The following is a 54,553-nucleotide window of genomic DNA, read 5'->3' on the forward strand; positions in this document are numbered from 1 at the left end:
GCACATCCGGCCAGTTACCGTCGGCAAACGGCTGCAGCGCGGCACTCACGTCGCGCTCCCTGGCGTCGGCACCACTGCGGTCGCCTCCGCGGTGGCCGCGGTCGCTGCCGTCGCCTCGGCGGCCAGCCTGGCTGCCTTGGCGGCCGCCACGACCTCGCGCTCGACGATGGTCTGCGCAACCTTGTCGCGCAGGTAGATCGGCATCGCGTCGGCCGCATCGATGGTCTCGCCGCGCGCCAGCGCGCGGCGCGCGATCGCCACCAGCGCGCGCGCATCCGGCATCGCGTCGGGCACCTGCCGCGTGGCCCCGGCCGCTACCGCCAGCCGCTCGCCGAACACCGCAATGGCACCGCCCACGATCCAATAGTCGCCGTCAGGTCGCACCACGGCCTCAGCCGGTCCAACGCCAATCGCGCCAACCGTGCGCCACGCGCCAGCCTGCCCGCCCTCGCCGGCCTGCCATACGAACGTGCCGGAATACACCTCGTCCATGCGCGCATCGAGTGTCACCAGCACCGCCGTACCCGTCGGTAATGGCACCGGGCCGCTGCGCACAGCCTCGGCGCAAGCCATCAGCGTATTGACGGGAATCACCGGCAGCTCGGCCCCGAACGCGAGGCCCTGCGCCACGCCGCAGGCGGTGCGCAAACCCGTGAACGAGCCGGGCCCGGCGCCGAACGCGATCGCGGCGCAGTCGGCCAGCCGCGCGCCGGCCTCGGCCAGCACTTCGGCGACCGCCGGCAACACGCGCGACGACGAGCGCGGGCCAGTATGGTCATGACGGAAGACGCACCGGGCGTCGCCGTCAACGGCGGCGCGCCCAAGTGCGACGGAACACCACTCTGTGGAGGTCTCGACAGCAAGAATCCAGGACATCCCGCGATTGTATCCGTTGTCCCCGCCACAAGGCGTGACCGAGGGCTTCTTCGGATTTTTTTGCCGCAAACGGCGAGCGGGCGCGGCTATCATCGGATACCGCACCAAATTCATCGCAATTTCTTGAAACAGGAGTCCCCCAATGAGCGATCTTCAGGCCCGCTTCGAACAAGCCACGACCGATGTCAAAGCGCTGAGCGAGCGCCCCAGCAACATGACTCTGCTGCGTCTCTACGCGCTCTACAAGCAAGGCAGCGAAGGCGACGCGCACGGCGACAAGCCCGGCATGACCGATTTCGTCGGGCGCTACAAGTTCGAGGCGTGGGAATCGCTGAAGGGCACGGCCAAGGACGAGGCGATGCAGAAGTACATCGACCTCGTCGAGGAACTGCGCAGCGGCGCAGTAAGCTAGGCCCCCAGAGCGGCCGCCGGCTCAGCCAAGCCGGCCGCTGTGCGCGATCTCGCGGATCTTGCGCACGGTGTCCAGATCCGCCTCGTGGTAGGCGGACTTGACGATCTCCGCATAGCGGTCGTCACCGCTCGCATCCACCGCCGGCATCGTCGTTTCATAGATAAAGCGCAGCAGCAATGCATCCGGGCCCGGCGTCTCGATGACCATCGTCAGCGTGCCACCCGCGTGCTCGGCCGTGGCCGCGGTCTCGTAACGGACCTGCCGCTGGGGCTCATACACCACGCGATCGCGGATCTTCGCCTGCCCGAAGTGCAACACCCGCTCGATCCACCCGTCGCCACGCGCCGTCACCTCGGACCCATCCAGCCCGAGGATAAACTCCGCCGGTTCTTCCGCGCGCAGCACCAGCCCCTGCCACAACTGCCCCGCCGTCATCGGCTCCAGCGCAGGGTTGCCGGGGTCGTTGATCTCCACCAGGTGTTCGAAACGCAACTCACTTCTCCAGTTCGTGTATGTCGCCATTATGAATGGCTTTGCGAGTAGAGACATATGGCACCAGGGGCCAATAAAAAAAGCCCCCGGGCGAACCCGGGGGCTTTGTCTCCCACCATCCAGCTGCGATCAGACTTCTTCGTAAAGCGGCAGCGTGAGGAATTCGGCGAAGTCCTCCGACGTCGACATCTGCTCGAAGATCTGCGCGGCGCGGTCGTAGGTCGGCGTTTCACCACCCACCACCTGCTTCACCTTGGCCAGTTCTTCCGGAATCAGCGCGCGCACCAGTTCCGCGGTGACCTTGCGGCCATCCTCGAGCTTGCCCTTCGGCGAGCGGATCCACTGCCACACCTGCGAGCGCGAGATCTCGGCGGTGGCGGCATCTTCCATCAGGTTGTGGATCGGCACGCAGCCATTGCCGGCCAGCCACGCGCCGAGGTAATGGATACCGACGTTGATGTTCATGCGCAGACCGTGCTCGGTGATCGGCGTCTCCGGCTTGAAGTCGAGCAGTTCCGAGGCCTTCACGTTCACGTCCGGACGCTGCTTCTCGAACTGGTTCGGCTTGTCGCCGAGCACCGCGACGAACTCCTTCATCGCCGGCTCCACCAGACCCGGGTGTGCCACCCAGCCACCGTCGTAACCGTCGATCGCATCGCGGCGCTTGTCGCTGATGATGCCTTCCATCGCGATCGCGTTCTTCTCCGGATCGTTCTTGATCGGGATCAGCGCGCTCATGCCGCCAATCGCGGGCGCGCCGCGCTTGTGGCAGGTCTTGAGCAACAGCAACGCGTACGCGCGCATAAACGGCGCGGTCATCGTCACCTTGGCGCGGTCGGCCAGGCAGAACTCCTTGTCCACCTTGAACTTCTTGATGCACGAGAAGATGTAGTCCCAGCGGCCGGCATTCAGGCCCGCGCTGTGGTCGCGCAGCTCATACAGGATTTCTTCCATCTCGAACGCGGCGAGAATGGTCTCGATCAGCACCGTGGCCTTGACCGTGCCCTGCGGCAGACCCACTTCCTTCTGCGCCGCCACAAACACGTCGTTCCACAGGCGCGCCTCGAGGTGGCTCTCCATCTTCGGCAGATAGAAGAACGGACCCGCGCCGCGCGCGACCTGCTCCTTGCCGTTGTGGAACAGGAACAGCGCGAAGTCGAAGATCCCGCCCGACACTCGGCGACCCTCAATAGTGACGTGCTTCTCGTCGAGGTGCCAGCCACGCGGACGCACCTGCAGCGTGGCGATCTTGTCGTTGAGCTTGTAATGCTTGCCGTTCGAGTCCAGCGTCAGCGTGCGGCGCACGGCGGCCTTCAGGTTGACCTGACCCTGCAGCTGGTTATGCCAGTTCGGCGTGTTCGAGTCCTCGAAGTCCGTCATGTAGCTGTCGGCACCCGAGTTGAACGCGTTGATCACCATCTTGGCCTCGACCGGACCCGTGATCTCCACGCGGCGCAGTTCGAGCGCCTGCGGTACCGGGGCCACCTTCCATTCGCCCTCGCGAATCGCCTTGGTCTCAGGCAGGAAGTCGGGCAGCTCGCCAGCGTCCAGGCGCTTGGTGCGTTCCACACGCGCGGCCAGCAGTTCCTGGCGGCGCGGCTCGAAGGCGCGATGGAGCTTGTCGACCAGGGCCAGTGCCTCCGGCGTCAGGATGTCTTCGTAGGCCGGCAGGATCTCGCCGGTAATCTTCATGCCCGCGGGCAGCGTGATAGCCATCAGTGTTCTCCTGTATATGCGATGGAATGGTGTGTCGGAATGGCGTGCGTCAGTTCGGCACGCCGTGCGTGGCGAGAAATGCGAGCAGGTCGTTCATGTCGTGACCGGTGCCGGCAGGCGCCACATCGAGGCGCTCCGCCGGATGACCGGCACGGTTGATCCAGAACGTGGTGTAGCCGTACCAGGCGGCCCCGCACGCGTCCCAGCCATTGGAGGACACGAACAGGATCTCCTGCACGGGCAGGTCGAACGCGGACGGACCCAGCGCGTACGCGGCCGGCGCGGTCTTGTACTGGCGCACGGCCTCGACCGACAGCACATGGTCGAACAGGCCCTGCATGCCGGCGCTCTTGACCGAGATGTCGAGCATCTCGGGATTGCCGTTGGACAGGATGCCCAGCGGCAGCCCCGCGCGCCGCAGTCGCTTGAGCGCGCTCAAGTTCTCCGGAAACGCGGACAGGCAGGCGTACTCCTTGAGCAGTTGCGCTTCCGTGGTCGCGCTCAGGTCCAGCTCCAGACGCGCGGCCGCATAGCGCAGCGCGTCGACCGTGATGTCCCAGAACGGCTTGTAGCGCGCGCCGTCCGGTGCCGCCATGGTGCGCACGCGCGTGTAGTCGATCTGACGCTCGCGCCACAGCAGCGCCAGCGCCTCGCCCTTGCCCGGAAACAACTGTTCCGCGCGCGCCGTGACGGAATACACGTCGAACAGCGTGCCATAGGCATCGAACACGACCGCGCGAATCTTGTGCATGTATGGACTGAATGGGCTTGTACACGTCTGAATGCAGGGAATTGTAGGCAGACATTGCACTGCGACAAAGCCGCCGGGGGTCACTTGATCTTTTACTTTTCGGCATCTAATCTAGCCCGATTCCGGCGACATTCATGCGCACTTATTCTTACGCACTATCGTGGATCACTTCAAACAACTCGAAACTTTCGTGTCGGTGGCGTCGCGTGGCAGCCTTTCGGCCGCCGCCGCCGCTGAAGGCGTCGCACCTGCCATCATCGGCCGCCGCATCGACGCGCTCGAAGAGCGGCTCGGCGTCAAACTGCTGGTCCGCACCACGCGCCGCATCACGCTGACGTTCGAGGGCTCCGCGTTTCTCGAGGACTGCCAGCGCATCCTCAACGACCTGCACAACGCCGAGGCCAGTGTCTCCGCCGGCGGCGTCAAGGCCAGCGGCCATCTGCGCGTGACCGCGCCCGCGGGCTTCGGCCGCAAGCACGTGGCGCCGGTGGTGCCGCTGTTCATCGAATCGCATCCGGACGTCACCATCACGCTCGATCTGGCGGACCGCGTGGTCGACCTCGTCAACGAGGGTTTCGACTGCGCGATCCGGCTGGGCGACCTGCCCGACTCCAATCTTGTCTCGATCCGCCTGGCCGAGAACCGCCGCGTGGTCGTGGCCTCCCCCGCCTATCTGGCTCGCGCCGGCACGCCGCGCGAGCCGGAGGCGCTGGCGCACCACAACTGCCTGGCGTTCGGCGCGAGCGCCAACGTCCAGCGAGGCTGGGTGTTCCAGCAGGACGGCCGCCCGGTGACCATCAAGGTGGGTGGCACCATGGAATGCACGGACGGCGCGGTACTGCACGAATGGTGCCTCCAGGGGCATGGACTGGCCTGGCGGTCCTGGTGGGAAGTCGGCCACGAGATCGCCAGCGGCCGGCTGGTCACCGTGCTCGACGAGTTCCAGGCGCCGCCCATCGGCATCCACGCCGTCTTTCCGCAACGCAAGCACCTGCCGCTGCGGGTGCGGCTGTTCATCGATCATCTGAAGAACACCTACGGCAATCCCGTTTACTGGCGCCGCGCCGAGCAGGCTGCCGCACTGGCGGCCGAGACCGGCAGCGAGGTTGTGGCATAAGCGGTGGCCTGAACAGCTTTCGTACGGCGCAACACTGTCACACTTGATCTGGCGCAAAAGTAAGTGCCTCAAGCGGACTAGAATGAACTTGTCGGTTTGACTTCGAGAAGTTTCACTTCGAGATAGGAGGTCCAGCATGTTCAAGCACATCCTGTTGCCCACTGACGGTTCCGCACTGTCCAAGAAGGCCATCGACGGTGGCCTCGAACTGGCCAAGGTGATCGGCGCGCGCGTCACCGCCTATGTCTGCCTCGAGGAGTATCCCTACACCCCGTTCAGCGAAATCGTCGTGGAAGCGCCGCAGGCGTTCAAGGACCGCATCGAAAGCCAGGCGCGGCTCTATCTGCGCGAAATCGAGGCCGCCGCTACCGCGGAAAACCTGCCATTCGACGCCGACATGAGCACGTTCGCAGTGCCTTATCTCGGCATCATCGACGCGGCCGAACGTCACGGTTGCGACGTCATCTTCATGGCCTCCCACGGCCGGCGCGGCTTGACCGGGCTGATACTTGGGAGCGAAACCCAGAAGGTCCTGACCCACACCGACATCCCGGTCATCGTCTACCGCTGATTTTTCGCCGTACTTTCCCGCCGTACCTTCCCGCATCTCACGCAGTGCGCCCCGCTCCTTCGGGAGAGGGGCGCAGCCGTTTTAAGCCACCTTGCGCACTGCGGCCTTCTTCTCGTCGAAGAACTGTTCATCCTCGGTCGAGCCCTTGAGCGCGGTGGTCGAGGACTGGCCGCCTTCGATGGTCTGCGTCACCGCGTCGAAGTAACCGGTACCGACTTCGCGCTGGTGCTTCACTGCGGTGAAGCCCTTCTCGGCTGCGGCGAACTCGTTTTCCTGCAGTTCGACGAACGCGCTCATCTGGTTGCGCGCATAGCCGTAGGCCAGGTTGAACATCGAGTAGTTCAGCGAGTGGAAGCCAGCCAGCGTGATGAACTGGAACTTGTAGCCCATCGCGCCGAGCTCCTTCTGGAACTTGGCGATGGTGGCATCGTCGAGGTTCTTCTTCCAGTTGAACGACGGCGAGCAGTTGTACGCGAGCATCTTGCCCGGGAACTTCGCATGCACGGCCTCGGCGAACTTGCGGGCGAACTCCAGATCCGGCTTGCCGGTTTCGCACCACACCAGGTCGGCCACTTCCGCATAGGCGATAGCACGCGCGATGGCCTGGTCGATACCCGGCTTGGTGCGATAGAAACCCTCCACGGTGCGCTCGCCCGTGCAGAACGGCTGGTCGCGCTCATCCACGTCGGAGGTCAGCAGATCGGCAGCCTCGGCGTCGGTCCGTGCGATCACCAGCGTCGGCACACCCGAGACGTCGGCAGCCAGGCGCGCGGCATGCAACTTGGCCACGGCTTCGCGCGTCGGCACCAACACCTTGCCCCCCATGTGGCCACACTTCTTGACCGAGGCAAGCTGGTCTTCGAAGTGGACGCCGGCGGCACCCGCCTCGATCATCGCCTTCATCAGTTCGAACGCGTTCAGCACGCCGCCAAAGCCGGCTTCGGCATCGGCCACGATCGGCGCGAAGTAATCCACATCGCCAGAACCCTCGCTCCATTGGATCTGATCCGCGCGCTGGAACGTATTGTTAATGCGCTTGACCACCAGCGGCACCGAGTTCGCCGGGTACAGCGACTGGTCGGGATACATCTCGCCCGCCACGTTCGCGTCACCCGCAACCTGCCAGCCCGACAGATAGATGGCCTTGAGGCCCGCCTTCACCTGCTGCATGGCCTGATTGCCCGTCAGCGCGCCAAGCGTGTTCACGAACGGCTCGGTGTTGAGCAGATGCCAGAGCTTCTCGGCACCGCGGCGCGCGAGCGTGTGCTCGATCTGGATCGAACCACGCAGGCGGACCACGTCCTCGGCCGTGTAGTTGCGCGACACGCCCTTCCAGCGCGGGTTGGTTTCCCAGTCTTGCTGGAGCTTCTGGATATCTTGTTGGCGGGACATGGTGTTCTCCTGTTGTCGATGGGGTGGGCTTCGAATCTCGCTGACACCGACCCGCAGGTCATGTGTCTTATATAAGAGTGTAGGGAAGCCTCCCGCGTCGCAACAAGCGTACGAACGCCCTTCTTATAAGATTTTTATTTGTTTATATTCAATGTCTTACGAAGATAATTTCACGATGCGGCACGTGATCTTCCATAATGAGAAATGCACGTTGTGCTCCGCAACCATGTATTTTTGCGGACCAAAACAGCTTTCCGCATCGTGAAATTTGTCAGACGATCGCCACGTCCCGCGCGCGGCGATATTCGACCCAGTCGCCACTGTCGATCCGGACGAGCCCCGCCACCGCGCTGTCCGCCACGGGATAGAGCAAACACGGCACCGCCGCGCTATCGAGCCCCACCGGTTGAATCTCGCGCACGAACAGCGTGGCCTGACCCGGGTAGACCTCCTCGATCTCGTCGAGCACGGGAAGCAACGCGTCTGGAATGTCGTAGATATCGCCGCGCACCGGACCGGCGGTGGCGTCGAGCACGAGGCCCGGATAGGTGCCGAAGTCATAGAGCCGTCCGGCGATGACGCCGATACCGACCAGCGTCGGCGCGGCAATGCCATGCCGCTGCGCGGCCAGGTTCAGATCGTTGACTTCACCGGCACGCAGGGTGCCGTAGACAAATACGCGATGCATGGTAGGCAGGGAGTGAAATAGACCCCCACATTCTTACCTGCCTACATCTGCTTGAACAGATGCGCGTACTGTCGCGCGACCGGCAGCGATTCGTCGCGGTTGCGCAGCCGCAGCGAGACACGACCCAGCGACTGGTTGACGGCGCTCGCCACGCAGTCGATGTTGACCACGGTGCCGCGATGGATCTGCCAGAAGCGATCCGGGTCGAGCTGCTGCGCAAGTTCGCGCAGGCTGGTACGGATCAGGGCCTCGCCATTGGCCGAGACCACATTGACGTACTTGTCGGTGGCTTCGAGATAGATCACCTCGTCCACCGGAATGATGCGGACTTCCTGCCCGACCAGCGCCTTGATAAAGCGTAGGAACTGACCCGACCCCGGCCCCGGCCCCGGCGTGACGCCACGTTGCGGCGGCGGGTTCTCGAGCGCTTCGAGCCGATGCAGCAACTGCGCGAGGCGATTGGCATCGACCGCGGCTGGCTCGGGCTCCGCCGATGGCGGTGCCGCCGAGCGTGCCGCCAGCCGCTCGCGCAACCGCGCCACGGTAGCCTCCAATCGCTCGTGCTGGACCGGCTTGAGTACGTAATCGACGGCCGCGCGCTCGAACGCCTCGAGCGCAAACTGATCGTACGCGGTCACGAACACCACGAGCGGCGGCAGTTCGTCAGCCTCCACGAGTTCGCGCGCCACGTCCATGCCGCTCATACCGGGCATGCGGATATCGAGAAACGCGACATCGGGCCGATGTGCGCGCGCGGCTTCGAGCGCGGATACACCGTCATGCACCACGGAGACGATGCGCGCCTCCGGCCACAGCGCACTCAGCTCGGCGGCGAGCACGCGCGCAAGCAGTGCTTCGTCATCGGCAATCAACAACGTCGGGGACATTGCAAGGGCTCGGAAATAGATCGATCAGGATCAGGGTCAGGATCAGGAGTGGGCCGCGGACACACCACCGGCCGGACGTGCGCGGGGCGACGTCTCGTGGCTGCCATGCGCACCCGCCGGCAGTTCCACCAGCAGCGCCGATGGTAGTGACGACAAGTCGGCCTGGCGCGCCAGCGGTAACGTCAGCCGCACGATCACGCCACGCGGATGGTTCTCTTCCATCTGCATGACGGCCGCAGCGCCGAAGATCCGCGCCAGCCGTTCGCGTACGTGCGTCAGCCCCATGCCGGAGCCCTTGGTGCCGCCCTGGCAGAAGCCGATGCCGCTATCGGTGATCACCACCTGCACGTTGCCATCGCCGGGGTCGCGCGCGGCCAGCACGATGCTCCCGCCGCTCATGCATGGCTCGATGCCGTGCGTCACCGCGTTCTCCACCAGCGGCTGGATCAGCATCGGCGGAATCTCGACGTCGGCCAGCGCCGGCGGCAGATCGATGTCGAATGCGAGCCGCGAGCCGAAGCGCATGGACTGGATTTCGAGGTAGCTGCGTAGCAGTTCGAACTCCTGCCGCAGCGTGCATTGCTCGGCGCGGGTGTGCTTGAGCGAGGTGCGCAGGAAACCAATCAGCCGCTGCAATAGCTGCCGCGCGGCGCGTGGATCGGTGGCGATCAACCCATCGAGGTTGGCCAGCGAGTTGAACAGGAAGTGCGGCTCGATCTGTGCCTGCAGCGCCATCAGCTGCGCGCGCACGAGCTGCTTCTCCGCTTCCTCGCGCTGCAACGCGTCCAGCGCGGCCTGCCGCTGGAGGTAGGCGAGCTTCTCGCGCGACCAGTAGAAATAGATCATGCTCGCCGATGCCAGCATCCCAACCACCAGGCACATGCGAAGCATGTCGCCAGCCTCGGCATCGGAACGCGTGGGCAGGTTCAGGGCTTCCTGTGTGGCCCAGCGGCCGACGATCACGCCGGTGGGCACCGCCACGGCGGCCAGGCACAGGAACGGCCAGCGGCGCGGCCGGTCGTTCCACCAGATGAGCACGCGCGGGATGTCGATCAGCGCCCAGATCGAGAGGCCGATCAGCTGGCTGTAGACGAGGTTGTGGAATAGCGAGCCACCGGTGCGGAAGCCGTAATTCAGGCTCAGCGCGATCACCGTGTTCATGCAGATCACGAACAGCAGGTCGCGGCCAAGGATGGTCAGCCGCGACGGCAGCGTGGCGTACAGGCAGCCATGTCTTGCAGCGAATTTCATTCGCGCGTCTTCCCCGGTGTTAACCCGCAGTGATCACGAGGTTACTTTACGCCGGTCGGCGGGAGGAAGGAAGCGCCGTGCGATAAAACGCACCGCCACGGCGCCAAACGCGGCAAATCGGGATCAGGCAGCCTGCAGGGACTGGCCGCGTACGGTTTCCGCCAGGGCGGTGGAAATCGTGTCGCGCGACAGATGGGGCGCGAACATGCTGATGAACGCCTGCGCATAGCCGCGCAGGTAAGCCCCGCGCCGGACCGCCACGCTGGTCGTATTGGGCTCGAACAGGTGATCGGCCGTAATGCGCACCAGCCCGGCGTCCTTGCGCGCGTCGTACGCCATCGACGCGATGATGCCCACGCCAAGATCCAGTTCCGCGTAGGTCTTGATCACGTCCGCGTCCATCGCGGTCAGCACGATCTCGGGCTGCAGGCCCGCGTCGGCAAACGCGCCGTCGATCTTGCGCCGGCCCGTGAAGCCCGCGTCGTACGTGATGATCGGGAAGTTGACGATATCCTCGAGCGACGGCTCGGGAATGCGCGTGAGCGGGTGCTCGGGCGACACCACCAGCACGTGCTGCCAGCTGTAGGCCTCGAACGACGTCAGGCCCGCCTCGCTGGCCACGGCCTCGGTCGCGATGCCGATATCGGCCTGCCCGGTCAGCAGCAGCTCGACGATATGCTGCGGCGAGGCTTCCTGCAGGGCCAGCGTCACGTGTGGATATTCCTTGCGGAAACCCTGCACCACCTTCGGCAGCGCGTAGCGTGCCTGCGTATGCGTGGTGGCCACGGTCAGACGCCCCGTATGGCGGCCCGCGAACTCGTCGCCGGCCTGGCGCAGGTTCTCGGCCTCGAGCAGCAGTCGCTCGACCACGCGCACGATCTCGCGACCCGGCTCGGTCAGACCGGTCAGGCGCTTGCCGTAGCGTTCGAAGATTTCCACGCCGAGCTCTTCCTCGAGCTCGCGAATCTGACGCGACACACCCGGCTGCGACGTGTACAGCGCGTTGGCGACTTCGGTCAGATTGAACTGGCGGCGCACCGCCTCGCGAATCGATCGTAGCTGCTGAAAATTCATGGCGTGGCTCCGTTATTCTTGTCCGGTACAGCGTTGTCGCGCACAGGGGTATCGCGAGTAAAGACGCGCAGCTGGCGCGGACGCACCGCAAGCAGCTCGCCCTCGCGGAAACCCAGATGACGGAAGCGTTCGAGCGGCAGCGCCACCTCGATCACGTCCTGGTTGTCTTCGCGCTCGAGCTCGAGCTGTGCCACCGGGCCCAGCGTCAGCGCGCGGCGCAGCGTCACGGCGATACCATCGGTACCCGGCGCATAACGCTCGAGGTCGAGGTCGTGCGGACGCACATACGCCACCGCATCGCCAGCGGTCTCGTGGCCCTGCCCGATCACCGGTAGCACCGAGTCGCCGGTGTGCAGCAGGCCGCCGGTGTCACCCACCTCGAGCCGGCCATGGAACAGGTTCACGTTGCCGAGGAAGCCGAACACGAACGGCGTGGCCGGATGGTTGTAGACCGCCTCGGGCGTGCCGAACTGCTCCACGCGCCCACGATTCATCAGCACGACCTGATCGGCCACTTCGAGCGCCTCTTCCTGATCGTGAGTCACGAACACGCTGGTCACGTGCAGTTCGTCATGCAGACGACGCAGCCAGCGGCGCAGTTCCTTGCGCACCTTGGCGTCGAGCGCGCCGAACGGTTCGTCCAGCAGCAGCACGCGCGGCTCCACGGCCAGCGCGCGAGCCAGCGCGATACGCTGGCGCTGACCGCCCGACAGTTGCGACGGATAGCGATCGGCCAGCCAGTCGAGCTGCACCAGCTCCAGCAGCGACTTCACCTTCTCGCGGATCTTCGCTTCCGACGGACGCTCGGCGCGCGGCTTCACGCGCAGGCCGAAGGCGACGTTCTCGAACACGGTCATGTGCTTGAACAGCGCGTAGTGCTGGAACACGAAGCCCACGTTGCGATCGCGCACGTGATGCTGCGAGGCATCGGTACCGGCCAGCACGACCTGGCCCGAGTCCGCGCGTTCGAGACCGGCGATGATGCGCAGCAGCGTGGTCTTGCCACAGCCGGACGGGCCCAGCAGCGCGGTCAGCTCGCCTTCGTCGAAGTCGAGCGACACGTTGTCCAGTGCCACGAAGTCGCCAAAGCGCTTCTCTACGTTCCTGACCTGAATGCTCATGATGCCTGTCCCTGCAGCGGTTGCTGCTGCGATTGATGCGAAGTTTGTTTCGATGCTGCCTGTTGGGTAGCCTGCTGCGATTGCGGCTTCACGACCGGATCGGCCGGCCGCTCGAGCGCGTCTTCGCTGTGTTCACGCGCCGCGCGCATCTCGACCAGTGTCTTGATGCCGAGCGTCACGAGCGCCAGCAGCGTCAGCAGCGACGCCACCGCGAACGCGGCCGCGAAGTTGTATTCGTTGTAGAGAATTTCCACGTGCAGCGGCATCGTGTTGGTCAGGCCGCGGATATGGCCCGAGACCACCGACACGGCGCCGAACTCGCCCATCGCGCGCGCATTGCACAGGATCACGCCATACAGCAGACCCCAGCGAATGTTCGGCAGCGTGATATGGCGGAAGGTCTGCCAACCCGACGCGCCCAGCACGATCGCGGCCTCTTCTTCCTCGCTACCCTGTGCCTGCATCAGCGGAATCAGCTCGCGTGCGACAAACGGGAACGTCACGAAGATCGTCGCCAGCACGATGCCTGGCACGGCGAACATGATCTTGATGTCGTGCGCCTCCAGCCACGGGCCGAACCAGCCCTGCGCGCCGAACATCAGCACGTAGATCAGCCCCGAGATCACGGGCGAGACCGAGAACGGCAGATCGATCAGCGTGATCAGCAGGTTCTTGCCGCGGAAGTCGAACTTCGCGATGGCCCATGCCGCCGCCACGCCAAACACGATATTCAGCGGCACCGCGATCGCGGCCACCGTCAGCGTGAGCTGGATCGCGGACACCGCGTCCGGTTCGATCAGCGCGCTCAGGTACGTGTCCACGCCCTTCTTGAACGCTTCAAAGAACACCGATGCCAGCGGCACGAACAGGAACAGTGCCAGGAACAGCACGGCCACCGTGATCAGCGTGTAGCGAACCCATGGGGACTCGCCGGTGGCGTCGTAAGGATGGTGGGTCGAGCCCTTCGATTTGAGTCGGGAAACTGCGCCGGCCATCTTTTAATCCTTCGCCACAATTTCAGCAGACACGCGCGCGCCGCTCTGATGGCGTCGCGTCCAGGCCTGCAGCAGGTTGATCAGCAGCAGCAGCACGAACGAGATCACGAGCATCACCACGGCCACCGCGGTCGCGCCGGCATAGTCGTACTGCTCGAGCTTCGAATAAATCATCAGCGGCGCGATCTCCGACACCATCGGCATGTTGCCCGAGATGAACACCACCGAGCCGTACTCGCCCGTGGCACGCGCGAACGACAGCGCAAAGCCCGTGAGCAACGCCGGCAGGATGGCCGGCAGGATCACGCGCTTGAACGTTTGCAGGCGCGAGGCGCCGAGGCTTGCCGCGGCTTCTTCGAGTTCTCGTTCCACGTCCTCGAGCACCGGCTGCACGGTCCGCACCACGAACGGCAGACCGATAAACGTCAGCGCCACCACGATGCCCAGCGGGGTGAAGGCCACCTTGATGCCATGCGGTTCCAGGTACTTGCCGATCCAGCCATTGCCCGCGAACAGCGCGGTCAGTGCAATGCCGGCCACGGCGGTGGGTAGCGCGAACGGCAGATCGACCAGCGCATCGATAAAGCGCTTGCCGAAGAAGCGGTAGCGCACGAGCACCCACGCCACGATCAGGCCGAACACGGTATTGATGATCGCCGCCACGAACGAGGCGCCGAAGCTCAGCTCCAGCGAATGGACCACGCGCGGCTCGGTGACGGTGCGCCAGAACGCTTCCCACGTCATCGTGAACGTCTTCAGGAACGTCGCCGACAGTGGAATCAGTACGACCAGCGTCAGGTAGAAGATCGTGAAGCCCAGCGACAGTCCGAAACCGGGCAGCACGGTAAAGCGCTGGCTGGTACGCGGGCGGAACGGACTGTTCGACGGCTTGGGCGTGGACGATGGGGCGTCCGCGACGGAAATGGATGGCGGCATATCTTCTCGCTTATAAAGCCCGCGCATAACGGGCAGGCTAGCGAGACAAATTTTGCAGATAGGCCCTTATAAACAGAACGAATATTTAATTATGTCTTTAGACGATCTAGATATAAGGAGTGGTGCAACCGAGCTCTACGCTCGACTCCCACGAACCTGATACATCACTTTCAAGCCCCTTCGACTCGATGCGCTGCAACAATGTGGCGAGATAGGCCAAACCCACAGGCCATTCATCCAGACCCGAGTCCGCATTGATATGGCCCTGCGCGCCCGCATCGACGAGCTCGCTGCCCCATAGCGCACCCCAGCTGAATGCGGTGCGCTGCGCCATCCAGGGGTCGTCGCGGCTCGCGATCAGCACCGTCGGAAATGGTAGCTTCCATGTCGGCAGCAGCGCGCCGACGCCAAACTTGTCTGGATCGGCCGGCGCCACGAGCAGCGCGCCCGCAATGCCGATCGGATCGAGCGATGCCTGGCGCAGTGTCGCCAGACAGCCAAAACTGTGCGCCACCAGCACGGCGCCGCCGTGCGCCACGCGTCGCGCGCGCATCACGCCCTCCGAAACACGCTCCGACCAAAGTGGCAGGCTCGGGCGCGACCAGTCGTGCTGCTCCACGCGTTGCCAGTCGGGATGGCGCGCCTCCCAGCGCGATTGCCAGTGCGCCGGCCCGCTGCCATGCAGCCCGGGCACGGTGAGGATCTGCAGCCCGCGCGGCACGGCCAGTGGCGGCGTTACCGACTTGATGGATGGTTCGGCGGACGGATGCGATGTACTCATGCTGGCTCCTGATTAGCTCCGCTCTCCCTCAGGGAGCGGGGCACTCACCAATCCCTGCAGGACTGGCGATGCCGCGTGCAATTGCCGTGCCGACACGGCCTCGCCGGCGGCAATCCCCTGCCCCAGCGCAATGCCCGCCGCCTGTAACCGCTCCACCGACAGCGAGTCCTGCAGGCGGCGCCCGATCAGCGTCACCCCCGCGCTAGCCGCGCTGGCACGCAGGCCGGACAATTGTCGATCGGTCCACGTGCGGCGCATGTCAAGCTTGAGCCAGTCCGGCAGCGCGTGCGCCATCAGCGCACCCGCCTCGGCCGGATCGGAGGCCTGCAGGCTCACCGCAAACCCATTGCGCCGATAATTGCCCACCACGTGCAGCAGCAGCGGCAGATCGTCGTTGGCACTCGCGGGCACCTGGATCACGAACCGCTCGAGCGGCAGCCCAAGCGACTGGAGCGCGCGCCGGAATGCGGCACCGTGATCGTCGGCCACGGCTGCGAGCAGCCGGTTATGCACATTGAGCACCAGCTTGTGCTCGCCGTCCCGCTCCGCGGGGCCGGCAAAATAGTTGATCGCATGCACTAGCCGCGACAGACGGTCGAGCGATACCAGCGAGGCATCGTCGGCCGCCATCGCGAACAGCTTCCATGCGGCCAGCCCTACGCCATCCTCGGCGTAGGTATGGATCGCACCCTCGTGCGCGACGACGCTGCGATCCGCCAGCGTGACCAGTGGCTCGAACACGCTCGTGAGCGAACAGTTGAAATACTGGCCCTGAACCTGGCCACTCGTATCGCGCCACAGTTCCCGCCCCGCGACGGGGCCACGGGGCAACGTTTCCAGATAGCGGTCGAGCGCGTCGGGCATGCTGAATTCCCTCAGAGCTTGGCCAGCGACACTTCTGTCGCCTTGACCAGCGCCACGACCTCGCTCCCCTTCACGAGCCCGAGATCGCGGATCGAACGCGTCGTGATGACCGACGTCACGATGCCGGCCGGCGTCTCCACATCGACCTCGGAAACCACCGGGCCCTCGATGATGTTTGCCACCTTGCCACGGAACTGATTACGTACGTTGATCGCCTGAATGCTCATGATAGAAGCTCCTTGGTGAAAGAATGTTCCTGCATGCCGGGGCTGACGGTCAGACCGCCCAGCCCACCGAGTCGAAGTGCCTGACCTTTGGCACTTCGACGACCACCTCTTCGCTACCCTCGTGCTGCATCACACGGCGCAGCACCCTGTCCTCGAGCTGCGCGAACGCGACCGAGCCGCGCTGACGCGGCCGCGGCAGATCCACGCGCTCGTCCAGCGCAATCTGGCCGTCTTCGATCAGCACGACACGATCGGCCAGCGCAATCGCCTCCGATACATCGTGCGTGACCAGCAGCGCGGTAAAACCCAGCCGGCGCCATAGCGATTCGATCAGCCCCTGCATCTCGATCCGCGTGAGCGCGTCGAGCGCGCCCAGTGGTTCGTCCAGCAGCAGCAGACGCGGGTGATGCACCAGCGCGCGCGCCAGCGCCACGCGTTGCCGTTGCCCGCCTGACAGCCGCGCGGGCCACTCCTGCGCGCGTTCGGCCAGACCCACCTGCGCCAGCACCGTGGCGGCATCCGCCACACGGGTGCGCGGCAGGCCGAGCGCCACGTTGTCCAGCACGCGCTTCCACGGCAGCAGCCGTGCGTCCTGGAACATCACGCGAATGTCGTCGCGCTGCGAACGGCCTTCGCGACCTTTGTGGCCATCGAATGTGATGTCACCTTCGTCGCTGCCTTCCAGGCCCGCCACCAGACGCAGCAGCGTGCTCTTGCCACAGCCGCTGCGACCCACGATCGCAACGAATTCGCCAGGCGTCGTGGTCAGCTCGATGCCGTGCAGCACCTCGCGTCCGTTGTAGCGCTTGACCACCTGCTCCACGTGCAGCGCTACGCCGCCCTGCGCACTGGTGCGGGCCTGCGTGTTGGCCTGTGTATGCGGGTGTGTCAGATCGCCAGCGGTCTGCCGTCGCAACGTGGCGTCCACGTAGGCCACGGCGGCCGCTTCGAGGGGATGACTTTGCATGCGATATCTCCTGCGTTGGCAATAACGGTGATGGCTCAGGAAGCCTGGTAACCCGGATGCCAGCGCAGCCAGTAACGTTCGAGCGCGCGCGACAGCACGTCGGCGAGCTTGCCGAGCAGCGCGTACAGCAGGATGCCCACCAGCACGACATCGGTCTGCAGGAATTCGCGCGCATTCATGGTCATGTAGCCGATGCCCGATTGCGCCGAGATGGTCTCGGCGACGATCAGAATCACCCACATCAAGCCGAGCGAGAACCGCACGCCAACCAGAATATTTGGCAGCGCGCCCGGCAGGATCACCTCGCGGTACAGGCGCCAGCCGGACAGGCCGTAGCTGCGCGCCATCTCGACGAGGCCCGGATCCACGGCACGAATGCCGTGATACGTATTCAGGTAGACCGGGAAGAACACGCCCAGCGCGACCAGAAACAGCTTTGCGGTCTCGTCGATGCCGAACCACAGGATCACGAGCGGGATCAACGCCAGCGTCGGGATATTGCGGATCATCTGCAGCGAGCTGTCGAGCAGCGTGGCCGCGGTACGGAACGTGCCCGTCAGCAGCCCCAGCAGCAGGCCGAGCCCGCCACCAACCGTCAGGCCAATCAGCGCCCGCCAGGTGCTGACCCAGACATGGCGCCACAGTTCGCCCGACACGGCCAGACCCCATGCTGCCTCGACCACCGCCAGCGGCGCGGGCAACACGCGGTTGGATAGCCAGCCTAGTTGCGACGCGACCTGCCACGTCACGATCAGCAGCACGGGCACGATCCACGGTGCCACGGCGCGCAGCACCGCCGGCACACGGGGCGTACCGGCTGCCTTGGTACTGCGGGATTTGGCAGCGGCCGGTTTGGCGCTGCCAATGTCATGGATAAGCGGTGCGGACATGACGCGCCCTCCTCAGCTTTGGGCGGCACGCGGCACGATGCCAGTTGCCATGACTTCACCGAACGGCCCGGACAGCACCTGCCCCGGTAGCTTCTCGCGCACGCTGCGCGGCAGCAGCGGGAACACCAGTTCGGCAAACCGGTACGCTTCCTCGAGGTGCGGATAGCCGGACAGGATGAACGTATCGATACCGAGCGATGCGTACTCTTCCATGCGCGCGGCCACGGTCTTCGGGTCGCCCACCAGCGCGGTGCCCGCGCCGCCGCGAACAAGGCCCACGCCGGCCCACAGGTTCGGGCTGATTTCGAGCGCCTCGCGGGTACGTGCATTCCTGCCGCCCGCGTGCAGCGCGGCCATGCGGCGCTGACCTTCGGAATCCATCTTCGCGAACACGGCCTGCGCGCGTGCCACAGTCTCGTCGTCGAGGCGGCTGATCAGATCCTCGGCTGCGGCCCATGCCGCATCCTCGGTCTCGCGCACGATCACGTGCAGGCGGATGCCAAAGCGCACGGTGCGGCCGAGCTTCTCGGCACGCGCGCGCACATCGGCGACTTTCTTCGCCACTTCGGCCGGTGGTTCGCCCCAGGTCAGATACGCTTCCACGTGCTCCGCGGCCAGATCGTGCGCGGCAGCCGACGAGCCGCCGAAGTACACGGGCGGGTGCGGACGTTGCAGCGGCGGATACAGGACGCGCGCGCCCTTGACGGTAATGTGCTTGCCAGTGAAGCTGATCTCGCCGCTTCCGTTGCCATCTCCGTGGCTGGCGGCCAGCACATCACGCCACACGCGGATGAACTCGGACGAAGCCTCGTAGCGCTCGGCGTGATCGAGAAACAGGCCATCGCCCTCGAGCTCGGCCACATCGCCACCGGTGACCAGATTGACCAGCAGGCGACCGTTCGAAATGCGGTCGAACGTTGCAGCCATGCGCGCGGCCAGTGTCGGCGTCATCAGGCCCGGGCGCACCGCGACCAGGAACTTGAGATTGCGCGTCACTGCGGCCAGCGCCGACGCGGCCACCCACGGGTCTTCGCATGACCGACCGGTCGGGATCAGAACGCCTTCGTAGCCGAGCGTGTCGGCCGCGACCGCGATCTGCTTCAGGTAATCGAAATTGACTTCGCGCGCGCCCTCGGACGTACCGAGGTAGCGGCTGTCGCCGTGCGTGGGGATAAACCAGAAGACTTGCATGAACGTTGCCTCGCAGCGAACTCGTTGGATAAGCGAACGAACGCTCCCCTGTCGGCCTGCAAACGGCGACATGCATGGAGCGAGGAGGAACAGGCAAGCCGGGGCCTGACGTTTCGTCAGGCCCCGGCGTTCAGGTATCAGCGCTTGCCAGGCTGATAGATCTGGTCGAACGAACCGCCATCGGCGAAGTGCGCCTTCTGGGCTTTCTGCCAGCCACCGAATGCTTCGTCGATCGTGAACAGCTTGACCTTCGGGAAATTGGACGCGTACTTGGCCGCGATCTTCTCGGAAATCGGGCGGTAGTAATTCTTCGCCGCGATCTCCTGACCTTCGTCCGTGTACAGGAACTGCAGGTAGGCCTCGGCCGCCTTGCGCGTACCCTTCTTGTCCACAACCTTGTCAACCACAGCCACCGGCGGCTCGGCCAGGATCGAGACCGACGGCACCACGATGTCGAACTTCTCCGGACCCAGTTCCTTCACCGCCAGGATCGCTTCGTTTTCCCACGCGATCAGCACGTCGCCCAGATTGCGCTCGACAAACGTCGTGGTCGCGCCGCGCGCGCCCGAGTCCAGCACCGGTACGTTCTTGAGCAGCGCGCCCACGAAGTCCTTGGCCTTCGCCTCGTTACCGCCCGGTTGGCGCAGGGCGTAGCCCCATGCCGCCAGGTAGTTCCAGCGCGCACCACCGGACGTCTTCGGATTCGGGGTAATCACCTGCACGCCCGGCTTGATCAGGTCGTTCCAGTCCTTGATCTGCTTCGGATTGCCCTTGCGCACCAGGAACACGATGGTCGAGGTGTACGGCGAGGCGTTGTGCGGCAGGCGCTTCTGCCAATCCGCCTTGAGCAGCCCCTTCTCGGCGATGGCATCGATGTCGTAGCCCAGTGCCAGCGTGACCACGTCGGCATCCAGACCATCGATAACCGAGCGCGCCTGCTTGCCCGAACCGCCGTGCGACTGACGAATCGTCACGGCGTCACCACCCTGGGCCTTCCAGGCCTTGGCGAACGCGGCGTTGACGTCAACGTACAGTTCCCGGGTCGGATCGTAGGAAACGTTGAGCAAAGTAGTGTTGGCCGAGGCGGTCTGGGCGACGCCAATCGCGGCAAATGCGGCAAGGCCGATGGCCAGCTTGCGAATCATCTGAAGTGCTCCCGTCTTAAAAGTATCGTGAATCGGCGCTTGGCGCCTGATCTGTCAGGGTTAGAGACTACCGATGCGCCTATCTGAGGGGAACGAATGGTTTCATCGAACCTTGCACGTTTTCCGCATAAGAACAGACGGCAATATGCACATACCGCAATGGAGTGGGCGACTCAGAGGAAAAAAACGGCTGCCGCGTAAAAAACGGCATGAAAAAAGCCCGCGACACTCACGCGTCGCGGGCCAAGTTTCCGTTGTGGAAACGGGTAGACAAGCCATGGAGAGCGCCCCCGCATCTCCATGACAGAGCCGATGTTAGCCACGATCCACTGGCTGAGTCTTGATATAGGTCAGGTTCGAGCGCCTTCGGATCCTCCCAACCGTCACAGACTGCAAGCTTTCACGTAACTGTCTGCCTGGCTAGAGCCGACGGCAGGCACCCCAGACGACGCTGTCGATGTCCTTGCGCATCTCGTTCAGGTAAATCAGCCGCTGCGCGCCCAGCGGCAGAAGTACCTGCTCGCGGATCAACTCCGTGCCGGGCAGCAGAGGCGGATCGAACCATTTCACATGGGCCAGCCCATCCACGGCGGCGGGCTTGGTCTCGCTGTACGGGCCGAACGACGCATTGCGTTGCAGATCGCTGATCACGCCCGGCAACATACCGACCGCAATGGTCTCGCCATCGATCCACATCGTATGCGCATCCATGGCGCCATTGAGCTGCGACCCCATCAGCGGGGTAATTCTGACGCCGGGCTGCCGGCATGCCCAGTTACCGAGCAGTGCATCCTCCTGCAGTGGCCTGGCGGTGCGCAGTACCCACGCGCCCAGGCCAAGCGTATCGCCCAGCGCCTGCTGCTGATCGACGAACAGCATCCACTCGGCGCCGTCCCGCGCAACGAACACGCGGCCCGCGTGTTCGCCGTCCGCCAGCAGATCGAATGCGCCTGGATAGCGGGTCTGATCCGCCGGGCGCAGCATCGCGCCCGGCGCCTTCGCGCCCGTGTCCGGCGCCACGCAATCGTCGCGGTAGTTCTGACCGGGACAGACCAGCAATCGCCCGTCCGGCATGATGCTGGCCTGGCCCGCCGCGGCCTTGTTGCCGCCATGGGCGGCCGTCAGGTCGCCCTCCATCCTGTCGACGCGCGTCGTCACGAACGCATAGGTCCCCGCAATGGACGCGGTGGCCGGCAGCGCGCGCAGGCTGGTGGCGAGCATCAACCCTGCCAGCCGCGGCGCGCTCGGCAGCGCGGACCCGGGCACGTTGGCAATATCGCCTTCCAGCAAGTCACCGGCGATCCGGAAGCCAATCTCGATGTCGTCGAGTCGTGCCACCACATGCGGGGCAGGCGGTGTATCGGCACCCGCCACCCCGAGATTGGTGACCACATAGCTGTCGTCGTCGGACAGCAGGTCGCCGACGACGCTGCCATCGATCCCGAATGGGGAATCGCTGAAGCGTACCGTGACCTTGCCGGCTTCGGGCGCGTCGAGCGTCACGGCGACCGTGCCGCCGATCGACAGCATGCCGAGGTAATACTTCGACACCGGCTTAGACACCGGCTTCGGCACCGCCTGACCGTTGCCTTCCGCACTGGCATCTTGCGCCGAGGGTGCGGCGGCTTGCTCGGACGGACATCCCGCGAGCATGGAACAGAGTACGCCTGTCAGCGACCATGCCCACGGACGTGCCCACAAGCGCCGCCGGTGAAGCATGGCTGCACCCACGGCTGGCCCTCCCATCAGCGCGGTCGGCGAGGCGGCCGTTTGAGCAACGGCTTCTCGCACAGGCCCCAGACCGAGCTTTCGGCCTGCCCTCCAGCCGCGTCGTCGACTTCGCGCAGATAGACGAACACATCCGGAGCGAGCGGCAGCACGACCTGCTCGCTCACGATCTCCGTGCCCACCGGCGCCGGCACCTGCGCCCACAACGCGTGCGCCACGCCGGGCAGCTTCCTCGCCGGATCGGTCGCCGGCTTCGACGGATTGTCGACCCGGAACCCGGCATTGAGCGTCAGGTTCGCCGATTCCACTGGCCGCATGTCCGCGGTCGCCATCGCTCCGTCCTTCACGCTCAGCAACGTGCCATCGATCTTGCCATTGAGCCCCGGCGGATTGAGTCCCAGCATCGCCGGATCGATCCCTGCTTCGCGACAGGCCCAGTCGCCATCCAATTGGCCACCCCGCATGGGCGACGTCACGGCTTGCATGACCCACGTGCCGATCCTGACCTGGCCGGACGCCACGAGCTGCTGTTGCAGCATGCGGAGATTCCACTTGCCGCCGTCGTCCTGTACGAACAGACGGCCGATCACCACGCCCTCGTCTACGACCTCGAACTGCCCGGGATGACGCGTCTGATCGGCGGGACGCAACTGCGCCCCCATGGTCGCGTCGCCGGCTCTCACCGGCTTGCATCCCACGGCATGCTCCTGGTTCGGACAAGTCGTGAGCATGCCGTCGTCATCGATCCGCAGTTGACCCACCTGCACGAGCTGCGTACCGGGCAACGGCGCGGGAGACCCCGACGGATACCGTGCCGCTTCGACCATGTAGTTGTAAGTCCCGACCAGACTGGCCAGCGCCGGCGCACTGCGGGTATTGACGGCATGGATCAGACCGGCCAGCCGCGCCGAACCGGGATGTCGCGTCCGGCTCGCGCCGCCCGCTTCGCCCGCCTGCGCCAGCGCAATGTTGGGTACACCCTCGATGTCCCCTCGCAGGGCGCCATTGTCGACGCCAAACCGGAGCTCGATGTCCGGCAGCGCGGCGATCAGTGCGTCGGGCGGCGGATTGCTGCCATCCGCCGCGAGCCCCTTCACGCTCTGCACGCTACGTCCTGGTGGCGCGCTCAAACTGCCGACGATGGCGCCGGTCAATCCGAACGGCGAGTCCTCGAAGCGGATCGTGACCTTGCCGGCCGCCGGCCGATCCAGCGTGATGACGATGGAACCGCCGAACGACAGCGTCCCGCGATAGACGACGAGCCCGTTCTCGGCTGCTGGCTTCGGTAGCAGCGCAGGATCCGATGCCGTGCCATTGGTCGTGCCGTTGGTTGTGACGTTGGTCGTGTCGTTGGTAGTGTCGTTGGTAGTGCCGGTTTTCGTACTGGTCGGGTTCGGACCGATTTGCTCGGGGCATCCCCAGAGCATCAGACAGGCGGGAAGAATCGCCCAGCGACCCGCGTGCCGTGCCACACGCCTTGTTACGTGCCCTGCTACTTGCCTTGTTGCTTGCTCGGTTGCTTGCTCGCCTGGTTGCGTGCCTGGTTGTTGTACCGCTTGCTTTGCCGACTTTGCCGACTTTGCCGCTGTGTCTCTTGCCATCATGTCCTCGCGCGTTCGACTGAAACATGAACGAGGCTAGACGGCCACTGCCAGCAGGGAATTGATCGCCATCAAGTGCGAGAGCACGCGCGCGATGACGATCGACAATTCGGAAAAGGACGGTGTGTGCGCGCCCCGCCCGCATGGGCGAGGCGCGCCAACTCGGCGTTATACGATCACGGACGGAACGTGTCGCCCAGCACCACGCCTTCGCGGCGCGGATCGGTACCGCCGGTCCAGATCGCCGTGCCACCGTTTTGCGAGCGCATGATCGTGTTCACGCCGCTGGACTGCGCGGATGTGGACACCGTATGGCCAAGCGCGCGCAGGCCGGTAATCAGCAGATCGTTGTTGCCGCTGTTCGTGATATCGACGTTCGGATGCTCGCCACCCACGGTGGTGGTCGCGCTGTTGCTCGCGCCAAAGTCCACCAGCCCCGACGACTGCTGCGCATCGAGACCCCAGTCGAGCACGCCGACGAGCGTCTTCACCACGTACTGCGGAATGGTGCCGCCACCCGGCGAGCCGGTCGCCATGAAGAAGTCCCCAATCGAACCGTCAGCGGCCTTGCGGAATACCATCGTCGGCGCCATCGAGCTGCGCGGACGCTTGCCCGGTTGCACGCGATTGGCGATCGGTACCCCGAGCCCATCGGTCGGCGCCGCGTTGAAGTCCGTCAGCTGGTTGTTGAGCAGGAAGCCATTGGTCATGTGGAACGACCCCATGCTCGACTCGACCGAGGTGGTCGCGCTGACCACGCTGCCGTCCGCATCGACGATCGTGAACTGGTTGGTACCGTGCTCGATCAACGACTGCACGCCCAGCGGCACACTGCCGAGGTTGCCCGCAGTGGACGTGTGCATGCTGACCGTCGGCGAGATCAGCGCCGCGCGCGATGCCATGTACGGCTTGTTCAGCATCGTGTTGGCGGAGCCACCCGGCAGCGGCACGAAGTCCGTGTCGGCCACGTACTTGTCACGATCGGAGTAGGCCAGACGCTCGGCTTCGCTCACGTAATGCACGCCGAGCACGCCGGGCTTGCCGCCTTCGCCATCGATCGCGGTGGGCTTCATCGACGCCATGTCGAAGTTCTCGAGAATCCCCATTGCCGACAGCACCGTGATACCGCCCGACGTCGGGGGCGGCGCACCGCAGATCCAGTACGCGCGATACGTCGTGCATACCGGCTCGCGCATCTTCGCCTGATACGCGGCCAGATCCGCCAGCGTGGTCTTGCCCGGCGTGATGGCACTGCCGTCCACCGCGGTGGTCGTGGCGATCTTGTTGACGATATCCAGCCCGATCTGGCCCGTGTAGATCGCGTTGGCGCCGTTGGCGGCCATCTGCGACAACGTGTTCGCATAGGCCGGATTCTTGAGCACCGTACCCAATGCCTTCGGCGTGCCATCGGCATTGAAGAAGTACGCGGTCGCCTCCGCATCGCGCTTCAGCGACGCCGCGTTGCTCGAGATCGCCGCCGCCAGACGGCCGCCGATCGGGAAGCCATTCGATGCCAGCGAGATCGCATCGCCGAACAAATCCTTCCAGGCCAGCTTGCCGTGCTCCTTCTGCACACGCTCGATCAGGCGCGGAATGCCGATCGTGCCGATCGAACGGCCACTCGCGCGCGCGCTCGGCACGGGCACCGTCTGGTTGGTCACGTCGTCGATATAGCGCAGGTAGTTCTCGGTGGCCGCGGCCGGCGCCGACTCACGCCCGTCGTAGGCCTGCACGCTCTTGGTACGCGCATCGTAGTAGAGCATGAAGCCGCCCGAGCCCATGCCCGTGGCTTCCGGCACGGTCAGGCCGAGCACCGACTGCACCGCCACGGCGGCGTCCGCCGCGCTGCCGCCTTTCTTGAGCACCGCGCATCCCGCCGCGCTCGCGTAGGCGTTCGAGGTGGAGACCATGTAGGTCTTCGCGCTAACCGGCTTGAGGCCCGCGCGATAGCCCGATGCCGGCTCCGGCAACGACGGATCGCCGGGCTGGTTCGAGCCCACGACAACGGTGCTGCCGTTGTCCGCCAGCACCTGGCAGCTGGTGTCGGCCGGCGTGACCGGCGTCGTCGGGGGCGGCGTGGACGCGGTGGACGAATTGTCGTCACTGCCGCCGCACGAGATGATCAACAGGGTACTGGCGACAGCCGTGGCCAATGCCAGTTGTGTTTTTCTTAGATGCAACACGGGATTTTTCCTCCGGAACTACAAGAAAAAAACAAAAAGCGTCCCCCTGCCGCGCTGGTGGCTCAACCAGGGCGGCAACAAGGAATGCTCGGCGAAAAAAGGGGAAACAGAGGGCTCGCGCTACGGCGAGAAGAGGCTCAGCAAATGCGTATCGGCCATGATGCGGTGGGGGCTCGTTTTTGTATGAAACGTGTCCAGCGTACTACACGCATATCGATATGCAAGAACGCCATATAGGCGTTTATTACAGAGTATTTTTGGTGCAGCACCGCGTCGCAGCACGAATATTCGCGCTGCCCAGACACAGGGCCATGTGCACTGCAGCGGCGCAACGGGCGCAACGAAGTTGCACCGACACCAATGAAAAAGCCCGTGTCCGGTACATGCGATTCACGCATGCATCAAACACGGGCCAGTCCGCAAACTACGCGGGCACCCACTTGGGGTGGCCCGCTTACCACGGTTTCTTTCGTCAGGCTTTCAAGCTCAGCCCTTCACTGCATCCAGCGCGGCGTTCAGCGTCTTGCTCGGACGCATCACGGCCTCCAGCTTGGCAAAGTCCGGCTGATAGTAACCACCGATGTCCACGGCCTTGCCCTGTACGTCCGCCAGTTCGCCAACGATCGTCTTTTCGTTGTCGGTCAGCGTCTTCGCCAGTTGCTTGAAGGTCTCGGCCAACGCGGTGTCCTGCGTCTGCGCGGCGAGTTCCTGCGCCCAGTACATGGCCAGGTAGAACTGGCTGCCACGGTTGTCGAGCTGACCGGTCTTCGGCGACGGGCTCTTGTTGTTGTCGAGCAGCTTGCCGGTTGCGGCGTCGAGCGTCTTGGCCAGGATCTTGGCGCGTTCGTTGCCGGTCTTGATACCCAGCTCTTCCAGCGACACTGCCAGCGCAAGGAACTCACCCAGCGAATCCCAGCGCAGGTGGTTCTCTTCCACCAGCTGCTGCACGTGCTTCGGTGCCGAACCACCGGCGCCCGTTTCGTACAGACCGCCACCGGCCATCAGCGGCACGATCGACAGCATCTTGGCGCTGGTGCCCAGTTCCATGATCGGGAACAGGTCGGTCAGGTAGTCGCGCAGGATGTTGCCGGTTGCCGAGATCGTGTCGAGACCGCGAATCACGCGCTCGAGCGTGTAACGCATCGCGCGAACCTGCGACATGATCTGGATGTCCAGACCCTTGGTGTCGTGATCCTTCAGGTAGGTTTCCACCTTCTTGATCAGCTCGGCTTCGTGCGGACGGTACGGGTCCAGCCAGAACACGACCGGCGTGTTCGAGTTGCGCGCGCGCGTCACGGCCAGCTTCACCCAGTCGCGGATCGGTGCGTCCTTGACCTGGCACATGCGCCAGATATCGCCGGCTTCCACGTTCTGCGTCAGCAGCACTTCACCGGTGGCCAGGTCGACGATGCGCGCTTCGCCGGCTTCCGCCACTTCGAAGGTCTTGTCGTGCGAACCGTATTCCTCGGCCTGCTGGGCCATCAGGCCGACGTTCGGCACCGTGCCCATCGTCACCGGATCGAACGCGCCGTTGGTCTTGCAGAAGTTGATCACTTCCTGATAGATCCGGGCAAACGTGCTTTCCGGGATCACGGCCTTGGTGTCCTTCGGACGGCCGTCGGCGCCCCACATCTTGCCGCCGATACGAATCATGGCCGGCATCGATGCATCGACGATCACGTCGTTCGGCGCGTGCAGGTTCGAGATACCCTTGGCCGAGTCCACCATCGCCAGTTCCGGACGATGCTCGTGGCAGGCGTGCAGGTCGCGCACGATTTCTTCTTTCTTCGACTCCGGCAGCGACTCGATCTTCGCGTACAGGTCCACCAGGCCGTTGTTCACGTTGATGCCCAGCTCGTCGAACAGCTTGCCGTGCTTCTCGAACGCTTCCTTGTAGAAGATGCGCACGGCGTGGCCGAATACGATCGGGTGCGACACCTTCATCATGGTCGCCTTCACGTGCAGCGAGAACATGACGCCGGTTTCGCGCGCGTCTTCCATCTGCTCTTCATAGAAGTCGCACAGCGCCTTCTTGCTCATGAACATGCTGTCGATGACCTCGCCGTCCAGCAGCGACACCTTCGGCTTCAGCACGATGGTCTTGCCGCTCTTGGTCACGAGCTCCATCTTGACGTCGCGCGCGCGGTCCACCGTCATCGACTTTTCGCCGTGGTAGAAGTCGCCATGCTTCATGTGGGCTACGTGCGTGCGCGACGCCATGCTCCACTTGCCCATCGAATGCGGGTGCTTGCGCGCGAAATTCTTTACGGCCAGCGGCGCGCGGCGGTCGGAGTTGCCTTCGCGCAGCACGGGGTTCACGGCGCTGCCGATGACCTTTGCATAGCGCTGGCGGATCGCCTTTTCTTCGTCGGTCTTCGGATCTTCCGGATAATCGGGGATCTTGTAGCCCTTCGACTGGAGCTCCTTGATCGCGCTGGTCAGCTGGAACACCGACGCGCTGATGTTCGGCAGCTTGATGATGTTGGTGTCTTCCAGCAGCGTCAGGCGACCCAGTTCGCTCAGGTTGTCCGGTACGCGCTGCTCTTCGGTCAGGTATTCAGGAAACAAGCCCAGGATGCGGCCCGCCACCGAGATGTCGCTCGTCTCGACGTTCACGCCAGCGGGCTTTGCGAACGTGCGGATGATCGGCAGGAAGGCGCTGGTCGCCAGCAGCGGGGCCTCGTCGGTCAGGGTGTAGATGATGGTGGGCTGCTGGGTACTCATTGCATGTCTCGCGATAAATAATCAGGTTAGGAAATCGCCGTCGCGCACATTTGCATGCAGGGCGGCAAACCGCAATTTTGCCTGATTTTGCTTTCGGGGGGATTGCATTGAGGCGGCTTTCTACGAAAAGCGCCGAAAAATACAGATTTGGGTCCGTTCTCACGCCATTGCAGCGCAAGTTTATTGTGCCCCTCCCCCGCAGGGGAGGGGCATCCTTCCTCAGTCCAGCGCCTTGCCGAACGTGAACTCGCCGTCGGCATAGTCCACCGGCACCACATCCTTTGCCGCGAACTTGCCTTCGAGAATCGCCCGGGCCACCGGGTTCTCGATCTGCTGCTGGATCGCGCGCTTCAACGGCCGCGCACCGAATACCGGGTCGTAGCCCGCGCTGGCAATGCGCGCCAGCGCCGCCTCCGTGACCTCCAGCGTCATGTCCATGCGGGCCAGACGCACCTGCAGACGCTGCAGCTGGATGCGCGCGATGGACTCGATATTCTTCTGGTCCAGCGCGTGGAACACCACCACCTCGTCGATCCGGTTCAGGAACTCGGGCCGGAAATGCGTGCGCACCTCCTGCCAGACCGCGCCCTTCACCACGTCCTGCGGCTCGCCCGACATCGACTGGATCAGATGCGACCCGAGGTTGGACGTCATCACGATCACCGTGTTCTTGAAGTCCACGGTACGGCCCTGCCCGTCGGTCAGACGGCCATCGTCAAGCACCTGCAGCAGCACGTTGAACACGTCCGGGTGGGCCTTCTCCACCTCGTCGAGCAGCACCACCGAATACGGCTTGCGGCGCACGGCTTCGGTCAGGTAACCGCCTTCCTCATAGCCCACGTATCCCGGCGGCGCGCCGATCAGCCGGCTCACGCTGTGCTTCTCCATGAATTCGCTCATGTCGATGCGGATCAGATGATCCTCCGAGTCGAACATGAACTCGGCCAGCGCCTTGCACAGCTCGGTCTTGCCCACGCCGGTCGGCCCGAGGAACAGGAACGAGCCATACGGCTTGTTCTCGTCCGCAAGGCCCGCGCGCGAGCGGCGGATCGCATCGGACACCAGGCGCACGGCCTCGTCCTGGCCAACCACGCGCGCATGCAGGCGGTCTTCCATCTTCAGCAGCTTCTCGCGCTCGCCCTGCATCATCTTCGACACGGGAATACCGGTCGCGCGGCTCACCACCTCGGCAATTTCCTCGGCGCCAACCTGCGTGCGCAGCAGCTTGTTGGGCTGCTTCTGCTCGTTGGCCTCGGCCTTGTTCGCCGCCTGCAGCTTGCCTTCGAGTTCCGGCAGCTTGCCGTACTGCAGCTCCGCCACCTTGTCCAGCTTGCCGGCGCGTTGCAGGCGCGTGATCTCCAGACGAATCTGTTCGATCTCTTCCTTAAGCGCGGCGGCACCCTGCGCGGCACCCTTCTCGGCGCGCCAGATCTCGTCGAGGTCCGCGTACTCCTTCTCCAGGCGCGTGATTTCCTGCTCGATCAGCTCCAGACGCTTGCGCGACGCCTCGTCGGTTTCCTTCTTCACCGCCTCGCGTTCGATCTTGAGCTGGATCGTGCGGCGCTCGAGCTTGTCCATCGCCTCCGGCTTGGAGTCGATTTCCATCTTGATGCGCGCGCCCGCCTCGTCGATCAGGTCGATCGCCTTGTCCGGCAAAAAGCGGTCCGTGATGTACCGGTGCGAGAGCTCCGCCGCGGCGACGATGGCCGGGTCGGTAATCTCCACGCCGTGGTGCAGCTCGTACTTTTCCTGCAGCCCGCGCAGGATGGCGATGGTCGCCTCGACGCTCGGCTCGTCGACGAGCACCTTCTGGAAGCGGCGTTCGAGCGCGGCGTCCTTCTCGATGTACTTGCGGTACTCATCCAGCGTGGTCGCGCCGATGCAATGCAGCTCGCCGCGCGCAAGCGCGGGCTTGAGCATGTTGCCCGCGTCGATCGCACCCTCGGCCTTGCCCGCGCCGACCATGGTGTGGATCTCGTCGATAAACACGATGGTCTGGCCTTCATCCTTGGCCACGTCGCTGAGCACCGCCTTCAGGCGTTCCTCGAACTCGCCGCGATACTTGGCGCCGGCCAGCAGGCCCGCCATGTCGAGCACCAGCACGCGCTTGTTCTTCAGCGACTCGGGCACCTCGCCGTTGACGATGCGCTGGGCCAGGCCTTCCACGATGGCGGTCTTGCCCACGCCCGGCTCGCCGATCAGCACCGGATTGTTCTTGGTGCGACGCTGCAGGATCTGAATGGCGCGACGAATCTCGTCGTCACGGCCGATCACGGGGTCGAGCTTGCCCACGCGGGCACGCTCGGTCAGGTCCACGGTGTATTTCTTGAGTGCTTCGCGCTGTGACTCGGCATCGGCGCTGTTGACGCCGTCGCCGCCACGCACGGCCACGATCGCCGCCTCGAGCGACTTGCGCGACAGGCCGTTCTCGCGCGCGACGCGTCCGGCCTCGCCCTTGTCGTCGGAGACCGCGAGCAGGAACAGCTCGCTGGCGATGAACTGGTCGTTACGCTTGAGCGCTTCCTTCTCGGTGGCGTTGAGCAGACTGACGAGCTCGCGCCCGATCTGCACCTCGTTGTTGCCCGATACCTGCGGTAGCCGCTTGATGGCGGCATCCAGCGCGGTTTGCAGGCCGTTCACATTGACGCCGGCGCGCGTCAGCAAGCCGCGTGCCGCGCCATCGTTCTGGGCGAGCAGCGCGCGCAGCAGATGCTGCGGGTCGATGTACTGGTTGTCGTTGGCCAGTGCCAGGCTTTGCGCATCGGACAGCGCTTCCTGGAACCGGGTAGTGAATTTATCTAGACGCATGTAAAACCCTCTCTCTCGCGCTAATACTGTTGACTTCCGAAAGATAGGGCTTTGTGTAGTCTTTTCAAGACGCGCCGATGCCAAAGTGGCAGTCGGCGCGTAATTACTTATAAATCACATTCAAAAAACCGCTCAATTCGGCACATCAACGAGGCCCGGCGATACCGTGATCGCATTGGCCGGCGCGGGCGAAGCCGAGATCGGCGGCACGTTCGAGGCCGTGATCGCCGGCGCTACCGTCCCATTGAGCCCGCCACGGGACGTTGTGCGCACCACCTGCGACGGCGGCAGCGGCTGACTGCTGCGCAGGTTGGCGTACACCGCGTCGAGCGCACGGTTCAGATACAGGTGCAGCGGAATATATCGATTGCTGTACCCCGGGATCGCGCCGATAAACGCGTCGAAGTGCTGGCCGTTCTCCACTTCGATATACGACAGCTTGCTGGCTGTGCCTTCCTGCAGGCGGTTGAACGCGAGATAAGGCCGCGACGTGTGGTTGACCGGCAGCAGGCCATCGCTGCGGCCATGCACGATCACCGCCGGCTTGCCACGCAGGTTCCCGGTGCGATACGTCTGTCCAATGCCGGTCTGCACCGCCAGCGCCTGAGCGGTGGTACCCGTCAGCAGGTCGCGCAGGCACTTGGCACCCGGGAAGTTCGCATCGGCCACGCCGCTGCCAGCCGAGACAGACACGAAGTCGCGAGTCGGACCGCCCACCGCCAGATCGTTGATCAGCGTCACACCGCCACCGGGTGGCACGCCATTACCGGTAGAGAAGAACACGTTGAGCACGGCCGGCGAGATCTGCACCGGCGTGGATGCGCCACCGCCAATCGCCGCAAAGCTGTAATTGCACAGCCGGTCCGTCACGCTGGCGCGCGCATACGCGTTGGCATACGTGACCGAGATCGAACTGCCGACTTCGAGCGCGGACAGCGATGCGTACAGTTCATCCGACTCGGACTCCCAGCCGGCCGCGCGCAACGCGGACAGCGCGCTCGCGGACCGCGTGCTGATGTCGGGCCCGGTCACCAGACCAGCGCCAGCCAGCGCCGCGCAACGATTGCCGGCGGTCACGCCGGGCACGGCGGTCAGGAACGGGGCGTTGACCAGGTTCACATCCTGGCTCGCGCACAACTGCATCAGGTTCGCCGTGGTCGTGTAGTCGTAGAGGTGCTTGCCCGAGGCCGGCACCGGGACACCGCCGCGCCGTACCGTCACCCCCGCGGTCGGCGGCAGGTTAAGGTTCGGCTCGCCCACCGCCACGCCGTCGATCAGGCCGGTGGTGTCCTGCTCGGCCGCGGCCATCGCGGCGCCACCGCCATTCGACACCGCCGAGGCGATCACGATGATCTTGTCCTTGCCGATGCTGGCCTGGCGCGAGCCGTCGGTGTTGAGCGCACCAAAACGATCATTGATCGCCCAAATCGCGAATTCGATGGCCTGCAGCGTGTTATTGCCCCAGTCCTTCTCGGGGTTCTGCTGCGAATGCGCGTGTTTGAAGGCGAGCCGATGCGGGAACGCCGCGGTGAAGTCCGACAGCGATTGCGCGCCCGGCTGCGCCGCGAACTGCGCGGTCTTGCCCGCGCCTACGCGGGCCGCGCGCGTGCCGTTGATCAGCGGCACGGTATCGGTGTCGAGGTCGTGCGGCGCCGCGCCGGTACCCTTGTCGGTGAACGCCACCGCGCAGCCGCGCTTGAGCCCCCACTCGGCCACCGCGATGCCGCCATAAATACCGCGCGAGCCCGACGACGTCGCCGAGATCAGGCACGGATTGGTCGGGTCGAACGTGCTCGGCACCTGCACCATCAATGTCACGTTCTGCCGGCCCGTACCATCGTCGGAGAACGCCAGATACTCGAAGCCCGCGATCTTGCCCTGACTGGCAGTGACATTGCCCTGCGCGTCGACATTGGGCCCGTACAGGGAGCCGTAGCCACCAGCCGCCGTGGTATCGACGATCGCGCGATAGTTGTTCCAGATCGCATAGCGGCGCAATTCGGCCGCCGTGGGCGCTGTGGGGTCGGCGGGTACTGGCGCCGTGGCGCTACTGATACCGTCCTTGCCGAGGCCGCCAGTCAGCAGATCGTCGGTATTGCCGTCGTAGGACAGGACATTGATGGGGCCGACCACGAATGTGGGCCGGTTGTTCGGATTCTGGGTGGTGCTGCCACCTCCGCCGCCACCGTTATTGTTATTGTCAGAGCCGCCGCAGGCGGTAATGGCGATGGTGCCGATCGCGAGGGCGATCAGCTTTTGGCTCGCATGCATGGACTGTCTCCGTTGTCATGAACTGCTTGTGGGGCAAATCAGACGACACAAAAACACGCACAACAACGGATAGTAGGCGCTGAGAGCGCCCAAGCAGGATAGTGACTTACCCGTGCCCTTCCCGTGCCCCCCATGCCCGAGGCACCGGAAAAAATTACACCAGCGTGCGATAGGTCCAGATGCCAAGCGCGGTCAGCGCCAGCGAGCCGCCAAGGTGCAGCAGCACATGGGCAAGCGCCCAGCCGTATTCGCCCGTGTTCAGGTTGGCAACGACCTCGGCCGAGAACGTCGAGAACGTGGTGAGCCCACCGAGAAACCCAGTGATGGCAAACAACCGCCATTCAGCCGGCAATGCGGCATTCGCATTGAAATACGCCACGGCCAGGCCAATCAGATAGCCACCGACCAGATTCGAGGCAAGCGTACCGTATGGCAGCGCCGGATTCAGCGCGTTCCACATGACCGAGAACCCCCAACGCAGCCACGCGCCCAGCGCAGCGCCCACACCCACAGCTACAAAACCCAGCGGCCCCATCGAACGACCTTTCGTCAGTGTTTATTGTTTTTCATGCGGATCGGCATTGAAGGATTCGATGCCCCAGCGACGCAAGGCCGCATCGTCGCTCACGCGTGCATCGACCCAGCGCGCGCCCTCGGGCGTCGCTTCCTTCTTCCAGAACGGCGCCTCGGACTTCAGATAGTCCATGATGAATTCGCACGCCGCGAACGCCTCGCCCCGGTGCGGCGATGCCACCGCGACCAGCACGATCTGGTCGAGCGGCTGCAGCAGACCCACGCGATGAACGATGGTCACGCCCAGCAACTGCCAGCGCTCGCGCGCGGCCGCCTCGATGCGTGCCAGGGCCTTCTCGGTCATGCCCGGATAGTGTTCGAGCTCCATCGTGCTGACGCTGCTGCCTTCGCTCACGTCGCGCACAGTGCCGATAAAGCTCGTCACCGCGCCGACGCCGCGATTGCCGGCGCGCAATGCCGCGACTTCCGCGCCGAGATCGAAGTCCTCATGCTGGACGCGCACGCTCATGATCAGCCTCCGGTCACGGGCGGGAAGAACGCCACCTCGCAGCCGGCGGTCAGCGGCGTGTCGATGCGCGCCACCGCATGATCGACGGCCATGCGCAATGCGCGGCCCTCGGCCAGCGCCTCTTCCCAATGGCCGCCGCGCGCGCGCAGCCACCCGCGCAGTTCACCGACGGTCCGTACGTCCGCCGGCACCGTCACGCGCTCCGCGCCGGTGCCCACCTGCTCGCGCACACTCGCGAAGAATCGAAGCTCGATATCCATGATGCTCAGTTCAGCCAACCCTGAAACGGAATGAAGGGCACGACATCGCCGCGCCGGATCGGATGATCGGGCGGGTTGTCGATCACGCCGTCGCCCCACACTGTCGACGTCAGCACGCCGGAACTCTGGTTCGGAAACAGTTCCAGACCGCCCTCGGCATTGAGCCGCGCGCGCAGAAATTCGTTGCGACGATCGCCCTTGGGCAGGTCGAAATCCGCGCGCAGCGGCAGCCGGCGCGGCGCGACATCCTGCACGCCCTGCAGCCTCAGCAGGAATGGCCGCACGAACAGCAGGAACGTCACGAAGCTCGAGACCGGATTGCCCGGCAGTCCGAGGAAATTGGCCTTGCCGACGGCGCCGAACGCGAGCGGCTTGCCCGGCTTGATCGCAATATTCCAAAGATCGATGCGCCCTCCTTCCGCCTGCACGGCCGGCCGCACGTGATCTTCCTCGCCTACCGAGACGCCGCCCGAGGTAATGATGACGTCATGGCCTTCGGCGGCACGCCGCAGCGTTTCGCGCGTGGCCGCGAGCGTGTCCGGCACGATGCCGAGATCGGTCACCTCGCAGCCGAGGTTCTCCAGCAAGCCGCGCAGCGTGAAGCGATTGGAGTTGTAGATCGCACCGGGCTTGAGCGGCTCGCCGGGCATGGCCAGTTCGTCGCCGGTAAAGAACACGGCCACGCGCACGCGGCGCGTCACGTCGAGCGTGGCCTGTCCGACCGAGGCCGCCAGGCCCGCTGCCTGCGGCGTCATCCGCGTGCCCGCCGGCAGAATTACGCTACCGGCCTCGATATCCTCGCCCGCGCGACGCACCCATTCTCCCGCGCCTGGCACGTGGCGAATCACCACGCCATCGCCGTCGGCCTCGCATTGCTCCTGCATGATCACCGCGTCGGCACCGGGCGGAATCAGCCCACCCGTAAAGATCCGCGCCGCGGTGCCGGGCGCCAGTTCCGTGCCCACATGGCCCGCCGGAATCCGTTGCGACACCGGCAACCGCACGCCGGGCGCGGTCACATCGGCCGCGCGTACCGCGTAGCCATCCATCGACGTGTTGTCAGCCGGCGGCACCCGCAGCGCGCTCGTCACGGGCGCAGCCAGCACCCGGCCGTTGGCCGTCAGCGTGTCGATGGTCTCGATATCGGAAATCTGCCGCGCACCGGCCAACAGCGCGTCGAGCGCCTGCACCAGCGTGAGCATCGGGGGACGGGAGGGAGCTTGGGTCATGATCGGTTTGCAAAACGGCGGCAAACCCGATTGTAACGACTTGGCAGGACATCGGTAGCCTGCCGAAATGCCGCTCGTTTTGCTCCCCTCTCCCTCAGGGAGAGGGGCCGGGGGTGAGGGCACCCCCTTCATATCAAAGCCCGGTATGCCCGGCGATATAAGCCTTCACCTGCGCCGCATCGTTCGCCATCACCTCAAACCGCTGTGGCAGCTTCTCGATGCCCTCGAACGCCGCCGGCCGTTCCGGCTCATGCCCCAGCGCCTCGCGAATCGTGTCGGCAAACTTCGCCGGCAGCGCGGTCTCCAGCACCACCATCGGCACGCCCGGCGTCAGATGCTCGCGCGCCACCTTTACGCCATCGGCGGTATGCGTATCGATCGTAATGCCATAACGCTCGCTGATGCCCTGAATCGTCGCCACGCGGTCCGCATGCGTGCTGCGTCCCGAGACAAAGCCAAACTGGCGAATGCGCTCGAACTCCGGCGTGCCAGACAGATCGAACCCGCCCTTGGCCTCCACATCGCGGAACAGCGCCGCGAGCTTGCCCGCATCCTGCCCCAGCAGATCGAACACGAAGCGCTCGAAGTTCGATGCCTTCGAGATGTCCATGCTAGGACTCGACGTGTGATACGTCTCCGCCGACTTGCGCACGCGATACGTCCCGGTGCGGAAGAACTCGTCCAGCACATCGTTCTCGTTGGTCGCCACCACGAGCTTGTCGATCGGCAGCCCCATCATGCGCGCGATATGCCCCGCGCACACATTGCCGAAGTTGCCCGACGGCACGCTGAACGACACCTTCTGCCCCGGACCCGTGGTCGCCAGCAGCCACCCCTTGAAGTAGTAGACCACCTGCGCCACTACCCGCGCCCAGTTGATCGAATTGACCGTGCCAATCCGCTGCCGCGCCTTGTAGTCGAGGTCGTTCGACACCGCCTTGACGATGTCCTGGCAATCGTCGAACACCCCTTCCACCGCGAGGTTGAAGATATTCGGATCCTGCAGGCTGAACATCTGCGCGGTCTGGAACGCGCTCATCTTGCGGTGCGGGCTCAGCATGAACACGCGAATGCCGCGCTTGCCGCGCATCGCGTACTCGGCCGCGCTGCCGGTATCGCCTGACGTCGCCCCCAGAATGTTCAGTTCCTTGCCCGCCCGGCCGAGCGCGTACTCGAACAGATTGCCGAGCAGCTGCATCGCCATGTCCTTGAACGCGAGCGTCGGACCGTTGGACAAACCCAGCAGTTGCAACTGCGTGCCACCTTCCGCGCCCAGCGTGCGCAACGGCGTGATATCCGCGGTGTTGTCGCCCGCGCGCGCATTGGCGTACACCTCGGCCCGGTACGTCTTGCGCGTCAGCGCGCGCAGATCCTCGGCCGGAATATCGTCGCAGAACTTGCGCAGCACTTCGTACGCGAGGTCCGCGTACGGCAGCTTGCGCCAGGCCTCGAGCTCGTCGGCGGTGACCTGCGGATAGGCCTTCGGCAGATAGAGCCCGCCGTCCGGCGCCAGGCCGCCCAGCAGGATCTCGGAAAACGTTTGCGGCACGTCATGGCCGCGCGTCGACTGATAGTTCATGGGTATCGATACGGCTGGGACTTCAGTTCAGTTCTTCCATGCGCAGGCGCGTGACCGGCGACAGCACGGTAGCCAGCGACTCCATGCGGGCAATCGCCGCATTGACCTGCTTCTCGCGCGTCAGGTGCGTCAGAATGATGATGTCGGTCTGCGGCTCGCCCACACGCGATTCCTTCTGCAGCATCGCGTCGATCGAGATACCCGCCTCCGCGAGAATGCGCGTGATCTCGGCCAGCACACCGGTCTCGTCGGAGACGCGCATGCGCAGGTAATACGAGCTCGTGACTTCCTCGATCGGCAGCACCGGCACCGTCGACAGCTCATCCGGCTGGAACGCCAGATGCGGCACGCGATGGTTCGGATCGGCCGTATGCAGACGCGTCACGTCCACGAGATCGGCGATCACGGCCGAAGCGGTTGGCTCGGCGCCGGCACCCTTGCCGTAGTAGAGCGTCGTGCCCACGGCGTCCGCCTGCACCAGCACGGCATTCATCGCGCCTTCCACATTGGCGATCAGGCGCGAGGCCGGCACCAGCGTCGGATGCACGCGCAACTCCACGCCCTCTTCACGGCGACGCGTGATGCCGAGCAGCTTGATGCGATAACCGAGTTCCTCGGCATACTTGATATCGACGGCCGACAGGTTCGTGATGCCTTCCACGTGCGCCTTGTCGAACTGCACGGGCATGCCGAACGCGATCGCGCTCATCAGCGTGACCTTGTGCGCGGCATCCACGCCCTCGATGTCGAAGGTCGGATCGGCCTCGGCATAGCCGAGCTGCTGCGCTTCCTTTAGCACGACGTCGAAGTCGAGCCCCTTGTCGCGCATCTCCGACAGGATGAAGTTGGTGGTGCCGTTGATGATGCCGGCAATCCACTGGATGCGGTTGGCCGTCAGGCCTTCGCGCAGCGCCTTGATGATCGGAATGCCACCGGCCACCGCGGCCTCGAACGCGACGATCACGCCCTTGCGGCGCGCCGCCTCGAAGATCTCGTTGCCATGCACGGCCAGCAGCGCCTTGTTGGCGGTCACCACATGCTTGCCGTTCTCGATCGCCTTGAGCACGAGCTCGCGCGCGATGCCATAGCCGCCGATCAGCTCGACCACGATGTCGATATCCGGATGCGCGACCACGAGGTTCGCATCGTTCACGACCTCCACTTCCCCACCGGTCAGCTCCCTGGCGCGCTCGGTGTTGAGGTCTGCCACCATCGCAATCTCGATGCCGCGGCCCGCGCGGCGACGAATTTCTTCCTGATTGCGCTTGAGCACGTTGAACGTGCCGCTACCGACGGTACCGATACCGAGCAGGCCTACTTTGATGGGATTCATGGACGTCTGACTCTCGTTGCTTGATGCGGGAAATCAATGGCGCGGCTGATGTCACTCAGGCCGTGCCGTGGCGTTTGCGATAGTTTTCGAGGAAGCGGCCCACGCGGCTGATCGCCTCGCGCAGATCTTCCTCGTGCGGCAGGAACACGATCCGGAAATGGTCCGGACGCTCCCAGTTGAAGCCCGTGCCCTGAACGAGCAATACCTTGGACTCCTGCAGCAGTTCGTAGATGAACTCCTGATCGTCCTGAATCGGGTACATGGCCGGGTCCAGCTTCGGGAACAAGTAAAGCGCGGCCTTCGGCTTGACGCAGGTCACACCCGGAATCGCGGTGATCAGCGAGTGCGCAAGGTCGCGTTGCCGGCGCAGGCGGCCGCCCTCGCCCACCAGGTCGTTGATGCTCTGGTAACCGCCAAGCGCGGTCTGAATCGCCCATTGCCCCGGCACGTTCGCGCACAGACGCATCGACGACAGCATGTTCAGGCCCTCGATATAGTCGAGCGCCGGACGCTTGTCGCCGGACACCACCATCCAGCCGGCGCGATAGCCGCAGGACCGGTAGTTCTTCGACAGCCCATTGAAGGTCACCGTCAGCACGTCGGTGGACAGCGAACCGATCGAGGTATGCGTCTCGCCGTCGTACAGCACCTTGTCGTAGATCTCGTCGGCAAAGATGATCAGCCCGTGCTCGCGCGCGATGTCGACCACCGCCTGCAGCAGTTCGTCCGAGTACAGCGCGCCGGTCGGGTTGTTCGGGTTGATGATCACGATCGCCTTGGTGTTCGGCGTGATCCTGCGGCGGATATCGTCGAGGTCCGGCATCCACTCGTTGGCCTCGTCGCACACGTAGTGCACCGGCGTGCCGCCCGACAGACTCACCGCGGCGGTCCACAACGGGTAGTCGGGGGCCGGCACCAGCACCTCGTCGCCACTATTCAGCAGCGCGTTCATCGACATCACGATGAGCTCGGACGCGCCATTGCCCACGTAAATGTCATCGAGGCCGACACCCTGGATCTTCTTTTCCTGGGTGTAGTGCATGATCGCCTTGCGCGCGGCGAAGATGCCCTTCGAATCGGAGTACCCCGCCGAGTTTGGCAGGTTCCGCATCATGTCCTGCTGGATCTCTTCCGGCGCGTCGAAACCGAACACGGCCAGATTGCCGATGTTCAGCTTGATGATCTTGTGCCCTTCTTCTTCCATCTGCTTTGCCTTTTCGAGCACCGGACCGCGGATGTCGTAGCAGACGTTCTGAAGCTTGTTCGATTTCTGGATGGGTTTCACGGCGGCGATGGGAAGGTCGGCGGACGCATGGCGGAGCAGGTAATGCGACGCGGGCGACGCGAACGTGGCAGACAGAGAGGCAAAAGCTATAATTTATCGGATTATGACAGACTTCTGTATGGATTCCTGCACCGCAGCCGCTCCAGGACGCGGTCGCGCGCACAATCCTGCCACATACCCTTGAAACTACACGCCGATCCCTCCCAAAGCCTCAATACCGTGACCGCGTACGGCCCCGGCTATATCGAGATCAACGCCGTCCGCCACGAGCGCTCGCTGCTCGTCATGCCCGAAGGCCCGATCGAGCCGTGGCCGGTCGATCGGTTCGAGGACCTCACACCCGAGCACTTCGAGGCGCTGCTCGACAAGGGCGCCGAAGTGGTGCTGCTCGGCACCGGCGACCGCCTGCGGTTCCCACACCCCCGCCTGACCGCCGCGCTGGCCCGGCGCCGCATCGGCGTGGAGGCCATGGACTTGCAGGCCGCATGCCGCACCTACAATATCCTCATGGCCGAAGGCCGCAAGGTCGCCGCGGTACTGTTGCTGGAGCCCGCCGGCGCCTGACACCCATTTTTTGCCAAGTTGAGCAGGCGGCACGCTTGAAGTCCGGCGCGCCGCCCCAACCTTCCGACGCCATGGCAAGCGCCCAACTGGTGAACGCCAAACCAAGAGCCCAACAGGAGCCATCAGCATGACAGTGAGCATCAACAAGGCCGTTCCCGATTTCCACGCCGCCGCCACCGGTGGCGACTTCCGTCTGGCCGACCAGCGCGGCAAGACCGTGGTGCTCTATTTCTACCCGAAGGACAACACGCCGGGCTGCACGACGGAAGCGATGAACTTCCGCGATCAGCACGAAGCCTTCGAAGCCGCCGGCGTGGCCGTGTTCGGCATCTCGCGCGACAGCCTCAAGTCGCACGAGAACTTCAAGACCAAGCTGGACCTGCCCTTCGAACTGATCTCGGACGGCGACGAAGCCGTCTGCAATGCGTTCGACGTCATCAAGATGAAAAAGATGTATGGCAAGGAAGTGCGCGGGATCGAGCGCAGCACATTCATCCTCGATGGCAAGGGCGTACTGCGCCACGAGATGCGCGGCATCAAGGTGCCGAATCACGTTGACGAAGTGCTCGAGATCGTCAAGCGCATGTAACGCTGTTGTGCTCGACACGCGCGCCTCCCGGGCATCAGAGGCGCGCGCGCGACATCCTCACGCGGGACGATTGCCAAACCGAAATCGTTCGGATACATTGGCCCGTAATGCGTTCCGATCACAGTTGCCACGCCGCTTCACCTGACTGGCCAAGGTGTCTTGCACCAAGGGCCGGAGGCGGACCTGCCGTGTCACGCTTTGCAAGATCAGCGTCGTCCGCCATCTCCGAGCGAGCGCCCAATCCAGCCGCCTCCCCTGCACCCCAGGTTATGGCGGCTTTTTTGTGCCCGCAGGAATCCGATTTCTCCCCCGCCGTCCCCTGAAAGGAAAGCCAAGCATGCCGCTGCCTACCATGCCCGCCAAGCCTGCCCAACTGCTGGACCCGAGCGAATTCGCCCCGGTCGCGCTGCCCAAGGCCAAATCCGCGACGCAGGGTAAAAAACCGGTGCCGGCGCTCGAGCGCGTGGCACTGCTCGAGACCGGCGCCACATCGACAGACACGTCGCTGACAGGTACCTCGTCCGAGGCGCCCGCGACACGTGCCCGCGCGGGTACCCCTACGCGTGCCCGCACCACCGATGCACCGGTGGCACCGCCGGTCGCCCCGGCAGCCGCGCCGGTCAGCCTCGTCAAGCCGGTCGCCGGCCCGACGCGACGCGCCCGCAAGCATGAAGGTCCGAGCAAGCTGTTCGTGCTCGACACCAACGTGCTGATGCACGACCCAAGCTCGCTGTTCCGCTTCGAAGAGCACGACATCTATCTGCCGATGATGACGCTCGAGGAGCTCGACAATCACAAGAAGGGCATGAGCGAAGTCGCGCGCAATGCGCGGACCGTCAGCCGCACGCTCGATGCGCTGGTCGGCGGCACCGACGGCGTGCTCGACGAAGGCCTGCCACTCGCCAAGCTTGGCAACAAGGACGCGGCGGGCAAGCTGTTCTTCCAGACCACGCTCAACGACATCAAGTTGCCCGAAGGCCTGCCGCAGGGCAAGGCGGACAACCAGATTCTGGGCGTGGTCAGCGCGCTGCAGCAGCAGCACCCCGAACGGCAGGTCGTGCTGGTGTCCAAGGACATCAACATGCGCATCAAGGCGCGTGCGCTGGGCCTGCCCGCCGAAGACTACTTCAACGATCAGGTCCTCGAGGACAAGGATCTGCTCTACGCAGGTGTCATGCAGTTGCCCAACGACTTCTGGGCACGGCACGGCAAAGGCGTGGAAAGCTGGCAGGATCCGAAGTCCGGCACGATGTTCTATCGCCTGACCGGCCCGCTGGTGCCATCGTTCCTGGTCAACCAGTTCGTCTACCTGGAGCCGATGGACGGCAGCCTGCCGCTCTATGCTCAGGTCAAGGAGATCAACGGCAAGACCGCGTTGCTGCAGACCCTCAAGGACTACACGCACAACAAGAACAATGTGTGGAGCGTGATCGCGCGCAACCGCGAGCAGAACTTCGCGCTCAACCTGCTGATGAGCCCGGACATCGACTTCGTCACGCTGCTCGGCCAGGCCGGCACCGGCAAGACGCTGCTCGCGCTCGCCTCGGGCCTCGAACAGGTGCTCGACCAGAAGCTCTACAACGAGATCATCGTCACGCGCGCGACCGTGCCCGTGGGCGAGGACATCGGCTTCCTGCCCGGTACCGAGGAAGAAAAGATGCAACCCTGGATGGGCGCGTTCGACGACAACCTCGAGGTACTGCAGAAGAGCGACGACAGTGCCGGTGAATGGGGCCGCGCGGCCACGCAGGAGCTGATCCGCTCGCGCATCAAGGTCAAGAGCATGAACTTCATGCGCGGCCGTACGTTCGTGAACAAGTTCGTCATCATCGACGAGGCGCAGAACCTGACGCCGAAGCAGATGAAGACGCTGGTCACGCGCGCGGGCCCGGGCACGAAGATCGTCTGCCTTGGCAATATCGCCCAGATCGATACGCCGTACCTGACCGAGGGTTCGTCCGGCCTGACCTACGTGGTGGATCGCTTCAAGGGCTGGAGCCACAGCGGGCACGTCACGCTCGCGCGCGGCGAACGCTCGCGCCTGGCCGACCACGCGGGAGATGTGCTGTAACAGTGTGCGATGTACGGCAAACGGCGTAGGCCGTTTGCCGACAGCCAGCACGGACCGTGCCGGATATGATGCCCAAGTGTGATCGAGTGTGATCAGAAGAATTCCGGGAGGCGTCGATGCACAAGCAGCAGCCGTTCAATCAGTACCTGCCTGACAGCCGCACGCTGTTCTCGCGGAACCCGCGTACCGCGCGCCGTCGGCGTATCGCGGTCGCAGCCGCGCTGGGCACCGTGGTGGTGTGCGCCCTGACCTGGCGTCCCGCACGCGCGGCCGACGAGATGGTGATCCGTACCATGGGGCCGATCAGCTATGTCTGCGGCGGCGTCGCCGAGGACGAACGCGCCCGCCTGGCCGCACAGGAGAAGAGCTTCAATATGGGCGTGTTGTTTACGCAGGGGCCCACTGGCGAGTACCTGTCCGATGTGGACGTCAAGCTCACGATGGACGACGGCCAGGAGGTCGCCACCTTCAAGGCCGGTGGCCCACGTTGCCTGATACGTGCGCCAGAAGGCAGTTACAATATCGAGGCCAGTTACAAGGGTCAGCCCAAGACCGTGAAGATCAGTACCGGCACTCGCAACGTCCAACTGCGCTGGTAACGCGCAACACAGTTTGATGGTCGATGCGCTGCCGGCACCATGAATGACGATGCCGCAGCGCCCGACTCGATTTCCTCTCAGTATTTCGCTACCCGCGTGCCGGCCGTCGCACCTGCGCGCGCGACTGTCCGTGCTCTGCATGGCATTGCTGCTTGCGGCGTGCGCGGGCTCGCCGCCCAGCCGGCATGGTTCAGTCCCGCCTCGCGCGCCAGGCAAGCCGATGAACGACCCCAGCGCGGGCCTCGAGGAAATCTCGATCCAGGCGATGTCACTGGTCGGCACGCCCTACCGCTACGGCGGCAACACCCCCGATTCCGGCTTCGACTGCAGCGGCCTCGTGCGGTACGTCGTGCAGCGCGCGGCTAACGTCACGCTGCCGCGCACCACCGAGCAGATGGGGTCGCGCGGCACGTCGCTGAATCGCGGCGATGTCGCGTCGGGAGACCTCGTGTTCTTCAACACGACCGGTCGCGCCAACTCTCACGTGGGGATCTATGTGGGACAGAACCGATTCGTGCATGCCCCGGCAACGGGTGGCACGGTCCGGCTGGAGGACATGGGGAAGTCCTACTGGGCCACGCGCTACAACGGCGCGCGCCGTGTGGTGGCCGCGAATAGCCTGGGCGCGCCGGAACCGATGCAGTCGATTCCGGTACCCAACATGACGCCAGCACCGGTACCAGCGCCGGTACCGATCGAACCGCCGCCAGTGGACGACGATCCGATCGCGGCGTTCGCGACCAGGCAGTAAAGCTGATCGGCCTATCGCTCAATCGCTTAAAGGATATGGCGGCCGATCCACCAGGCGATGGCCGCCATGAATGCCGATGCGGGAATCGTCAGCACCCAGGCCCAGACGATATTGCCAGCCACACCCCAGCGCACTGCGGACATCTTCTGCGCCGAACCGACGCCGACGATCGCACCCGTGATGGTGTGCGTGGTCGACACCGGCACGCCCAGCGCCGAAGCAATGAACAGCGTGATCGCACCACCGGTCTCGGCGCAGAAACCACCGACGGGCTTCAGCTTGGTGATCTTCTGTCCCATGGTCCGCACGATGCGCCAGCCGCCGAACAGCGTACCCATGCCAATCGCCACGTAGCAGCTTACGATGACCCACGCGGGCGGATCGCCGCCGGAGGCCACGTGACCGCTGGCGATCAGCAGCATCCAGATGATGCCGATGGTCTTCTGCGCATCGTTGCCACCGTGGCCAAGGCTGTATAACGACGCCGACACCAGCTGCAGGCGACGGAACCAGCGATCCACGCGCGAGGGCGGCGTCCGGAAGAACGTCCAGCTGACGATGATCATCATCAGCGAACCGAGCAGAAAGCCCAGCAGCGGCGAGATCAGAATAAATGCCACGGTCTTCAGCAGGCCGCTACCGACCAGCGCGCCGGTACCGGACTTGGCCACGGCCGCACCAACCAGACCGCCGATCAGCGCGTGCGACGACGACGACGGAATGCCGTAGTACCACGTGATCAGATTCCAGGCAATGGCGCCGACCAGCGCGCCGAAGATCACGTAGTGATCGACGATATTGACGTCGATGGTGCCCGTGCCAACGGTGGCCGCCACCTTCAGGTGGAAGATGAAGATCGCCACCACATTGCACATGGCCGCCATGGCCACCGCATGGTGGGGCTTGAGCACACCCGTGGAGACGACCGTCGCGATCGAGTTGGCCGCATCGTGAAAGCCGTTCATAAAGTCGAACAGCAAGGCGAGCGCGACCAGCAGGCCGATCACCCACAGGCTCATTGTTATGGTTTGCATGCGGTGCGGCGCTTACGCGTTTTCCAGGACAATGCCTTCGATGATGTTGGCCACGTCCTCGCACTTGTCGGTGATCGACTCGAGCTGCTCGTAGATCGCCTTCAGCTTGATCAGGCGCTTGACGTCGGTTTCCTCGCGGAACAGCTTCGACATCGCGGCACGCATCACGCGGTCGGCCTCGGACTCGAGCTGGTCGATCTGCTGCGCGGTCTTGAGGATCGCGCTCGCGTTGCTCATGTCCTCGAGCAGCCCTACGGCGATCTTGACCTGATCGCAGCACTGCACGCAGATCGCCGCCAGGCGGCGCGCCTCGTCGGTGATGTTCGTCACGTCGTACAGCGAGATCGTTTCCGCCACGTCCTCCATCAGATCGAGGATGTCGTCCATGGTCGTGATCAGCTTGTGGATCTCGTCACGGTCGAGCGGCGTGATGAACGTCTTGTGCAGCAGGTCCACGGTATCGTGGGTGATGCGGTCCGCCTTCTTCTCGGTGGCCTGCACGCGGCGCGCATGCGCCTCGGCGTTGGGCAGGTCGTTGACCAATGCCTCTAGCTCGTGGGCTGCCGTGACGGCACAGTCCGCGTGCTGGTTGAAGTATTCGAAGAACTTGCCCTCGGTGGGCATGAATCGACCGAACATGAAATGTCCTTGTTGCGTGCGATGGCATAACAGCCGCGCGAGGCGGCTGTCATCAAAACGCAATATTTTACAGGTTTGGGAGGATCAGGTGGCGCTCATTGATCGCTCATTGATCATTATCGAAGAACGCCGGACCGCCCGAGAAGTTGTCGAACTTCGTGAATTGCCCCAGGAACGTCAGACGCACCGTGCCGATGGGGCCGTTACGCTGCTTGCCGATGATGATCTCGGCCGTCCCCTTGTCCTGCGAGTCCGGGTTGTAGACTTCGTCCCGGTAAATAAACAGAATCACGTCCGCATCCTGTTCGATGGCGCCCGATTCGCGCAGATCTGACATCACGGGACGCTTGTTCGGGCGCTGTTCCAGACTGCGGTTCAGCTGCGATAGTGCGATCACCGGACAGTTCAGCTCCTTGGCCAGACCCTTCAGCGAACGCGAGATTTCCGAGATTTCCGTCGCGCGGTTCTCGCCGCCGCCCGAGCCCGACATCAGCTGGAGGTAGTCGATGATGATCAGGCCGAGCTGCCCGCACTGCCGCGCCAGCCGTCGCGAGCGCGCGCGCAATTCCATCGGATTCAGCGCGGGCGTCTCGTCGATGAACAGCTGCGCGTCGTTCATGCGCTGAATCGCATGGGTCAGGCGCGGCCAGTCTTCGTCGAGCAGACGGCCCGTACGCAGCCGGTGCTGGTCCAGCCGACCGACCGAGCCGAGCATACGCATGGCCAGCTGGGTGCCTGCCATTTCCATCGAGAACACCGCCACCGGCAGCCCCTGCTCCACCGCCACGTGCTCGCCAATATTCAGCGAGAACGCGGTCTTGCCCATCGAGGGACGGCCCGCCACGATGACCAGGTCACCGGCCTGCATGCCACTGGTCATGCGATCGAGGTCGATAAAGCCCGTCGGCACCCCGGTCACGTCGGTCGCGGAGTCGCGGTGATAGAGCTCGTCGATCCGCTCCACCACCTGCGTCAGCAGCGGCTGAATTTCCTGGAAACCCTGCTGCCCGCGCGAGCCTTCTTCCGCAATGGCGAATACCTTCGATTCCGCCTCGTCGAGCAGTTCGCGCACTTCGCGGCCCTTGGGCGCGAAGGCGGCGGACGCGATATCGTCGGCCACCGTCACCAGCTTGCGCAGCACCGAACGCTCGCGCACGATTTCCGCATAGCGGCGGATATTGGCCGCGCTCGGCGTGTTCTGCGCCAGCGAGTTCAGATAAGCCAGTCCGCCCACCTCCTCGGCCTTGCCGGCGACCTGCAGCGTCTCGTAGACGGTGATCACGTCCGCGGGCTTGGTCGCGGCAATCAGACGCGCGATACCCTGGAAGATAACGCGATGGTCGAATCGATAGAAGTCGGATTCCGACAGGAAGTCGGCAATGCGGTCCCATGCGGCGTTGTCCAGCAACAGACCACCGATGACCGATTGCTCGGCTTCGATCGAATGCGGTGGGACCTTGAGACTGTCGAGTTGGGGATCGGCGGCGGGCGCGTTCATGGGGTGGGATTATAGCGGGCGCATCCGGTGGACCGGACGCCCAAAATAAAAAAGGCAGGAGCATGGCCCCTGCCTTTTTCATCGATCGGCCACGCCAGCGGCGCAGCGCTTTAGGCGTGGTCGCCCAGCACCGACACGGTCACGTCCACCACCACATCGGTGTGCAGCGCAACGGCGATCGGATGGTCGCCCACGATCTTCAGCGGGCCGTTCGGCAGACGCACTTGCGCCTTCTCGACCTTGAAGCCCTGGGTGCCCAGTGCGGCGGCGATGTCGGCGTTGGTGACCGAGCCGAACAGACGGCCGTCCACACCCGACTTTTGCGTCAGTTGAACGGTCAGACCGTTCAGCTTTTCGCCTTCAGCTTGCGCGGCGGCCAGCTTCTCGGCAGCGGCCTTTTCCAGCTCGGCGCGCTTCGCTTCGAATTCAGCAACTGCGCTGGTGGTGGCGCGACGGGCCTTCTTCGACGGAATCAGGAAGTTACGTGCGTAACCGTCCTTCACGCGAACGACGTCACCCAGGTTGCCCACGTTGATGACTTTTTCCAGCAGAATGACTTGCATCGTGTATTTCTCCTTGCGGTCCTGGTGACGATCAGTTCTTGTGCAGATCGGTGTACGGCATCAGCGCGAGGAAACGCGCGCGCTTGATAGCCGTGTCGAGCTGACGCTGATAGTGCGCCTTGGTACCGGTCAGACGGGCCGGCGTGATCTTGCCGTTGTCGCCGATGAAGTCCTTCAGCGTGTCCAGATCCTTGTAGTCGATCTGTTCCACACCTGCCACGGTGAAGCGGCAGAAACGCTTACGCTTGAACAGCGGGTTTTGTTGCTGGAAGCGCTTCTTGTTTTTGTTGTCTCGTTTGATGAATGCCATGATTCAATCCTTTGCGAATGCACTCTCTTCGAATGCCGTACATCCAATGATGTGAAACACCAGTGCCTTGCTGTTGCGGTGCTTGCGCGCGAGGAACCCTTCACAGTTGAGCAGCGTGCCGAGCGCCATGCGCTCCAGTTGCTTGCCCACCGGGCCGATTCCCATTGCCGCGATCGCGAACTCCACCTGCCGCGGCGTTGCCGCCTCGACGACCTCGCCGACATGCTGCAGGATGCAGTTGACGACGGGGACACCGGCTGGCGTATAACGCAGGGCGTCGCGTTCGACGAGCGCCGCGGATAACCGGATCTGGTTCACCGCGCTGGCACCGCAATCCGCATTCAGGCGGCCTGGCCTTCAGGGGTCGTTTGCGCGGCCTTGCGGGCTTCTTCGCGCTGCACTTCCTTCATCATCGGCGAAGGAGCGGTTTCAGCCTTCTTGGTCTGCACGATCAGGTGACGCAGCACGGCGTCATTGAACTTGAACGCGTGCTCGAGCTCGGCGAGGGTTTCCTTGCCGCATTCGATGTTCAGGCAGACGTAGTGGGCCTTGGCCAGCTTCTGGATCATGTAGGCCATTTGACGGCGGCCCCAGTCTTCCACGCGGTGGATCTGGCCGTTCTGCGACGTGACGAGCTGCTTGTAGCGCTCGATCATCGCGGGAACTTGTTCGCTCTGGTCCGGATGGACGATGAAGACGATTTCGTAATGACGCATTGACGCTCCTTTTGGATGAAGCCACCCGGGCGCCATGTCCGGTGCGGCAAGGTTGAGTAGCCCGCGAGTATAGCCCGATCCGCGCCATCCCCGCAAGGTTGGTGTGGCTGCCCAGGTTTGGGCCCACCCTTTACAGGTCAGTACGCGCCAAGCCGCGCCTGCAGGCGCGCCGGATCGGTCCCAAGCGACGGGTCCGCGGCCAGCAGCAATAACAACAGGACGCGTGCCTTGTACGGATTCAGGTCCAGCGCCGAGGCAAACCCGCCCGGAGCCGCGCGCGCCGGTGCCGGCAACGCCACATGACCCGCCCCCGTGCGCGAACTGCGCACGACGGCCACACCCTGCCGCGCGGCGTCCGCCAGCGCCGCGCCAAGACCTTCGTGCACCGAGCCGTTGCCGGCCGCGGCCACCACGATGCCGCGCACGCCGGCCGCGACCAGCGCATCGACCATGACGCGGCCCGGTTCCGCATAACTCGCCACGATTTCCACGAGCGGCCACGCTGACGGCAGCGGCAGGATTGCTACCCGGGGCAGCGGCGCGCGCGCGAAGCGCACGTAATCATCCTGCACAAAGCCCAGCGGGCCGCCCGACGCGGAGACGAACGCATCCACCGCGGAGGTATGAGTCTTGGCCACGTCGCGTGCCGCATGGATCTGCTGATTGATTACGACGAGCACGCCCTTGCCGCGGGCATCGGCATGGGCTGCGACGCGCACGGCATCGAGCAGATTGAGCGGTCCGTCGGCCGAGAGCGAGGTGGACGGCCGCATCGCCGCGGTCAGTACCACCGGAATCGGACACGGCTGCGTCAGATGGAGGAACATCGCCGTCTCTTCCAGCGTGTCCGTACCGTGCGTGATGACGATGCCGGCGACATCGGGCTGCGCCGACCAGTGCGCGATGCGCGCGGCCAGCGCGGACCACAGCGCAAAGCTCATGTCCTTGCTATCGACCTGCGCCACCTGCTCCGCTTCCACGCGCGCGACGCGCTGCAGCGGTGGCACGGCCTGCAGCAACGCACCAACCGGCACGGTGGCCGCCTGATACTGCGCGCTGCTGCCGGGGTTGCCCGAGGCGCCCGCGATGGTGCCGCCGGTAGCGAGAACGATGATGCGGGGAAGCGAATCGGACATGAGTTCGTGATGGGGAGTGGCCACTCAGGCCGCCGATTGTAGCGGGTGCGAGAACCCAACACCGCCGGCGTCATGTCGGCAGCCGGAGAAGATTGTGCTTGCACTTCACTCGATACTGTATAAAATCACAGCATACTGTTCATACATACAGTGCCCCACGCACCGAGCACCGCGCACCGATAACACCAACAAGAAGAACATCAAGAACATCGCTGAAAGGACTAGGCACTCGACATGGCAACCCTGACACCGCGGCAGCAGCAGATCTTCGACCTGATCCGCAATACGATCCGAAGCACCGGCTTTCCGCCGACGCGCGCGGAAATTGCGGCGGAGTTCGGCTTCTCCTCGCCTAACGCGGCCGAAGAGCATCTGCGCGCGCTGGCCCGCAAGGGCGCCATCGAGCTGACGCCCGGCGCATCGCGCGGCATTCGCCTCAAGGTTGCGCGCAGTGATTCCGAGATGGGCGATCAGTTCTCGCTGCCGATGTCGGGCGTGCTGCAACTGACCTTGCCGCTCGTGGGCCGCGTGGCTGCCGGCAGTCCGATTCTGGCGGCGGAACATATCGATCGCCAGTACCAGGTGGATGCATCGGTATTCGACGATCGCCCCGACTACCTGCTGCGGGTGCGTGGCCTGAGCATGCGCGATGCCGGCATCCTCGATGGGGATCTGCTTGCGGTAAAGCGCGCGAGCGAAGCGGCCAACGGCAAGATCGTCGTGGCGCGATTAGGGGAAGACGTCACCGTGAAGCGCCTGCAGCGCCGCGGCGGCACCATCGAGTTGGTAGCAGAAAATCCTGATTATCCGAACATCGTGGTCGAGTCCGGCCGCGACGAGTTTTCTCTGGAGGGCATTGCCGTGGGATTGATCCGATCATCCGGCTTCTGACCTCCGTCATCAGCGCCAGTCGCGTCATCAGAGCGTCAGGCGTTCTGTAGCGTCGCACGATCGGTCGTTTGCGTCGCTAGTTTGCATCGCTGTTTTGCCTCTGTCGCCCCGTTCTCACGAACGATGGGTGCGGACCCTTGCTGTCTCAAAATCACGAGGTGTAGCCATGCCGCAAATCAATACCATCGCAGCCCGTCGTCCGGTCAAGCCGGTGCCGTTCCGGCAAACCAAGGGCGTGCGCGTCTACCAGGGCGCGCAGCGTCGAACGATGGTCGGCAGCATGGCGGCAATCTGCCGGATGCTCGAGCTCGACGACCTGCCGGCCAAGCTGGCAGCGTGAAAGCGCCAATTAGCCGGTCAAGCGTGCGCTGCACTGCACAATTTTGTTGTAATAAATGCAGTTGCAGTCTCACAACGTGTAATTTAAGAAACCGTTTGAGCCGGTGTCGGGTGTGATTTAATTCTGTATTGTGTGTCGTTAATGTGATGTTTGGTCCATGTGTGACCTAGTACATTTGGGCGCGCACATTCTCCGCGCGCCTGCGCAGAACCGGACCTTGACGACCCCGCCGAGTGCCGGTTTTTTTTCGTCCGCTTCGTTTGAATTTTCGTTCAATGACTCAGGTCATGCCGGTCATGTTGCCCTGCAGCCGGTCGCGTATCTTGCGCGAGAAGCGCAGCGCCTTGCTCAGGCCCATCGAGAAGCCAGGGTCGTAGTAGTGAATCAGCAGCGAGCGCCGCTGGCCCTCCTCCACGTGGAGGTTCGCGTGTTTGAGCGCGAATCCATTGAATACGTAGACACTGCCAGGCTCGACGTTCACGCGCGCGCAGTTGCCGCGCTGCAGGTCCCGCACGGTCAACCGCTTGCGGAACTCGAATGGCAGATTGCGGTGGATGCCGTGCCTGATCTTGCAGATCACGTTACCGATCGTCGAGATGCGGCGGCGCACGTCGTTGTTGTAGACGACCAGGTCCCCATTGAAGAACGCCTCGGAGTCGGCCAACTGCAGCGGGACCAGCATCGTGAGCAGATGCGAATCGAAATGCCGGCAGTGCGCGTTGTCTCCGTTGGCCTGGCTTACGCAACGCAGGACATGATGCGGCCGCTCCTCGAGTGGCACCTGACTCATCTTGCGCGCGAAGCGTTGCGTGGTCGTGCACACAAGCGATTCCAGCTGCCGAAAGGTGTCGACCTGCCGCAGCATCTCCCCGACCGCACGTGGCTCCACACGGATTGGCGTCGGTCCGAACGAGGCGTCGATCGCGGCATTGATCTCTGCCAGCAGGCTGGACGGAATGACTTCGCGAAACGTCGTCAGCGCAGCGTACTCCTCATATCCCATGGGTGCGTTCACTGTAGTCCCCCCTTCTTCTTTTTGTGAAACCGGCCAGATGCTCGTATTACAAAAATGAAATCTACGAAAATCCAGATAGTCCGGGGGGCTTTCAAGGTAACGCTACGTGCGCTGCCGCACGTTGGTCCGAAACTTCCATGACGCCGAGGCATTGATGGCCTCGCGGCAGTCCCTATGCGTGTGAAAAGTCGCCTTCTCTATCGCATAAAAACTGTTTGAAATTAGCCCCTTTGGGGCTAACATCCGTCTCAGAGGTAGCGCGTCGCGCAGCCCACGCCCGAAAGGATGAGCGAATGGAAAAGACCTTGGACATCGTCAAGACAGAAGCCGACATTTCGAAGTTGATGGCTGAGACCATGAAGCTGCACGCCGAGACCGCCAAGATGAATCGCGAACGGTTCTGGATGCCGTTTGTGTACGCGACTGGCCTGCTAGCGGCAGGCGTCGGGTTCGCAAAGATCTTCCTCCCCTGATATTCCAAGGCCCGCCAAAAGGCGGGTTTTCTATGCGCTACTCGCCCCCAAGACCGACCGACCTTCAAACCCTCAAGAACGATCTTCAGCGAACCGGCGACGAGATGGCCAATTTATTCGGCGTCGCCGGTGGACAGCAATGGCGCAAGTACACGGGCGGCGCCCAGCCGCGCGAGATGGCCCCACAGATGCTGTTTTTTGGCGCAGCCCGGCTAGCGTTATCTGAAGACGAGCTTGAGCGCGTACTCGCGCGCATGCGCTCAATGGGTGCGGAGATCGATTTATCTGCCGACGCTGCATCAAGCGACCAAGACTGACGACCGACGCTCAAGCCGCCGAGGACTTCACCGGCATACGGAGTTCGCTCAAGCCCCGTCTCACATATCCCAGGCAGTCATTCGCATCTGATCTCACCACGTGGTCCTCTAGTCGATAGTCGGCCAGATCGCGTAGTTCGCGTGCCAGACCTAGCTTGGTGCCCGCTCGGCGCGATTTTGCCTGCAGCCTTTCGTCGGCCACCGTTGGGTTGCACAGCTGATGGATGATTCGCTTATGCACGCCTACAGGCCTTGTTGGCACTAATCCCTCAGATGGCAACTGGTCGTGAAACGCCTTGGCTTCATGGAACAGCGCGTAGTAGGCACGGCTAATCTTCGCCCTGCAGGATTCCTCGCAGACATCAGGCATTCGTTGAGCATGCGCCCAGATTGCGTCGACATTACTCGGCATCCGTATCCTCCGATTTAAAAGACAGCACGAGGGACATAGGGATCTTGAGTTGCGAGGCAGCCAACCGATCGGCATAGTCGCAGGTCATTTCGAAAGCCTCTCCAGCGGAGACGTCTACAACGATGTGCATCCCGAAATGCGTATTTCGGCCGAACGTGACCGGCCGTTTCGGGATCGTGACCGGTGATTTCGGCAACGTGACCGAGCGAACCGGAAGGCAGGATTGGCGTTGCGCATGACATCAACCA

54 protein-coding genes are annotated in these 54,553 nt (G+C 64.1%); 13 read left to right on the forward strand and 41 right to left on the reverse strand.

The window, feature by feature from the left end; genetic code table 11:
- Positions 1 to 45: 45 nt before the first annotated feature.
- Positions 46 to 876 (reverse strand): tRNA (adenosine(37)-N6)-threonylcarbamoyltransferase complex dimerization subunit type 1 TsaB, encoded by an 831-nt coding sequence (gene tsaB, locus LDO41_RS23730; protein ID WP_223992694.1) that lies wholly within the window; start codon positions 874 to 876, stop codon positions 46 to 48.
- Positions 877 to 1,018: 142 nt separating this feature from the next.
- Between tsaB and LDO41_RS23735 the strand changes: the two genes are divergently transcribed.
- Positions 1,019 to 1,288 carry an acyl-CoA-binding protein gene (locus LDO41_RS23735; protein WP_223992696.1) on the forward strand — a complete coding sequence of 90 codons (270 nt, stop codon included), beginning with the start codon at positions 1,019 to 1,021 and terminating at the stop codon, positions 1,286 to 1,288.
- A gap of 21 nt (positions 1,289 to 1,309) precedes the next feature.
- Here LDO41_RS23735 and LDO41_RS23740 read toward each other — a convergent pair whose 3' ends face one another.
- From LDO41_RS23740 to LDO41_RS23750, 3 genes are all read right to left on the reverse strand, one after another.
- Positions 1,310 to 1,780, reverse strand: coding sequence for an SRPBCC family protein (locus tag LDO41_RS23740; protein ID WP_223992698.1), 471 nt, complete (start codon positions 1,778 to 1,780; stop codon positions 1,310 to 1,312).
- Between the two features lie 129 nt (positions 1,781 to 1,909).
- Positions 1,910 to 3,496 (reverse strand): malate synthase A, encoded by a 1,587-nt coding sequence (gene aceB, locus LDO41_RS23745; RefSeq protein ID WP_223992699.1) that lies wholly within the window; start codon positions 3,494 to 3,496, stop codon positions 1,910 to 1,912.
- Between the two features lie 49 nt (positions 3,497 to 3,545).
- Entirely contained in the window at positions 3,546 to 4,247 is a 702-nt protein-coding gene (locus tag LDO41_RS23750) for a haloacid dehalogenase type II (RefSeq protein ID WP_223992703.1), read from the reverse strand.
- A 160-nt stretch (positions 4,248 to 4,407) separates the two neighbouring features.
- Between LDO41_RS23750 and LDO41_RS23755 the strand changes: the two genes are divergently transcribed.
- On the forward strand, positions 4,408 to 5,364 hold the full coding sequence (locus tag LDO41_RS23755; protein WP_223992705.1) for a LysR family transcriptional regulator: 957 nt from the start codon (positions 4,408 to 4,410) through the stop codon (positions 5,362 to 5,364).
- 136 nt (positions 5,365 to 5,500) lie between these two features.
- A complete protein-coding gene (locus LDO41_RS23760; RefSeq protein WP_223992707.1) occupies positions 5,501 to 5,935 on the forward strand; it encodes a universal stress protein in 435 nt (144 codons plus the stop codon).
- A gap of 81 nt (positions 5,936 to 6,016) precedes the next feature.
- On the opposite strand, the gene aceA is transcribed toward LDO41_RS23760, so the two are convergent.
- The 18 genes from aceA to LDO41_RS23850 all read right to left on the reverse strand — a co-directional run bounded on the left by aceA (position 6,017) and on the right by LDO41_RS23850 (position 25,802).
- Positions 6,017 to 7,327, reverse strand: coding sequence for an isocitrate lyase (aceA, locus tag LDO41_RS23765; RefSeq protein WP_223992708.1), 1,311 nt, complete (start codon positions 7,325 to 7,327; stop codon positions 6,017 to 6,019).
- Positions 7,328 to 7,598: 271 nt separating this feature from the next.
- Positions 7,599 to 8,015, reverse strand: coding sequence for a gamma-glutamylcyclotransferase family protein (locus LDO41_RS23770; protein WP_223992711.1), 417 nt, complete (start codon positions 8,013 to 8,015; stop codon positions 7,599 to 7,601).
- Positions 8,016 to 8,056: 41 nt separating this feature from the next.
- Positions 8,057 to 8,902, reverse strand: coding sequence for a LytR/AlgR family response regulator transcription factor (locus LDO41_RS23775; protein WP_223992713.1), 846 nt, complete (start codon positions 8,900 to 8,902; stop codon positions 8,057 to 8,059).
- A 42-nt stretch (positions 8,903 to 8,944) separates the two neighbouring features.
- The gene (locus LDO41_RS23780) at positions 8,945 to 10,153 is read right to left on the reverse strand and encodes a sensor histidine kinase (protein WP_223992715.1); all 1,209 of its coding nucleotides are present in this window, start codon (positions 10,151 to 10,153) and stop codon (positions 8,945 to 8,947) included.
- Positions 10,154 to 10,276: 123 nt separating this feature from the next.
- The gene (locus LDO41_RS23785) at positions 10,277 to 11,227 is read right to left on the reverse strand and encodes a CysB family HTH-type transcriptional regulator (RefSeq protein ID WP_223992717.1); all 951 of its coding nucleotides are present in this window, start codon (positions 11,225 to 11,227) and stop codon (positions 10,277 to 10,279) included.
- On the reverse strand, positions 11,224 to 12,348 hold the full coding sequence (locus LDO41_RS23790; RefSeq protein ID WP_223992719.1) for a sulfate/molybdate ABC transporter ATP-binding protein: 1,125 nt from the start codon (positions 12,346 to 12,348) through the stop codon (positions 11,224 to 11,226). The genes LDO41_RS23785 and LDO41_RS23790 overlap by 4 nt, the downstream gene beginning before the upstream one ends.
- Entirely contained in the window at positions 12,345 to 13,343 is a 999-nt protein-coding gene (gene cysW, locus LDO41_RS23795) for a sulfate ABC transporter permease subunit CysW (protein WP_223992721.1), read from the reverse strand. The genes LDO41_RS23790 and cysW overlap by 4 nt, the downstream gene beginning before the upstream one ends.
- A 3-nt stretch (positions 13,344 to 13,346) precedes the next feature.
- Entirely contained in the window at positions 13,347 to 14,279 is a 933-nt protein-coding gene (cysT, locus tag LDO41_RS23800) for a sulfate ABC transporter permease subunit CysT (protein WP_223992722.1), read from the reverse strand.
- Positions 14,280 to 14,385: 106 nt separating this feature from the next.
- Positions 14,386 to 15,060 (reverse strand): RBBP9/YdeN family alpha/beta hydrolase, encoded by a 675-nt coding sequence (locus tag LDO41_RS23805; RefSeq protein ID WP_223992723.1) that lies wholly within the window; start codon positions 15,058 to 15,060, stop codon positions 14,386 to 14,388.
- Between the two features lie 12 nt (positions 15,061 to 15,072).
- On the reverse strand, positions 15,073 to 15,924 hold the full coding sequence (locus LDO41_RS23810) for an EAL domain-containing protein (RefSeq protein ID WP_223992724.1): 852 nt from the start codon (positions 15,922 to 15,924) through the stop codon (positions 15,073 to 15,075).
- A gap of 11 nt (positions 15,925 to 15,935) precedes the next feature.
- A complete protein-coding gene (locus LDO41_RS23815) occupies positions 15,936 to 16,151 on the reverse strand; it encodes a TOBE domain-containing protein (protein WP_109581308.1) in 216 nt (71 codons plus the stop codon).
- 49 nt (positions 16,152 to 16,200) lie between these two features.
- Positions 16,201 to 17,118 (reverse strand): ATP-binding cassette domain-containing protein, encoded by a 918-nt coding sequence (locus LDO41_RS23820; protein WP_223992725.1) that lies wholly within the window; start codon positions 17,116 to 17,118, stop codon positions 16,201 to 16,203.
- Positions 17,119 to 17,153: 35 nt separating this feature from the next.
- The gene (ssuC, locus tag LDO41_RS23825) at positions 17,154 to 18,008 is read right to left on the reverse strand and encodes an aliphatic sulfonate ABC transporter permease SsuC (protein ID WP_223992727.1); all 855 of its coding nucleotides are present in this window, start codon (positions 18,006 to 18,008) and stop codon (positions 17,154 to 17,156) included.
- 12 nt (positions 18,009 to 18,020) lie between these two features.
- Entirely contained in the window at positions 18,021 to 19,199 is a 1,179-nt protein-coding gene (gene ssuD / locus LDO41_RS23830) for an FMNH2-dependent alkanesulfonate monooxygenase (RefSeq protein WP_223992735.1), read from the reverse strand.
- A 137-nt stretch (positions 19,200 to 19,336) separates the two neighbouring features.
- On the reverse strand, positions 19,337 to 20,344 hold the full coding sequence (locus LDO41_RS23835; RefSeq protein ID WP_223992737.1) for a sulfate ABC transporter substrate-binding protein: 1,008 nt from the start codon (positions 20,342 to 20,344) through the stop codon (positions 19,337 to 19,339).
- 420 nt (positions 20,345 to 20,764) lie between these two features.
- Positions 20,765 to 21,997 (reverse strand): hypothetical protein, encoded by a 1,233-nt coding sequence (locus LDO41_RS23840; protein WP_223992739.1) that lies wholly within the window; start codon positions 21,995 to 21,997, stop codon positions 20,765 to 20,767.
- Between the two features lie 92 nt (positions 21,998 to 22,089).
- Entirely contained in the window at positions 22,090 to 23,499 is a 1,410-nt protein-coding gene (locus LDO41_RS23845) for a hypothetical protein (RefSeq protein WP_223992740.1), read from the reverse strand.
- Positions 23,500 to 23,849: 350 nt separating this feature from the next.
- Complete coding sequence (locus tag LDO41_RS23850; RefSeq protein ID WP_223992855.1) at positions 23,850 to 25,802, reverse strand: gamma-glutamyltransferase family protein; 1,953 nt, start codon at positions 25,800 to 25,802, stop codon at positions 23,850 to 23,852.
- On the opposite strand from LDO41_RS23850, the gene LDO41_RS23855 reads away from it, so the two are divergent.
- Entirely contained in the window at positions 25,690 to 26,043 is a 354-nt protein-coding gene (locus LDO41_RS23855) for a hypothetical protein (RefSeq protein ID WP_223992857.1), read from the forward strand. The genes LDO41_RS23850 and LDO41_RS23855 overlap by 113 nt on opposite strands.
- Before the next feature lie 299 nt (positions 26,044 to 26,342).
- Here the strand turns inward: LDO41_RS23855 and LDO41_RS23860 are convergent, their stop codons facing one another.
- From LDO41_RS23860 to LDO41_RS23905, 10 genes are all read right to left on the reverse strand, one after another.
- The gene (locus LDO41_RS23860; protein WP_223992742.1) at positions 26,343 to 28,580 is read right to left on the reverse strand and encodes an NADP-dependent isocitrate dehydrogenase; all 2,238 of its coding nucleotides are present in this window, start codon (positions 28,578 to 28,580) and stop codon (positions 26,343 to 26,345) included.
- Positions 28,581 to 28,799: 219 nt separating this feature from the next.
- Positions 28,800 to 31,388 carry an ATP-dependent chaperone ClpB gene (gene clpB, locus LDO41_RS23865; RefSeq protein WP_223992744.1) on the reverse strand — a complete coding sequence of 863 codons (2,589 nt, stop codon included), beginning with the start codon at positions 31,386 to 31,388 and terminating at the stop codon, positions 28,800 to 28,802.
- A 132-nt stretch (positions 31,389 to 31,520) separates the two neighbouring features.
- Entirely contained in the window at positions 31,521 to 33,659 is a 2,139-nt protein-coding gene (locus LDO41_RS23870; RefSeq protein ID WP_223992751.1) for a D-(-)-3-hydroxybutyrate oligomer hydrolase, read from the reverse strand.
- A gap of 154 nt (positions 33,660 to 33,813) precedes the next feature.
- Positions 33,814 to 34,194, reverse strand: a complete 381-nt coding sequence (crcB, locus tag LDO41_RS23875) for a fluoride efflux transporter CrcB (protein ID WP_223992753.1) — start codon at positions 34,192 to 34,194, stop codon at positions 33,814 to 33,816.
- A 21-nt stretch (positions 34,195 to 34,215) separates the two neighbouring features.
- On the reverse strand, positions 34,216 to 34,701 hold the full coding sequence (gene moaE / locus LDO41_RS23880; RefSeq protein WP_223992755.1) for a molybdopterin synthase catalytic subunit MoaE: 486 nt from the start codon (positions 34,699 to 34,701) through the stop codon (positions 34,216 to 34,218).
- A 2-nt stretch (positions 34,702 to 34,703) separates the two neighbouring features.
- A complete protein-coding gene (moaD, locus tag LDO41_RS23885; protein WP_223992757.1) occupies positions 34,704 to 34,961 on the reverse strand; it encodes a molybdopterin converting factor subunit 1 in 258 nt (85 codons plus the stop codon).
- A 5-nt stretch (positions 34,962 to 34,966) separates the two neighbouring features.
- On the reverse strand, positions 34,967 to 36,190 hold the full coding sequence (locus LDO41_RS23890) for a molybdopterin molybdotransferase MoeA (protein ID WP_223992759.1): 1,224 nt from the start codon (positions 36,188 to 36,190) through the stop codon (positions 34,967 to 34,969).
- Between the two features lie 133 nt (positions 36,191 to 36,323).
- A complete protein-coding gene (gene thrC / locus LDO41_RS23895; RefSeq protein WP_223992761.1) occupies positions 36,324 to 37,769 on the reverse strand; it encodes a threonine synthase in 1,446 nt (481 codons plus the stop codon).
- 22 nt (positions 37,770 to 37,791) lie between these two features.
- Complete coding sequence (locus LDO41_RS23900) at positions 37,792 to 39,102, reverse strand: homoserine dehydrogenase (RefSeq protein ID WP_223992763.1); 1,311 nt, start codon at positions 39,100 to 39,102, stop codon at positions 37,792 to 37,794.
- A 55-nt stretch (positions 39,103 to 39,157) separates the two neighbouring features.
- Positions 39,158 to 40,387 (reverse strand): pyridoxal phosphate-dependent aminotransferase, encoded by a 1,230-nt coding sequence (locus LDO41_RS23905; RefSeq protein ID WP_223992765.1) that lies wholly within the window; start codon positions 40,385 to 40,387, stop codon positions 39,158 to 39,160.
- Between the two features lie 180 nt (positions 40,388 to 40,567).
- Here LDO41_RS23905 and LDO41_RS23910 point away from each other — a divergent pair, with 180 nt between their 5' ends.
- The 5 genes from LDO41_RS23910 to LDO41_RS23930 all read left to right on the forward strand — a co-directional run bounded on the left by LDO41_RS23910 (position 40,568) and on the right by LDO41_RS23930 (position 44,961).
- Entirely contained in the window at positions 40,568 to 40,951 is a 384-nt protein-coding gene (locus LDO41_RS23910) for an Mth938-like domain-containing protein (protein ID WP_223992767.1), read from the forward strand.
- A 127-nt stretch (positions 40,952 to 41,078) separates the two neighbouring features.
- Positions 41,079 to 41,540, forward strand: coding sequence for a peroxiredoxin (locus LDO41_RS23915; protein ID WP_223992770.1), 462 nt, complete (start codon positions 41,079 to 41,081; stop codon positions 41,538 to 41,540).
- 337 nt (positions 41,541 to 41,877) lie between these two features.
- Positions 41,878 to 43,611, forward strand: a complete 1,734-nt coding sequence (locus LDO41_RS23920) for a PhoH family protein (protein WP_223992772.1) — start codon at positions 41,878 to 41,880, stop codon at positions 43,609 to 43,611.
- Positions 43,612 to 43,727: 116 nt separating this feature from the next.
- The gene (locus LDO41_RS23925) at positions 43,728 to 44,210 is read left to right on the forward strand and encodes a hypothetical protein (RefSeq protein WP_223992773.1); all 483 of its coding nucleotides are present in this window, start codon (positions 43,728 to 43,730) and stop codon (positions 44,208 to 44,210) included.
- A gap of 49 nt (positions 44,211 to 44,259) precedes the next feature.
- A complete protein-coding gene (locus tag LDO41_RS23930; protein WP_377742761.1) occupies positions 44,260 to 44,961 on the forward strand; it encodes a C40 family peptidase in 702 nt (233 codons plus the stop codon).
- Between the two features lie 26 nt (positions 44,962 to 44,987).
- Here the strand turns inward: LDO41_RS23930 and LDO41_RS23935 are convergent, their stop codons facing one another.
- The 8 genes from LDO41_RS23935 to LDO41_RS23970 form a co-directional block, all read right to left on the reverse strand.
- A complete protein-coding gene (locus LDO41_RS23935) occupies positions 44,988 to 45,995 on the reverse strand; it encodes an inorganic phosphate transporter (RefSeq protein ID WP_223992777.1) in 1,008 nt (335 codons plus the stop codon).
- Positions 45,996 to 46,007: 12 nt separating this feature from the next.
- Positions 46,008 to 46,634: a DUF47 domain-containing protein gene (locus LDO41_RS23940; RefSeq protein WP_223992779.1), complete on the reverse strand. Its 627-nt coding sequence runs from the start codon at positions 46,632 to 46,634 to the stop codon at positions 46,008 to 46,010.
- Between the two features lie 106 nt (positions 46,635 to 46,740).
- Positions 46,741 to 48,132, reverse strand: a complete 1,392-nt coding sequence (locus LDO41_RS23945) for a replicative DNA helicase (RefSeq protein ID WP_223992781.1) — start codon at positions 48,130 to 48,132, stop codon at positions 46,741 to 46,743.
- 110 nt (positions 48,133 to 48,242) lie between these two features.
- Positions 48,243 to 48,695 carry a 50S ribosomal protein L9 gene (gene rplI / locus LDO41_RS23950; RefSeq protein ID WP_223992783.1) on the reverse strand — a complete coding sequence of 151 codons (453 nt, stop codon included), beginning with the start codon at positions 48,693 to 48,695 and terminating at the stop codon, positions 48,243 to 48,245.
- Between the two features lie 31 nt (positions 48,696 to 48,726).
- The gene (gene rpsR, locus LDO41_RS23955; RefSeq protein ID WP_011298166.1) at positions 48,727 to 49,005 is read right to left on the reverse strand and encodes a 30S ribosomal protein S18; all 279 of its coding nucleotides are present in this window, start codon (positions 49,003 to 49,005) and stop codon (positions 48,727 to 48,729) included.
- A 3-nt stretch (positions 49,006 to 49,008) separates the two neighbouring features.
- Positions 49,009 to 49,323, reverse strand: a complete 315-nt coding sequence (gene priB, locus LDO41_RS23960) for a primosomal replication protein N (protein WP_223992785.1) — start codon at positions 49,321 to 49,323, stop codon at positions 49,009 to 49,011.
- Between the two features lie 23 nt (positions 49,324 to 49,346).
- Positions 49,347 to 49,721 (reverse strand): 30S ribosomal protein S6, encoded by a 375-nt coding sequence (gene rpsF, locus LDO41_RS23965; RefSeq protein ID WP_223992787.1) that lies wholly within the window; start codon positions 49,719 to 49,721, stop codon positions 49,347 to 49,349.
- Positions 49,722 to 49,858: 137 nt separating this feature from the next.
- On the reverse strand, positions 49,859 to 50,857 hold the full coding sequence (locus LDO41_RS23970) for an asparaginase (protein ID WP_223992788.1): 999 nt from the start codon (positions 50,855 to 50,857) through the stop codon (positions 49,859 to 49,861).
- A gap of 234 nt (positions 50,858 to 51,091) precedes the next feature.
- Between LDO41_RS23970 and lexA the strand changes: the two genes are divergently transcribed.
- A complete protein-coding gene (lexA, locus tag LDO41_RS23975) occupies positions 51,092 to 51,748 on the forward strand; it encodes a transcriptional repressor LexA (RefSeq protein WP_223992791.1) in 657 nt (218 codons plus the stop codon).
- Positions 51,749 to 51,914: 166 nt separating this feature from the next.
- A complete protein-coding gene (locus tag LDO41_RS23980; RefSeq protein WP_191002218.1) occupies positions 51,915 to 52,088 on the forward strand; it encodes a hypothetical protein in 174 nt (57 codons plus the stop codon).
- A 280-nt stretch (positions 52,089 to 52,368) separates the two neighbouring features.
- Here LDO41_RS23980 and LDO41_RS23985 read toward each other — a convergent pair whose 3' ends face one another.
- A complete protein-coding gene (locus tag LDO41_RS23985; protein WP_223992793.1) occupies positions 52,369 to 53,103 on the reverse strand; it encodes a hypothetical protein in 735 nt (244 codons plus the stop codon).
- 293 nt (positions 53,104 to 53,396) lie between these two features.
- Between LDO41_RS23985 and LDO41_RS23990 the strand changes: the two genes are divergently transcribed.
- A complete protein-coding gene (locus tag LDO41_RS23990; RefSeq protein WP_223992795.1) occupies positions 53,397 to 53,576 on the forward strand; it encodes a hypothetical protein in 180 nt (59 codons plus the stop codon).
- Between the two features lie 32 nt (positions 53,577 to 53,608).
- The gene (locus LDO41_RS23995) at positions 53,609 to 53,893 is read left to right on the forward strand and encodes an XRE family transcriptional regulator (RefSeq protein WP_223992796.1); all 285 of its coding nucleotides are present in this window, start codon (positions 53,609 to 53,611) and stop codon (positions 53,891 to 53,893) included.
- Positions 53,894 to 54,553: the final 660 nt, after the last annotated feature.

It is taken from the genome of Cupriavidus pampae, assembly GCF_914271485.1.
Classification (GTDB): domain Bacteria; phylum Pseudomonadota; class Gammaproteobacteria; order Burkholderiales; family Burkholderiaceae; genus Cupriavidus; species Cupriavidus pampae.

Excerpts from the sequence above, each read along its gene's own strand:
- ssuC (WP_223992727.1), bottom strand. The coding sequence starts at position 18,008 with ATGTCCGCACCGCTTATCCATGACATTGGCAGCGCCAAACCGGCCGCT.
- rpsR (WP_011298166.1), bottom strand. The coding sequence starts at position 49,005 with ATGGCATTCATCAAACGAGACAACAAAAACAAGAAGCGCTTCCAGCAA.
- cysT (WP_223992722.1), bottom strand. The coding sequence starts at position 14,279 with ATGCCGCCATCCATTTCCGTCGCGGACGCCCCATCGTCCACGCCCAAG.
- ssuD (WP_223992735.1), bottom strand. The coding sequence starts at position 19,199 with ATGCAAGTCTTCTGGTTTATCCCCACGCACGGCGACAGCCGCTACCTC.
- LDO41_RS23945 (WP_223992781.1), bottom strand. The coding sequence starts at position 48,132 with ATGAACGCGCCCGCCGCCGATCCCCAACTCGACAGTCTCAAGGTCCCA.
- LDO41_RS23770 (WP_223992711.1), bottom strand. The coding sequence starts at position 8,015 with ATGCATCGCGTATTTGTCTACGGCACCCTGCGTGCCGGTGAAGTCAAC.
- LDO41_RS23890 (WP_223992759.1), bottom strand. The coding sequence starts at position 36,190 with ATGACCCAAGCTCCCTCCCGTCCCCCGATGCTCACGCTGGTGCAGGCG.
- LDO41_RS23810 (WP_223992724.1), bottom strand. The coding sequence starts at position 15,924 with ATGCCCGACGCGCTCGACCGCTATCTGGAAACGTTGCCCCGTGGCCCC.
- LDO41_RS23815 (WP_109581308.1), bottom strand. The coding sequence starts at position 16,151 with ATGAGCATTCAGGCGATCAACGTACGTAATCAGTTCCGTGGCAAGGTG.
- LDO41_RS23845 (WP_223992740.1), bottom strand. The coding sequence starts at position 23,499 with ATGCTCTGGGGATGCCCCGAGCAAATCGGTCCGAACCCGACCAGTACG.
- moaD (WP_223992757.1), bottom strand. The coding sequence starts at position 34,961 with ATGGATATCGAGCTTCGATTCTTCGCGAGTGTGCGCGAGCAGGTGGGC.
- tsaB (WP_223992694.1), bottom strand. The coding sequence starts at position 876 with ATGTCCTGGATTCTTGCTGTCGAGACCTCCACAGAGTGGTGTTCCGTC.
- lexA (WP_223992791.1), top strand. The coding sequence starts at position 51,092 with ATGGCAACCCTGACACCGCGGCAGCAGCAGATCTTCGACCTGATCCGC.
- LDO41_RS23925 (WP_223992773.1), top strand. The coding sequence starts at position 43,728 with ATGCACAAGCAGCAGCCGTTCAATCAGTACCTGCCTGACAGCCGCACG.
- LDO41_RS23820 (WP_223992725.1), bottom strand. The coding sequence starts at position 17,118 with ATGCAAAGTCATCCCCTCGAAGCGGCCGCCGTGGCCTACGTGGACGCC.
- aceA (WP_223992708.1), bottom strand. The coding sequence starts at position 7,327 with ATGTCCCGCCAACAAGATATCCAGAAGCTCCAGCAAGACTGGGAAACC.
- aceB (WP_223992699.1), bottom strand. The coding sequence starts at position 3,496 with ATGGCTATCACGCTGCCCGCGGGCATGAAGATTACCGGCGAGATCCTG.
- LDO41_RS23790 (WP_223992719.1), bottom strand. The coding sequence starts at position 12,348 with ATGAGCATTCAGGTCAGGAACGTAGAGAAGCGCTTTGGCGACTTCGTG.
- crcB (WP_223992753.1), bottom strand. The coding sequence starts at position 34,194 with ATGGGGCCGCTGGGTTTTGTAGCTGTGGGTGTGGGCGCTGCGCTGGGC.
- moaE (WP_223992755.1), bottom strand. The coding sequence starts at position 34,701 with ATGAGCGTGCGCGTCCAGCATGAGGACTTCGATCTCGGCGCGGAAGTC.
- LDO41_RS23840 (WP_223992739.1), bottom strand. The coding sequence starts at position 21,997 with ATGCTCGCGGGATGTCCGTCCGAGCAAGCCGCCGCACCCTCGGCGCAA.
- LDO41_RS23930 (WP_377742761.1), top strand. The coding sequence starts at position 44,260 with ATGCCGCAGCGCCCGACTCGATTTCCTCTCAGTATTTCGCTACCCGCG.
- LDO41_RS23860 (WP_223992742.1), bottom strand. The coding sequence starts at position 28,580 with ATGAGTACCCAGCAGCCCACCATCATCTACACCCTGACCGACGAGGCC.
- LDO41_RS23735 (WP_223992696.1), top strand. The coding sequence starts at position 1,019 with ATGAGCGATCTTCAGGCCCGCTTCGAACAAGCCACGACCGATGTCAAA.
- LDO41_RS23760 (WP_223992707.1), top strand. The coding sequence starts at position 5,501 with ATGTTCAAGCACATCCTGTTGCCCACTGACGGTTCCGCACTGTCCAAG.
- LDO41_RS23835 (WP_223992737.1), bottom strand. The coding sequence starts at position 20,344 with ATGATTCGCAAGCTGGCCATCGGCCTTGCCGCATTTGCCGCGATTGGC.
- LDO41_RS23920 (WP_223992772.1), top strand. The coding sequence starts at position 41,878 with ATGCCGCTGCCTACCATGCCCGCCAAGCCTGCCCAACTGCTGGACCCG.
- LDO41_RS23900 (WP_223992763.1), bottom strand. The coding sequence starts at position 39,102 with ATGAATCCCATCAAAGTAGGCCTGCTCGGTATCGGTACCGTCGGTAGC.
- cysW (WP_223992721.1), bottom strand. The coding sequence starts at position 13,343 with ATGGCCGGCGCAGTTTCCCGACTCAAATCGAAGGGCTCGACCCACCAT.
- LDO41_RS23980 (WP_191002218.1), top strand. The coding sequence starts at position 51,915 with ATGCCGCAAATCAATACCATCGCAGCCCGTCGTCCGGTCAAGCCGGTG.
- thrC (WP_223992761.1), bottom strand. The coding sequence starts at position 37,769 with ATGAACTATCAGTCGACGCGCGGCCATGACGTGCCGCAAACGTTTTCC.
- rplI (WP_223992783.1), bottom strand. The coding sequence starts at position 48,695 with ATGCAAGTCATTCTGCTGGAAAAAGTCATCAACGTGGGCAACCTGGGT.
- LDO41_RS23990 (WP_223992795.1), top strand. The coding sequence starts at position 53,397 with ATGGAAAAGACCTTGGACATCGTCAAGACAGAAGCCGACATTTCGAAG.
- LDO41_RS23775 (WP_223992713.1), bottom strand. The coding sequence starts at position 8,902 with ATGTCCCCGACGTTGTTGATTGCCGATGACGAAGCACTGCTTGCGCGC.
- LDO41_RS23805 (WP_223992723.1), bottom strand. The coding sequence starts at position 15,060 with ATGAGTACATCGCATCCGTCCGCCGAACCATCCATCAAGTCGGTAACG.
- LDO41_RS23750 (WP_223992703.1), bottom strand. The coding sequence starts at position 4,247 with ATGCACAAGATTCGCGCGGTCGTGTTCGATGCCTATGGCACGCTGTTC.
- LDO41_RS23915 (WP_223992770.1), top strand. The coding sequence starts at position 41,079 with ATGACAGTGAGCATCAACAAGGCCGTTCCCGATTTCCACGCCGCCGCC.
- LDO41_RS23995 (WP_223992796.1), top strand. The coding sequence starts at position 53,609 with ATGCGCTACTCGCCCCCAAGACCGACCGACCTTCAAACCCTCAAGAAC.
- rpsF (WP_223992787.1), bottom strand. The coding sequence starts at position 49,721 with ATGCGTCATTACGAAATCGTCTTCATCGTCCATCCGGACCAGAGCGAA.
- LDO41_RS23870 (WP_223992751.1), bottom strand. The coding sequence starts at position 33,659 with ATGCATGCGAGCCAAAAGCTGATCGCCCTCGCGATCGGCACCATCGCC.
- LDO41_RS23935 (WP_223992777.1), bottom strand. The coding sequence starts at position 45,995 with ATGCAAACCATAACAATGAGCCTGTGGGTGATCGGCCTGCTGGTCGCG.
- LDO41_RS23970 (WP_223992788.1), bottom strand. The coding sequence starts at position 50,857 with ATGTCCGATTCGCTTCCCCGCATCATCGTTCTCGCTACCGGCGGCACC.
- LDO41_RS23785 (WP_223992717.1), bottom strand. The coding sequence starts at position 11,227 with ATGAATTTTCAGCAGCTACGATCGATTCGCGAGGCGGTGCGCCGCCAG.
- clpB (WP_223992744.1), bottom strand. The coding sequence starts at position 31,388 with ATGCGTCTAGATAAATTCACTACCCGGTTCCAGGAAGCGCTGTCCGAT.
- LDO41_RS23940 (WP_223992779.1), bottom strand. The coding sequence starts at position 46,634 with ATGTTCGGTCGATTCATGCCCACCGAGGGCAAGTTCTTCGAATACTTC.
- LDO41_RS23780 (WP_223992715.1), bottom strand. The coding sequence starts at position 10,153 with ATGAAATTCGCTGCAAGACATGGCTGCCTGTACGCCACGCTGCCGTCG.